This is a genomic window from Pseudomonas sp. SWRI18 (assembly GCF_014268345.1).
Lineage (GTDB): Bacteria > Pseudomonadota > Gammaproteobacteria > Pseudomonadales > Pseudomonadaceae > Aquipseudomonas > Aquipseudomonas cedrina.
Genome location: NZ_JACCQQ010000015.1, coordinates 115,343 through 161,880 on the forward strand (window position 1 = coordinate 115,343; position 46,538 = coordinate 161,880).

Here is a 46,538-nt window from a genome sequence, read left to right on the forward strand (position 1 = left end):
GAAAAGTGCAGGTAGTCCGGGTCCTGGTTGAACAGCTGTTTGAAGCCCGTCCATGGGTCATCGGTGGGGGCGGCGGCAAGTGCCTGCGGCAGCAGGGCGGCGCCCAGTGGCAGGCTGGCGGCAAATACCCCGGCCTGCTTGAGAAACGTACGGCGGTCGGTCATGAACGTTCTTTCTAGGTGGTTAGCGGTTGGCCAATGGCTTGGCGGCTTTTTGAACCTGGTCCCACACGCGCAGGAAGTTACCGCCCCAGAGTTTGGCGATGTCGGCTTCGGAGTAGCCGCGCTGAATCAGTTCGGCGGTGACGTTGCGTATATCGCCGACGTTTTCCCAGCCCTGGAGGCCGCCGCCGTCGTTGAAGTCCGATGAGATGCCAACGTGATCGATACCGATCTTGCGCACCGTGTAATCAATGGCGTCGCCCCAATCCTTGAGCGTCGCCTTGGGCTCTTCTTCAAGAATGCCGTACAGGCCCTGGGCATACTCGCCGAACTTCTGCTCCGGCCAGGCGGCAATGATCGCGTCGCCCGGCATCAAGGCCATGGCCAGGTTGGGCAGGGGAGGCAGGTCGAATCGCGCGCGCAGGGCATTGAGCTTATCCTGGGTCGGCTGGCTCAAGGGGCGCAGGTAGGCCGGGAAGCCCACTACCTGAACCACGCCGCCACTGTCCTTGATCAGTTGCAGTTCCTTGTCGCTGAGGTTGCGCGGGATGTCCACCGACGCGCGTGGCGCCGAATGAGAAGCGACCATCGGCGTGCGGCTCAGTTGCGCCACTTGTTCCAGGGCCTTGGTCGACATTTGCGACACATCGATGATTACGCCCAGGTCATTGAGGCGCTGCACGGCTTGCTGGCCAATCGGCGACAAGCCCTCAAGCGCGTCCGGTGAGTCATTGAAAAACGGCAGCGGGCGCGATGAGTCCGACCAGGCGTTGTTGCCGATATAACTGAAGCCGAACATACGCATGCCGCGTGCGGCCCAGAGGTCCAGCTGGTTCAAGTCATTGCCCAAGGGATAGGCATTGAGCATGCTGATAAAGATCGCGAACTTGCCTTCGCCGTGCAGGCGGCGAAAATCGTCCGGGGTGTAGGCGATGCCCACCTGGTTGGGGAAGTCGCGCACCATGCCGGAGATAATCTTGAAGCGTACCTCTTGTTCATGGCGAGCCTCTTCGACAAAACCGTCGGTGGGCTTGTGCGGGGCGTTGGGGCCGTTCCAGATTTCCGGCCAGCCGAAAATCGTCAAGGCCGCGCCGGACAGCCGCCCACGTGCCGCCTTGGCCAGGTCGAACTGGCCGCTGCCGTCCTTGTCGGCCTCGTTATCGACGCCGCCGAAATCCAGGGGCACGGTGATATGGCTGTCGAACGACAACAAGCGGTCCTGCATCTCGTTGGCCTGCTTGATCACCTCCAGCGGATAACCGGCGTTGCCCCTGAACCAGTGATCCCAGGCCAGGAAGCCGGCTGCGGCGCCAATGGCCAGTGCCAGCGGCAGGCCGATATACAGCGCCTTTTTCGAACGTGGTTTTGTCATCGCCATCTCAGTCAGTTGAGGCCTTTGCTATCAGGGAAGAACGAGCGCCGGCCGGAGAAATTTAGGTGGCGGGCAGGGCGCGGTAAATTTCCCCCGCCTGCAAACGTTCTAGCTCTGATCAAGCCGTTTCCTAAGGTAGACAATGACCATCTCCCGACGTGGGTTTATCGCAGGCCTGGCGCTGACTGGCGCGACGGTGCCCGCGGCCTTTTATGCCCATCGCGAGCTGACGCGTGAAGCGTTTCCCATTACTCCGGGCGAAACCACGGTGGACTTGGCGGATACCGACGGCCAACACTTGGCGAACACCCTGCGGGGCGTCTGGAGTCTGCGCCTGGAAGGGCACGATGCGGGCCTCAAGGGCTTGCCGTTGCAGGGCCTTGAGTTGCTGCTCGACATCGCCCCGCGTGGCCGCGGCTTGCGCGGTTACCTGGACACCGCCGAGCACTTGCGCGCCGAGGGCGAGCCCCGCTACCGCGTGCTCGGTGACCTGACGGGCAAGGACGCCGTGCTCTACTGGCGGCTGATCGACCGCGACTCGGTCGACGGCATACCCGCCTATGAATTCAAGATGACCCTGGATGAAGTCTGGGCCAACTTCGCCAATGCGGGCAGCGGCACCCTCAGTGGGCGGATCCTTGACCTGGACCGGCCGCTGGCGCTGGTCGAGCGCGACAACCGTTTCATCGCCCACAAGCAGTTGTTTCCCGAAGCGCGCGAACGCATCGGCCTCAACCCGGCCCTGCTGGCCTGGCTGATTTCCCCCGAGCACCGTCTGTTCCACCAGCTGTGGCACGCCACGCGTGATCAGTGGCACAAACTCTCCGAAGAAAAACGCGACGCCCTGCGTGGCATTGGCTGGCAACCCGGCCCACGCGGCCAGGAGCGCGACGCCCGGGGCGAGCGTAAAGACCGCAATGGCTCGGGCATCGACTTTTTCTTCATGCATCGGCACATGCTCGGCACCGCGCGCTCCCTGCAGGCGATTGCATCGTGGCCGCAATTTCCCGAGCCGCAACCGGCGCTGGAGCGTGATCGCCTGGGTTTCCTGCGTTACTTCGACAACCACGACGGCTTCGCCTTGCCGCCTACCTGGTCGGCGCCGGATGACAGCGAATACACCCAGTGGGTCAGCGACATCAAGGCCGCCGAGACCTACCACAGCAATTTTCAGGTCTGGGAGTCCCAGTACCGCGACCCTCGCTACCTGTCCAGGCTGACGCTGGGGCAGTTGGGCTCGGAAATGGAATTGGGCCTGCATGACTGGCTGCACATGCGCTGGGCCTCGGTACCCCGTGATCCCTCCAACGGCGCGCCCGTGCCCCTTGCCCGCGACCCGTCCGACTTTGCCGCGCGCTGGTATGCGCCTGAAAACGACTTCCTCGGCGACCCGTTTTCTTCCCACGTCAACCCGGTGTTCTGGCATTTCCACGGCTGGATCGACGACCGCATCGAAGACTGGTTCCGCGCCCATGAACGCTTCAACCCCGGTGAAGTCAGGCGCATGCAGGTCAACGGCGTCGCCTGGTTCGCGCCGGGGCGTTGGGTGGAAGTGGGCGACCCCTGGCTGGGGCCGGACACCCATGGTTGCAGCACCACGCCGGGGCTGCAGAGGGGGCGCACGATGGAAATGGACCCGGAAACCATGAAGCTTGCGCTGCGCATTACCTTCGGCGAAGACGAGGGCCTGTTGCAGGGCCTGTTCAAACGCGTGCCGAAACGGCCCTGGTATGCGCGGCACCTGAAGGTGAAGCCTGCCTAGCGCGTCTTTTATGTCAATACGGTCAAAATGTGGGAGCGGGCTTGCTCGCGAATGCGGTGGATCAGTTACAGATATTTTGACTGACCCACCCCATTCGCGAGCAAGCCCGCTCCCACATTTGGATCTCCATACACCAGACTGAAACAGCACGTACATCCAATTTTCCCCACCCCCATCCCGGCACACTCCCTCATCGCTGAAATATCAAGGCAGAGGGACACCCCATGGACCCAGCAGCAAAACCCGGCCCCGACGAAGTCGTCACCCTGGTGGTCAAGCACCTGATCAAGCAAGGCCGCGAAAGCGACTACGAAGCCTGGCTACGTCGCATCGTGCGCATCGCCGGCCAGCGTCCCGGCCACCTCGGTGTTGATGTGGTACGCGGCAAACAAGGCAAGCTGGCGCTGTTCACCTGTGTGCTGCGCTACCGTTCGACCACCGACCTGGAAACCTGGCTCGACTCCCCCGACCGCAAGGCCCTGATCGCCGAAGCCGCCCCCATGCTGGCCGACGGCGACAACACTGAAATCGGCGCAGTCAACGAGTTCTGGTTCTCGCCCCTGGCCGACAGCGCCGCCAAGCCGCCGCGCTGGAAGCAGGCGGTGGTCAGCCTGTTCGTGATTTTGCCGCAGACCTTGCTGCTGCCTTTCATCTGGGGCCCGATCCTGCGGCTCCATCCGTTCCTCTCCAACTACGTGGTCTCCACCTTCCTGGTCACGCTGACCATCGTCCTGCTGGTGGTCTACCTGCTGATGCCGGCCGCTACCCGTCTGTTCGCTCCCTGGCTTGAAGCCTCTGTAAAGGAAACCCTATGAACGCCGATCTGATTCTGTTCAATGGCCAGTTCCACACCGTGGACCGTGAAAACCCGCGCGCAACCGCCGTCGCCATCAGCCAGGGGCGCTTTGTCGCCGTGGGCACCGACGGTGAAGCCATGGCCCTGCGGGGCAGCGGCACGCAGGTCATCGACCTCAAGGGCCGCACGGTCATCCCCGGCCTCAACGACTCGCACCTGCACCTGATCCGCGGTGGCTTGAACTACAACCTCGAACTGCGTTGGGAAGGTGTGCCGTCCCTGGCCGATGCCTTGCGCATGCTCAAGGAGCAGGCCGATCGCACCCCCACGCCGCAATGGGTCCGCGTGGTCGGTGGCTGGAACGAATTCCAGTTCGCCGAAAAGCGCATGCCTACACTGGAAGAACTCAACCAGGCCGCACCGGACACGCCCGTGTTCGTGCTGCACCTGTATGACCGTGCGCTGCTCAACCGTGCCGCCCTGCGCGTGGCCGGCTATACCAAGGACACGCCAAACCCGCCGGGCGGCGAGATCGTGCGTGACAGCAATGGCAACCCCACCGGCATGCTGGTGGCGCGACCGAACGCGATGATCCTGTATTCGACCCTGGCCAAGGGCCCGAAACTGCCGCTGGAATACCAGGTCAACTCGACGCGCCAGTTCATGCGCGAACTCAATCGCCTGGGCCTCACCAGCGCCATCGACGCCGGCGGTGGTTTCCAGAATTACCCCGATGACTACGCGGTAATCGAACAACTGGCCAAGGACCAGCAGTTGACGGTGCGCATCGCCTACAACCTGTTCACCCAGAAGCCCAAGGAAGAACTCAGCGACTTCAAGAACTGGACCGGTAGCGTCACCCTGCATCAGGGCGATGATTATCTGCGTCACAACGGCGCCGGCGAGATGCTGGTGTTTTCCGCCGCCGACTTCGAAGACTTCCTCGAGCCGCGCCCCGACCTGCCGCTGACCATGGAGCAGGAGCTGGAACCGGTGGTGCGTCACCTGGTGGAGCAGCGCTGGCCGTTCCGTTTGCACGCCACGTATGACGAATCCATCTCGCGCATGCTCGACGTGTTCGAGAAGGTCAACCGCGACATCCCGTTCAATGGCCTGCCATGGTTCTTCGACCATGCCGAAACCATTACCCCGAAAAACATCGAACGTGTACGTGCCCTTGGCGGCGGTATCGCGATCCAGGACCGCATGGCGTTCCAGGGCGAATACTTTGTCGAGCGTTACGGCGCCAAGGCGGCCGAAGCCACGCCACCGATCAAGCGCATGCTGGCCGAAGGCGTGCCGGTCGGGGCGGGCACCGACGCCACGCGGGTGTCGAGCTACAACCCGTGGACTTCGCTGTACTGGATGGTCAGCGGGCGCACCGTCGGTGGCCTGGAACTGCACGCCGAGGGCCTGCCGCGCCTGACTGCGCTGGAACTGTTCACCCATGGCAGCGCCTGGTTCTCGTCCGAGCAGGGCAAGAAGGGCCAGATCAAGGTCGGGCAGTTGGCGGATGTGGCCGCGCTGTCGGCGGACTTCTTCAGCGTCGATGAAGAGGCCATCAAGTGGATCGAATCGGTGTTGACCGTGGTCGGCGGCAACGTGGTGTACGGCGCCGGTGACTTCGAAGACTTCGCGCCGCCGCGCGTGCCGGTGCTGCCGGACTGGTCGCCGGTGGTCAAGGTGCCGGGTCACTGGCGTCCGGCTTCAGCGTTGCAAGCTCAAGTACACCAGTGCAGCGGCCCCTGCGGCGTGCATGCCCACAGCCATGAAAAAGCCCGTCTTTCCAGCGTGCCGGTCAGCGACTTCCAGGGTTTCTGGGGTGCGTTCGGCTGCTCGTGCTTTGCCTTTTAATCAAAAACCAAAGGAGTTAACCCATGACTTACTCGCGCTTGAACAAAGATGATGCCGTCGTATTGTTGGTCGATCATCAGACCGGCCTGATCTCCCTGGTACAGGATTTTTCGCCGAACGAATTCAAGAACAACGTGTTGGCCCTGGCCGACGTCGCCAAGTTCTTCAACCTGCCGACCATCCTGACCACCAGTTTTGAAAGCGGCCCTAACGGCCCTCTGGTTCCGGAACTCAAGGCACTGTTCCCGGACGCGCCGTACATCGCCCGTCCTGGCCAGATCAACGCCTGGGACAACGAAGATTTCGTCAAGGCCGTCAAGGCGACCGGCCGCAAGCAGATCATCATTGCCGGTGTGGTCACCGATGTGTGCGTAGCATTCCCGACCCTGTGCGCCCTGGCCGAAGGCTTCGAAGTGTTCGTGGTCACCGATGCCTCCGGCACCTTCAACGAAACCGTGCAACAAGCCGCCTGGTCGCGTATGACCGCCGCTGGTGCGCAATTGGTGAACTGGTTCGCCGTGGCCTGCGAGCTGCAAGTCGACTGGCGCAATGACATGGAAGGCCTGGCCAACCTGCTGTCGCCGCGTATTCCCAACTATCGCAACCTGATGAACAGCTACTCGGCGTTTACGGCCAAGTAATTCGCTCTAAAGGATGTAGGTAATCCCCTGTGGGAGCGGGCTTGCTCGCGAATGCAGTGTGTCAGTCACTGAATATGTTGACTGACCCGCCGCATTCGCGAGCAAGCCCGCTCCCACATTTGATTTGTGGTGCTAACACTATCCAGTTATAAAACAGCCAAATGTCCACCGAGAAGCGACAATGAACCCCTTCGAAGACATGCGCCTGTTCTGCCAGGTCATGGAATCCGGCAGCTTCACCGCCGCCGCAGAGCAACTGGGCCTGTCCAAGCAGTTCGTCAGCCGCCGCCTGATCCAGCTGGAAGACCGCCTGGGCGTGCGCCTGCTCAACCGCTCCACGCGGCGCCTGGATGTCACGCCGCTCGGCCAGAGTTATTACGAGTCCGCCTTGCGCCTGCTCGGTGAGGTGGAGCAAGTGGAGCAGGGCATCGCCGGCCAGAACAGCGAGCCCCGCGGCACCATCCGCCTCAGCGCGCCGTTGTCGTTCGCCATGGCCCATCTTGGCTGCCTGTTGCCGTTGTTTTTGCAGCGTCATCCCCAGGTGTCGGTGGAGGTCGACCTCAGTGACCGCCCCGTGGACCTGATCGGCGAAGGTTACGACCTGGTATTGCGCATCGGCACCCTGGAAGACTCCACTTTGATCGCCCGCCGTATCGCCAGCATTCCACGGGTGTATTGCGCCAGTCCCGAGTATCTGGCCCTGCGCGGCACGCCGCACAAGCCCGATGACCTGGCCGACCACGACTGCCTGCCCTACGGCCATGGCCGCCAGGTGCAATGGCGCTTCAAGGGCAAGCTGCAAGCGCTGAACGTCAGCGGGCGCATGCGTGTGAACAACGGCGACCTGCTGCGCGATACCGCCATCGCGGGGTTGGGCGTGACTTACCTGCCGACCTTTATCGTCGGCGATGCCTTGAAGGACGGCCGCCTGGTCAGCGTACTGGACGAATTCGCCCCCGAAGCCCTGACCCTGTCGGCGGTGTATCCGCAGCACCGGCAAAGCTCGCGGCCGGTGCAGGCGCTGGTGGAGTTCCTGCGCGAGCGCCTGGCTAGTGGCTGTTGAAGAGCTGGCGGATCAGGTTTGGCGTACTGCCGGTCCAGCGCTTGAATGAGCGTCGAAAGTTGGCCGCATCGTTGAAGTTCAGGTGCGCGGCCACTTCGTCATTGCTGTAGCCCTTGACCTGATACAGGTGCAGCGCCACCTGTTTGCGCACCCGGTCCACTTGTTGCTGGAAGCCGGTGTGATGCTTGTGCAGCTTGCGCTTGAGCGTGGCCGGGCTCATTGCGAAGGCGCTGGCGGCCTGTTCCAGGCTGGGTGGCTGGCGCACGTGGTCGCGTAGGTAATCGTAGAGGCAGTCGAGAAAACTGGCGGCAAAGCCCAGTAGCTCAATCTGCTCGCGGGCGTGTTGGCGCGCCACTTGGCCGGCGGTGGCCGAAGCGCCTGGCCAGGGGCGGGTGAGGTATTCGCGCGGGATGCTCAACATGTCCAACGGCCGCTCGAAGCGCGTTTCTTCGCCCAAGTGCACCCAATACTGCTCGACGTAACGCGGCTCGGCATGGCTGAAACTGCACCCCCACGGCAAGCGCTCGCCGCTCAGCCATTGGCTCATGGCGACCAGCGAAGTCATGCTGGCTTCCAGCAAGAAGCGCCAGTGCTCACCGGCCCCGCAACTGTCCTGCCAATACAGGTAGGCATGGTGCTCATCCAATTCCATTTGCAGCGTGACCAACGGGCTGAGCAGCACCTGCTGCTGGATCAGGATTTCCAGGGCCTGGTGCAGGTTCTGCGCATGGCCCAGGGCGTGGCTGGCGGCGCCGTAATAGCCAGGCAGCAGGCGTTGGCCGAACAGAAAGCTGCTGTCGTCGGCGTCCAGTAACTTGCGGCTGTTGCCGATCAGGCCGAGGAACTGTTGCGGGCTCAGTCTTGCCTGGCCGGCCAGGATATCCTCGTGGAACAGCCCGGTGCCGCGCAGCAGGCGGTGGCTGTCGATGTCCCGGGACAAGGCCAGGTCGATCAGCGTGGCGGGTTGGTAGTGCCCGGGAATGAAGCGGCTGTCGGCTTCGTACCAGCTGGTTTTGACGGCCATCTCAGGCGCTTTTCGCCAGCGGTTGCTTGGCCCTGGCCAGTGCCAGGTTAAGGCGTTTGAGCAGGTCGTGGGGCGGCTCGTTCAGCGCCATGACCACTGCGGTGGTGGCCGCCAATTGCAGACGTTCGCCCTGTTGCCGGGTTTTGTGGGCCAGGCCGCTGACCGCTTGCTGCAACTCCAGCGCCAGCTCCTTGGCGTGACGCTCGCCGGTGTTGGGCAACAGCACCACAAAGCGATCACCGGCCAGGCGACACAGCAGGTCCTGGCGGCGCAGGTTAAGCAACAGCAAATGGCTGAGGGCCTGCAACACCGCGTCGCCCTCGGCATGCCCGTAGGCCTGGTTGATGGCGGCGAAGTTGTCCAGGTCCAGCGCCAGCAGCGACAGCGGACGCTGCTGGTCCTGGCTGTCTTGCAGGCTCTCGGCCAACTGACGCTTGAGGTAATCGGCGCCGGCCAGCGGCGTGAGTTTGTCGAACAGCCGGTGCTCGCGAAATAGCCGCTCGCGTTTTTCCATCTGCGCACTGATCGCCAGTTGCTCACGGTGCCAGTGATAGATGCCGATGGTCAGCAGCACCATGCCCACCGGCATCGGCCCGGACTCCAGCCAGTGGTCCCAGGTGATGCTGTCGGGCAGGCGGATGAATTCGTCGAGGCTGTCGATCCACCAGGAGAAAAAGATGCACGACAGGCCCAGGGCCAGGTAGTTGGTGACGCGCCCGGCGGGGCGGCTCTTCAGCACCAGGCCCAGCCAGACCAGGGCGAGCAGGGCTGAGCCGCCTTCACCGAAGATATCCAGCCACACCCATTCGCTGAAGCTTTTCAACTCGCCGCAGGCCAGGTGCAGGATCAGCCCGAGGTTGGCGGCGATCAGCAGCAGCGAGAGTTTCCAGCGGTGGGGTTTGAGCACGGAAAACATGGCCGCGAGTCCTTGGATGATCCAGTTGTGGCCGACAGCACAGCAGATGGATGTGACCGTTGGATGACGCTGGCGAGGAGTCGAATCAGCTCATGGCAGACCTGCAATTTTCAGCCAAACACAGCTCCAATGTGGGAGCTGGCTTGCCTGCGATAGCCATAGGTATCTACACATTTTTGTAGTGAGCGGGCTTGCCCCGCGCTGGGTGGCGAAGCCGCCCCAATAAAGACATCGCGGGGTTCCAGATGGAACCGAGCCGCCTGGTTGGGGCCGCTTCGCAGCCCAGCGCGGGGCAAGCCCGCTCACTACAGGGAGATTTTTCAGCCTTTGAAAGTTGTGTAGATACCTGTGGCTATCGCAGGCAAGCCAGCCCCCACACTTAACCGAGGTCATTTCAGCTCATTTGTGTGCCATACGGCCCTCAAAACCCCGGTTTACGGGCCTTCCCACCATCCCCTGTCACAGAACCGTCATCCCCCACCCCTAGCGTGCCCTCCCAGTTGCCGGGCCTCTTGCCTGGCGCCAACGGATTCTTGGGGAGGACTGCATGTACAAGCGCACCGGGCTCGTCGGCTTCACGCTTACTGCCTTGGCCCTGGCGATTGCCAGTGAGCGGCTCAACGCGGCCGAGGTGGCCAACACCGAGCACGTTGAAGTGGTCGGCCAGGCGGCTGCCATTGACCAGGCGCTCAGGGAGCAGCGCAGCGCGGACAGCATCAAGAGCGTGGTGCATGCCGACGGCGTGGCCCAGTTGCCGGATGAAAACGTCGCCGAAGCGGCGCAGCGCCTGCCCGGCATCAGTGTGGAACGCGACCAGGGCGAAGGGCGCTTCGTCAGCGTGCGCGGCCTGGGCCCGGACCTCAACAGCGTGACCATCAACGGCACCCTCGTACCGGCCCCGGAAAGCGCGCGCCGCGCCGTGGCCCTCGACGTGCTGCCCTCGGAGCTGGTGCAGTCGCTGTCGGTGATCAAGACCCTCACCCCGGACATGGACGCCAACTCCCTCGGCGGCACGGTCGATGTGCAGAGCCTGTCGGCCTTCGACCACAAGGGCCTGTTCTACACCGGTAGCACCGAAGCCAGCTACGACAAGAACAGCCGCCAGACCAGCCCGAAATTTTCCGGCGCCGCGAGCAACCGTTTCAGCCTTGGCGATGGTATCGACAACTTCGGCGTGGCCGCGGCCTTGAGTTGGCAGAAGCGTGACTTCGGCTCGGACAATGTCGAAACCGGCGGCGCGTGGGACTTCTCCAACGGCGCCAAGCTCAACGAATTCGAACAGCGCGACTACGACATCAGCCGCGAACGCGCGGGCGGCGGGCTGAACTTCGACTACAAGCCCGATGACTTCAGCAGCTATTACCTGCGCACCCTTTACAGCCGCTACACCGACACCGAGACCCGCAACTCCACCAGCATCGAGTTTGCCGACCCGCTGGCAGCCGGTGAACTGGGCGGCGCCGAGGCCAAGCGCAAGCTGAAAAACCGTGAGGAAACCCAGGAAATCCAATCCTATGTGTTTGGCGGCGAACGCATGCTCGGCCTGTGGACCTTGAGCGGGCAAGCCGGCTACAGCCAGTCCAGCGAAGACAGCCCAGGGCACATCGCCGGTGCGACTTTCGAGGGCGGCGACTTTGCAGGCAGTGGCTTCTATGACAAGGACAAGCCGCGCCCGATCATTGGCAGTGGCTTCTACGACCCCCGCAATTTCAGCCTCGACAAGGTCGACTGGGAAAAACAGCACACCCAGGATACCGAGAAGAACCTGCGCCTGGACTTGGCGCGCGACTACGATTTGAGCGGCTACGCCTCCCAGGTGAAGTTCGGCGGCAAGGTCAGCCGTCGCAACAAAGACAATGACCTGGAAGCCTGGGTCTACGAAGATTTTGAAACCCTGGGGTTCAGCGCCGACCAACTCAACCTCGGCCGGTTCCAGAAGGGCCGCGTCGACTACCGCCTGGGCAACTACGGCCCAGGCATCAGCCCCAGCGGCATCAAGCAGCTGATCGGCAGCCTCGACGCCGCAAACTTCTATGACCAGACCGAATCCCGGGTCAATGACTTCACCATTGGCGAAGACATCAACGCCGGCTACCTGATGAACACCATCGATATCGACGACTGGCGCTTTATCGCCGGCCTGCGCTACGAGGGCACCGAGTTCGAAGCCAAAGGCACCGGCGCCACGGACGGCGTGTTCACCGCCACCGAAACCAAGCGCCGCTATCATCACTGGCTGCCCGGCCTGCACGCACGCTACCAGATCGACAAGAACACCCAGGTGCGTGCGGCCTGGACCAAATCCGTGGTGCGCCCGACCTTCGGCCAGTTGGCGCCGGGGTTTGTGATCGATGATGACGAAGCCACCTTCGGCAATCCGGACCTCAAGCCTCTGGAGTCGAGCAACCTGGACCTGGGCATCGAACACTTCATGGGCCGCGCCGGTACCGTGTCGGCCTTCGTGTTCTACAAGGACATCCAGAACTTCGTCTATAACACCGACGTGGCCGGCACCGGGGCCTGGACCGACTTTTCCGAAGCCCACACCTACGCCAACGGCGACAGCGCCAAGCTCTACGGCCTGGAGCTGGCCTACTCGCAGAAGTTCGATTGGTTGCCCGCGCCCTGGAATGGCTTGCTGATCGGTGCCAACAGCACGTTCAGCCGCTCCAGTGCGGATATAGAAGGCTTCGACGCGGCCAGCGGCGCGAATCGCAAACGCAACATCAGCCTGCCCAACCAGTCCGACACCGTCGGCAACCTGATGCTCGGCTGGGAAGACGACAAGCTCAGCCTGAGGCTCTCTGCCAACTACAAGTCGGCCTATCTCTATGAATTGGCCTCGATCAACGACAAGGCCCACGACCTGCATGTGGATGCGCAGACGTTCGTCGATTTCAGCGCGCGCTACTCGCTGAGCAAAAACCTGCAAGTGAGCTTCGAGGCGCAGAACCTCACCGATGAGTCGTACTTCGTCTACACCGGCCATCGTAGCTACAACGGCCAGTACGAAGAGTACGGCCCCACCTACAAGGTAGGCCTGACCTTCACCCATTTTTGAACTCAACACATTCCAACTGTGGGAGCGGGCTTGCTCGCGAATGCGGAGGTTCAGCTATCAAATCTGCTGCCTGACACACCGCATTCGCGAGCAAGTCGAATCGTCGCACCGCCGCTCCCACAGTAGATCTTCATCGTTTCCGAAGGATTTGTACGCCAATGAAAATTTCCAAGCTGTATTGGCTGATGGCCCTGGCTTCCTGCAGCCACGTGTTCGCCGCCGATCTGCCGCTGACCCCTTGGGCTCCCAACCTGAACGCCGAGGCGGTGGCTTTCCTGCCGGGCAGCACTGATCGCCTCGCCGCCGGCATCCGCGACGGCCTGCAATGGCTCGACAGCACGGGCGCCGAACGGGCGCGGCTGCCGGGCAGCTTCAGCAGCCTCGACAGCCGCGCCGCCGGCGCCCAGGTGCTGGTCGCCAGCCTCGACAACAATCGCCAGCAAGCGCTGCTGGTCAGCCTCGATCCATCGACCAACACCTTTGGCACGCCGCTGTACCTGCCCGTGCGCGATTACCCGGTCAACGGCCTGTGTCTGTACCGCGACGGCGCGGCCAACCTGTTTGTGTTCCTGGTAGGCGAGGAGGGCAAGGGCGAACAATGGCTGGTCGGCAACGCCGCGACCCTGTTGAGCGAGCCGCAACGGGTACGTGGTGTGCCGCTGCCGCCCTCGGCGCAGTTCTGCCAGGTGGATGATGCGACGAACCAGTTGCTGGTCAATGAACAAAACGTCGGCTGGTGGGCCTACCCGGCGCACCCGGAGGCCGAGGCAAAACGCACCCCCGTGGCGCTGTTCGACAACCCCAAGCGCGAAGCCGGCGCCATGGCGTTGGTGCCGGGTGGGGTGGTGGCGCTTGATCCGAAAACCGCTCGACTGCACCTGTTCCAGCACACCGGCGAGCGCTGGGTCGAACACGCCAGCCTGACGCTGCCCGGCCTCAAGGAGCCGGAGCAACTGGCTATCAATGGCCAGCACGTGCTGGTGCGTGACGACGATACCGGCAGGCTTTACCAGGGCACACTCAACTGGCAGGCGAAGCCCGTGACGGCCGAAGCGGTGCTGCCGGAAGTCGCCGCTGTGCGCCAGACCGATCCGGTTGGCCGCCAGGGCGATGCGGCGGATGACCCGGCGATCTGGATTCACCCCGAACAGCCGCACAAAAGCCGCGTACTCGGTACCAACAAGAAGCAGGGCCTGCTGGCCTATGACCTGGACGGCAAGCTGCTGCAGGAACTGGCGGTCGGTCGCCTGAACAACGTCGACGTGCGCCCCAACTTCAAGCTCGGCCAGCAGACGGTTGACCTGGCCGTGGCGAGCAACCGCGATCGCAACAGCTTGAGCCTGTTCAGCATCGACCGGCAAAGCGGCGAGTTGCGCGAGGTCGGTGAAGTGCCAACGCCGCTCAAGGAAATCTACGGCATCTGCCTGTTCCAGCCCGCCAGCGGTGAGCTCTACGCGATTGCCAACGGCAAGGATGGCACCTTTCTGCAATACCGCTTGAGCGCGCCGGATGGCCATGCGCGCGGCGAGTTGGTGCGCCGGTTCAAGGTCGACAGCCAACCTGAAGGCTGCGTCGCCGACGACCAGCGTCAGCGCCTGTTCCTGGGTGAAGAAGACGTCGGCGTCTGGGCGGTGGATGCTCGCGCCGACCAGCCGGCCACGCTTACCAGCGTGATCAAGGTCGGCCCGCAACTGCATGCGGACGTCGAGGGTCTGGCGCTGTACCAGAGCACTGCGCACGACTACCTGGTGATCTCCAGCCAAGGCAATGACAGCTACCTGGTGTTGGATGCCGAACCACCGTTCGCCTCCCACGGTGCCTTTCGCGTCGGCCTGAATGCCGCCGCCGCGATCGACGGCGCGTCGCAAACCGATGGCCTGGAAGTCACCGCCCTCAACCTCGGCGGCCCCTGGGGCAAAGGCCTGCTGGTGGTACAGGACGGGCGCAAGCGTATGCCCGAGCAAACCCAGAACTTCAAGTTCGTGCCGTGGGCCGAGGTGACCCGCGCGCTGAAGTTGCCGTGAACCGTCATCACCCGGTCATTACTTTTTAATCACTGCACGTTAAAACGCAGAGGAGGCATCAACCATGCACGCGACGATGGAACATATGACGATCTGGGGCCTGATCAGTGACGCCAGCCTGTTGGTCAAGGCGGTGATGGTCACCTTGCTGTTGGCATCCTTGCTCAGTTGGTACCTGATTATCCAGCGCGGCAGTGTGCTGCGGCGCCTGGAGCGCCAGTTGAATGGCTTCATGCAGCGCTTTCGCGCCGCCCCCGACTTGCAGGCGCTGTACCGCGAAACCGTGCAGGCGGGCGAGGGTGGCATTGCGCCGATTTTCATCGCGGGGGTGCAGGAATATCAACACCTGCACAGCCACGATCCGGCGGTGCTGGAAGGTGTGGAGCGGGCTTTGCAGGTCGCGATCACCGAACAGGAAATCGAGCTGGAAAAGGGCCTGCAATTTCTCGCCACCGTGGGCTCGGTCAGCCCCTATATCGGTTTGTTCGGCACGGTATGGGGCATCATGAATTCCTTTATTGGCTTGTCCCAGGTGCAACAGGCCACGCTGTCGACGGTCGCGCCAGGCATCGCCGAAGCCCTGATCGCCACGGCGATCGGCTTGTTTGCAGCCATCCCGGCGGTGATCGCCTATAACCGCTTTGCGGCGCGCAGCCAGACCTTGCTCACCCGTTACTACGCTTTCGGCAACGAACTGCAAGTGCGCCTGCACCGCGCCCTGAGCGGCACGCCGATCAACCTGGCCGCAGCCGCCTGAACTGGAGCGATCCCATGTTAGTAAGGCCGCAACGCAAGCACGGGCCCAAGGCCGAGATGAACGTGGTGCCCTACATCGACGTGATGCTGGTGCTGCTGGTGATCTTCATGGTCACCGCGCCGATGCTCACCCAGGGCGTAAAGATCGAACTGCCTAAAGTGGCCGCCGAGGCGCTGGCCACCGACACTCGCCAACAGATCCTTACGTTGTCGGTGAAGGCCGACGGGGGTTATTACTGGAGCCTGGGCGGTGAACTCGATACCCGGCACCAGACCGACAGCGCCGTGACCCTCGATGAAATGGGCGCCAAGGTCATGCAGGTGGTGGCGGCGCGCAGTGACACCCAGGTGTATATCCGCGCCGACGAAAACGCCGGCTACGGTCGCGTGGTCGCGGCCATGGCGGTGTTGCAGAAGGGCGGTGTGAGCAACCTGGGGCTGGTGACCGAGGCAGCGCAATGACGGCGATGATCACGCACGGCCCGACACTGGCGATGGCGCCCCGGCCGACGTCCGGGTTGTGCAGAAACAGCCTGGCGGCGAGCCTGGCGGTGATGCTGCATGTGGGCGTGCTGGCGGCATTGACGGTGGAGTGGTCGACGGAAAAACCGCCGGTGCAAGCGCCGAGGGTGATGCATACCCAGTTGGTGATGCTACCGGCTCCGGCTCCGGCTCCAGCGCCTGAACCGGTTGCGGTCGCGCCAACCCCGGAGCCCGTCGCCGTTCCTGCCCCCGTGAAGCCCACTGTCGACCCGCAGATCCAGGCGCAAAAACTCGAGAAAGCCGCGTTGGCGCGCAAGCGGGTCGAGCAGAAGAAGGTCGAGCAGCAGCAGGAAAGGTTAGACAGCGAACAGCAAAATCGCGAGCTGGAGCAACAACGCCAGGCCCGAGAACGCCTTGCCGCCGAGCGCACACGTCCCGCTCCCGCGGCGGCCGCGCCTGCATTCGACAGCCGCCAATACCAGCCCTTGAGCAAGCAAGCACCGGACTACCCCGAGCGTGCGCTGGACAAGAACATCGAAGGCGACTGTTCGGTGGAGTACACCGTCAACACCCAGGGCCGCGTGGAAAACCCCAAGGTGCTGGAGGGCTGCCACCCCCTGTTCATGCGACCTTCACTGGCGGCGGCAAACACCTTTCGCTATCAGCCAAGAATGATCGATGGCAAGCCTGTTCCGGTGCCGGCGGTGCGCAATACTTTTCACTATCGCATCAAATGAAATGCTCGCCGACAAGCCAGCTCCCACCAGTGACCTGCTCCTGTCAGCGAGTTGCCTGGGAGAGTTGGACACGCTTGGCGTTGAAGCTTTTGTCGAAGCCTTGCGACACGTCGATGTGCCGGGTCAGCAGGCCTTCTTTCCGGTAGGTGTCGGCGGTGGCTTGCAGGCCGCTGATCACCGGGTCGTCGATGGCGACTGGCGTCAGGTGGGTGTCCTTGGCCACTTCCACATGCACTTGCAGCGGCAGGCCGGTGATCCTGGCCTGGGCGGCGGCGTACTCATTGGGGTGGGTGTTGGCCCACGCATAGGCGCGGTCGACGCGTGCGACAAAGTCGTCCAGCTGCGGGCGCTTGTCGGCGATGGCCTCTCGGGTGGCGGCCAAGTACAAATGATTGCTCAGTAGCTGCTTGCCGCTGACCAGTACACGCGCCTGGCTTTGCGAGGTCACCACGGTGGTATAGGGGTCCCACGTCGCCCAGGCATCGGCGGTGCCGTTATCCAGCACCAGACGTGATTCGGCGGGCAGCAGGAAAATGAAGTGCGCATCCTGGCTGGTCAGGCCGGCGCTGGCCAAGGCTTTGATCGCCAGGTAATGCCCGATGGAACCGCGCCCGGTGACGATTTTCTTGCCCTTGAGGTCGGCGGCGGTCTTGATCGGCGAGTCCTTGGGCACCAGCAGGGCGGTGGTGTTGCGGCCTTCGGCGTGGATGATACTGACCACCTTGAGCGAGGCACCGGCACCGAGGGCGAACACGTACGGCGCATCGCCAAGGGCGCCGATATCCACGGCCCCGGCGTTCAAGGCTTCGCCCAGCGGCGAGGCGGACGGGAACTCCGACCACTGGATGGCATAGGGCAGGTTCTGTGTTTCGCCGCTGACTTCAAGCAGCGCTTTGATCGTTGACTTCTGGTTCGCCACCCGTAGCGGCTGCAGCTCGGCGGCGTGAGCACTGCCGATCAGCCCGAGGGCAAGGGCGCAGGCGAGGAAACGGTGCTTGAGGGGCAGGGTGTAAAACATGGGGCAGACTCCAGGCGTTGAGTGTTCAAAGAGGGATGCCTCCGCCTGGAGAAGGGGCGGATTGCGCGGGTGCTGCACGGGATGCTCAGATAACGTAGAAACCATGGGTGCCGTCGCGCGCCAGCTGGTCTACGAGGCCGAACTCCCAATCCAGATAGGCCTGCATGGCTTCCCTGGGGCTGTCGGTGCCTTCGTACGGGCGCCGATAGCGGTCGATACGCGGCGAGGCCAGGTGGGTTTCGCCTGTTTCCAATGGCAACTGCGCGTTGATCCAGCCGGTGGTGCCGTCTTGCAGCAGGAACACGGGCTTGCCGGTGAGGGCTTCGACCTCGGCCACCGCCAGGCGCGCCAATTGGCTACTGCCGCAGGTCAGTACGTAGCGCTGGGCGGCGGGCACCTTGGCCAGGGCCTGGGGCAGTTGCGCACGTAGCACCCACCAGGCCCCGGGAATATGGCGCTTGACGTAGTTGGCGCTGGCGGTGAAATCCAGCACCACGGTGTCGCCATGGGCCAGCCAGTCGGCCAGGGTCCGGGGGCTGATCGGCTCGACCGGGGGCGGCGTCGGTACGGGAGCGATCCACGCGCCTTTCTCGCTCAAGTGCGCCGGTTGCAGGTCATCCAGTACATGCACGTCCCAGCCCAGTTGGGCCAGCCAGGACGCGGACATATTGGCGCGCACGCCGTCGTCATCCGCCAGTACCAGCCGGGCACCGCGCACGCTGGCGACGTGGTCTGTTTCCTGCACCAGTTGCCCGCCCGGCGTCGAACGTGCGCCCGGCAGGTGGCCGGCTGCGTATTCTTCCGGTGTGCGTACATCGAACAGGTAGGTCGTGCGTGTCGGTTCCTGCTGCCAGGCCTTCAGGTCGGCCAGGGTGGCGCGGCCCACACGCGCCTTGTCGGCGACACGGCGCGCATCGGCCGCGGCGAGTTGGCGGTGTTCTTCCGAGGTCGGTGCAAAACGACGTGATTGGCCATGGGCGAGTTTCTGCCCGGCCAGGATCCAGCCGATGGTGCCGTTACGCAGGGCCGATACCGGGTTGGCCACGCCGGCATTGATCAGCGACTGGGTGCCGATAATGCTGCGGGTGCGCCCGGCGCAGTTGACGATGATGCGGGTGGCCGGGTCCGGCGCCAGCTCGCGGGCGCGCAGCACCAGTTCGGCGCCGGGCACGCTGATGCCGGTGGGGATGCTCATGGTCTGGTATTCGTCGAAGCGGCGCGCATCGAGCACCACTATATCGGCCTGGCTGTCGAGCAACGCTTGCACGTCTTCAGCCGCCAGGGACGGCGTGTGCCGCTCGCTTTCCACCAGCTCGCCGAAGGCTTTGCTGGGCACGTTGACGTCGATAAACAGCTCGCCACCGGCCTTGCGCCAACCGTCCAGCCCACCTTCCAGCAGGCTGACCTGGGTGTAGCCCAACGCGACCAGGCGTTCAGCGGCGCGGGCGGCCAGCCCTTCGCCGTTATCGTAGACGGTGACCTGGGTATCGAGGCGTGGAATGCGCGAGTACACCTCCAGTTCCAGCTTGGACAACGGGATATTCGCCGCGAACAACGGGTGGGATTCGGCAAACGGCGCTTCTTCGCGTACGTCGATCAGGGCGAGTTCTTCGCGGTCCAGCATGGCCTGGCGGATCTGGGCGAAGCTACGGGTGGAAGTGCTCATAGGGCAGGGCTCTTTTCTTTGGACAAATCCCAGATATTCGGGAGAAAGGCATTGGAATAACCGGAAATAAACAGTTTTTCGCTGCCGTCAGGTTGATACACCGCACGGCGCACCGCACCGATATTGGCGCCGTACACATGAATGCTGATCGACACCTGGTCGCTGTAGGCATTGCTCACCTGATGGATATCGCCGACTTTGGGCGACACCGCTTCAACCTGGCCCGGCACCAGTTGGATCGGCTCTCCTCGGGCAACCAGCCGGCCATCCGGCGCGCGTTCAAAACCTTGGGAAAACTCCGCCCCGCGCAGCATCCCGATCAGGCCCCACACCCGGTGGTCGTGGATCGGCGTGTTTTGCCCCGGCCCCCATACAAAGCTGACGATGCAAAAGCGCTCGCGCGAGTCGGCATGCAGCAGGAACTGCTGGTAGCGCTCGGGATCGGGCCTGGCGAATTCATCCGGCAGCCAGTCATCATGGCTGACCAATTGAGCCAGCAGCTTGCCGCCACGGTGCAGCAGGTCGCCTTCGCGTGGATGGCCGTCGATCAATTCCGCCAGTGCGCCTATGAAGGCTCTGAGTCTTTCCGGGTGTGCGGCCTGGGTCATGGCATGTCCATCGTGTGGTTGCTGGCGATGCGATTATCTAAGCATAATGTTTATAATTAATATGCTGATTTTTAATGATTAGCTTATAGCTGAAGGTAATTTAGAACCGGTGCGACCTGCGCTAAACGTTATCGGCCACAGTGCGGGCTATCCAGATAACCCTGCGGCAACTATGCTTCGCACACATCTTAATGACTGTTCTCTATGTGCGGCCCCAATGAAAATTGACGATATCGATGCCTTTGTCGAAGTGATTCGTTGCCAGTCGATCAGCCACGCCGCCGAGTCGTTGCAACTGACCCAGCCGGCGATCACCCGCCGTGTGCAGAACTTCGAGCAGGCCCTGGGGGTAGAGCTGTTCGACCGCAACACCAAGCCCCTCAAGCCCACGTTGATCGGTACCCGCGTGTATGAGCAGTGCCGGTTGATCCTGCGCGAGATGGATGCACTGCGCGAACTGGTCGCCACCGACGCGCCGCCCACCGGCCTGTTGCGCCTGGGCGTGCCGCAGACCCTCGGCGATGTGGTGCTGCTGGATGCGCTCAAGCAGCTGCGCACCGAGTACCCGGACCTGCGTGCCCAGGTCGTCACGGGATGGGGCAGCCAGTTGGTCGGCAAGATCGAACGTGGCGAGCTGGATGCGGCCGTGGCGTTGTTCCCGGCGAGCAAGGTTTTCCCGGACAACATCGTCGGTGCATCCATCGGCAAGATGGAGCTGGTGGTGGTGTGTGCCAAGGCGCAGTTGCCGAAGAAGCCTTGCAAGCTGGCGGACGTTTATCAGCAGGGCTGGGTGCTCAACCCGGATGGCTGCGGCTTTCGCGCTGGCTTACAGCGCACCTTGGCCGACCAGGGGTTGGTATTGCGGGTGAACCTGGAAACCTTCGGCACCGAGCTGCAGTTGGGCCTGGTGGCGGACGGCCTGGGCCTTGGCTTGGTGCCTCGCCCCTTGCTGGAGCGCAGCGCGCACCGTGAACATCTGGCGGTGCTGCCGCTCAAGGACTTCAAGCCGGTGATGGACCTGTGGCTGATCTACCCGCACTTCCTGGGCAACCTGCAAGGGCCGGTGGATGCGTTTGGCAAGCGGGTTGCCGATTCCCTGCACAAGATCCGCAACGCTGCCTGACCCCTGTGGGAGCTGGCTTGCCTGCGATGGCGGTCTGTCAGACGACTATTTTTTTGGATCTGACCGAGTACATATCCGTTTCTGCGGTAACGGCTGCTATTGGTTCCGCCCTTACGGCGGCTCACTTTTGAAGAGCGCAAAAGTAAGCAAAACGCTCTTGCCCCAACACTCGGCACCTCGCTTAGGCTCGGTGTGCCCGAACGCAGGCTTGAATCCGTGGGCCGCCGCCACGCGCCATCCATGGCGCGGGGCGGCTAACCCGGCGTCCTGCCGGGTTACCCACGGATTCAAACCTGCGTTCGGCCAGCGTGTTTGACGGGGCGCCTGAGATCAAGATCAAAAGCCAGAGCAACAGCAACAGCCAGAGCAACAGCAAGCAGTTGTGTAGATACCTATGGCTATCGCGGCATAGGTATCTACACAATTTTCAGAGGCTGGCAAATCCCCTGTGGCGAGCGGGCTTGTCGAATCGTCGCACCGCCCGCGTTGGGGGCGCAGCAGCCCCAATGAAGACGAATGCGGAGTATCAGACTTTCCTTTGCGCCTGGTTTTGGGGCTGCTGCGCAGCCCAACGCGGGCAAGCCTGCTCCCACAGGAAAGCAGAGCGGTGGCGTGCTCAGGCCACTCGCTGGTCCTGCTCGCGTTCAGCGATCAGTTGGCGGGTGAGGGGAATCAGGCGCTTGCCGTAGTCAATCGCATCGTCCAGCGGATCAAACCCGCGAATCAGGAACGTCGTGATCCCCAGGTCGTAGTAGTCCACCAACGCCTCAGCCACTTGCTCGGCCGTGCCCACCAATGACGTCGAGTTGCCCTGGGCCCCGAGCAAACCGGCAATCCCGGTCCACAAGCGCTTGTCCAGCCGCGATCCCTGCGCCGCCGCCGCGAGCAACCGGCGCGAACCTTCATTCGGTGGTTCGCGCCGCACAAAGCCATTTTTTTCCGCCAGCGCGGTTGCCTGCTGCAAGATGCTGTCGGCCCGTGCCCACGCCAGCGCTTCGGTCTCGGCCAGGATCGGGCGCAACGACAAACTGAAGCGAATCGTGCGTCTATGCCTGGCCGCCTCGGCGCGAACCTGGCTCACGGTCTCGCGCACTTGCTCGTAGGTTTCGCCCCACAGCGCATACACGTCGGCGTGCTTGCCCGCCACTGCGATCGCGGCGGCGGAGGAACCGCCAAAGTACAACGGAATATGCGGCTGCTGCGGCGACTTCACCGTGGAGTGCGCACCTTCGACCTGATAGTAGGTGCCTTCAAAGTCAAACGGCTGCTCGCTGGTCCATTCCTGGCGCACCACGCTCAGGTATTCGTCGGTGCGTGCGTAGCGCTCGTCCTTGCCGATATGGCTGCCATCGGCGCGCAATTCGCGGTCGTCGCCGCCCGTGATGATATGCACTGCGGTGCGCCCACCGTTGAACACATCAAGGGTGCTGAACTGCCGCGCGGCCAGGGTGGGCTGGGTGACACCGGGGCGGTGGGCAATGAGGAACCGCAGTTTCTTGGTCACGCTGGCCGCATGGGACGCGATCAGTGTGCTGTCCGGGCTGTTGGAGTGGAAGGCCACCAGCGCGCGGTCGAAGCCGGCGTCTTCGTGGGCGCGGGCCACGGTCTCGACATAGTCGGGTTGCAGGGCAGGACCGCTGCGCGGGTGGATCTCGGAAGCGTGATGGCCGCCAATGTAGCCGATGAATTCGATGCTCATGGTCTGTCCTTGTCGAGTAGGGTATCAACACCTGCGCCAGGTGGGATCGGTCATGCTCGTGCAAGGTAAGGGCAGCCACTGCCTGAGTAAAATGCCGTTTGGTTCTATCCTAATTATTAAAATAGAGAATCATAATCTTTGATTTGATCAGGTAATTGCATTTTAAGCAGGGCGCATCGCGCAAGCCTGACCCTCGATAACGTTGTGTTTTCCCCTGGCCTGGGGTCTGATGGGCGCCGAAATGGGAACCTCAGGTTGGGAAGTCATGCGGGCAGAATTTGCGCAATATGGCGGCATCACCGTCATGATTCCGGCCGCGATCATCATTGCCGTGTGGCTCAGGTACTCCAACCCCTGGGCACTGCGTGCCTGGTTAATCACCGTGGGGGCAGCTTACACACTGGTTGCCCTGAGCAAGTTGCTCTTCAAGGGCTGGGGCTTATCCTTTCAACACATGGACATCGCCGTATTAAGCGGCCATGCCATGAATACATGCCTGATGGTCACCGTGGCATCGAGCCTGGTGGCGCGTCAGTTCAACCCGGCATTGCGCTGGCCGGCGGCGCTGGGGGGCGTGTTCGCCAGCCTCTGGTTCAGTGCTTTCTGCGTTGCCCCTTACATCCATCCACTCAATGAAGCCCTGGCCGGCGCCGCGCTGGGCGTCGGCGCGGCCCTTGCATTTCTGTGGCGCATTGAAGCCACCTCTATCAAGGTATCCCGTTCATTTATCGGCGGTGGCCTGGCGGTCTTGCTGGCTTGTGCGCTGTTGCCCAAGTACAACGCTGAGGTGCTGCTCAACAGGGTCGCCATCAGCCTCTCCGGTGCCGACCAAGCCCATCAAGCGCCTTCCTGGCGCGCGGATGCGCCGCGCAGGACGGCCGAGTAAGTCCCCAGGTCCTGCGCCCGGTTGCTGTCCACCATCAACGCCAGCAACACCGTCTGCGCATTGAAGCGCCGGGTATCGCCCCGACGCCGCGCCGCCTCCATCTGCCTGAACAGCGTATGCGTGACTTGCTGCGGCGAACTGCCTTGCAGCTGCTCAAGCCAATGGCCGATGGCCTGGGTGTTGCGCCGGTACTGCGCGCCCACCGCCGGTTCAGCAAAGCCTTCGAACATCCCGGTGAGTTTTCTCAGCGCATAGCTGCGAATCAAACCGCTCAGCAGACTCATGGCCGTTCCTCGGTCCCGGAGATATTCGCCAGCAACTCGGCGGTCTTGACCTGCATGAACTGGCTGTCACCGCGACTTTCCACGCACAGGCACACCGACAGCGCGTCACTCACCTGCAACTTGAAGCGCCAGTCGGCAAACACCATGGACAGCCCGGAGCACGACTCATCGCTGTCCAACGAATTGTCGCCATACAACACCTGCATGCGCTTGACGACGCGGGTCGAGTTATTCACTTCGATATGAATATTTCCCGAAGAAGGAAATAGGCCAATACGCTCTACCAATAACTTTGAAGTGTTCATGGCCGTCCCTTCGTTTTAGCACTTGGGGGCACTTTATTCTGTGCGGGGGTGAAAAGTGCGGGAATGTTATTTTTAGTCGGTCAAGGCGCTGATTGTTATTTTTCGTCGGCCTCGACAGGTGGTCGAAGTAAGCGTGTTGTGATCATAATCGTCTCGCTACTTTAAGTAAGGCCATTCCTTTTACTACCGGATTAATACAGTACGGCGCGTGGGAGGTTGCCTTGTTCAATAAGATTTTGGTTGTGTGTGTCGGCAATATCTGTCGCAGCCCCACGGCGGAGCAATTACTGCGCAATGCACTGGCGTCTTCAGCCATAAAAGTCAGTTCGGCGGGGTTGGCGGCATTGCGTGACAGTCCTCTGGAACCGACGGCTTTGCAAGTGCTTGAAGAACATGGGCATATACCGGGTTTGCACAGGGCGCGTCAGTTGACAAGCGATGCCGTGAGTGATGCGGACCTTGTTCTGGTCATGGAGCAACGGCATATAAAAGGAGTGCTCAGTCTCGCGCCAGAGGCTCGGGGCAAGGTCTTTCTGTTGGGTAAATGGCAATACGATCGAGAGATCATGGACCCGTATCGTCAGGGCAAGCCGGCTTTTGTCCATGCCTATGCGTTGATAGAACAAGCGGCCCAGGCCTGGGCGCGACGATTGGTTAATTGAGTTGCTTGATGAGCGCCGGATAACGCGCTTGGCAAGTTTAAATTAAATAATGTGGACGATTTACAGTCAGGCTCTAGTGAGAGTTTGCGTACTGCGTGAAGCCGTTAAACGTGCATGGAGCCGGGCGTCTTGCACCCTGTGCCATTCCTTGACTTTTAGTTAGATAAAAGAACTGACTTATGCAATCAGCACCCGCAATAGCGTCGCATAACGGCGAAGAAACCGATTTAGATTTCATGATGTTATTGGGCACACTGCTGGACCATAAATGGTTGATCGCTGGTATCAGCATCGCGTTTATGGCACTGGGTGTGGCCTATGCCGTGCTGACGCCTCCGGTATACCAAGCCACAGCGCTGGTGCAGGTCGAGCCGAAGAAAAGCGACATGCTGGGTTTTTCCGACGTTGGCAGTTTGCTCGGAAAGGAGTCGCCCACTGTCACGGAAGTCGAGCTGATACGTTCGAGAATCACCATTGGTACCGCCGTCGATAACCTGAACCTGGACCTGGAGGTGAAGCCCAAACGCTTTCCGCTGGTTGGCGACTTTATTGCCCGGCGCTTCAAACCTGCGCAGGATCAGGCCGTGGCGAGCCCATGGCTCGGCCTGGACAGCTACGGCTGGGGGGGCGAGGAGTTGACGTTTTCGCTATTGCGCCTCCCAGCCGAGCTGTTGGGCCAGGAGCTGACCTTGACGGCCGGCGATGGCCCCCGTTTCACCCTGTCGGACCAGGACGACAACGTTTTACTGACGGGGCAGGTGGGTCGTTTCTACGAAAGCAATGGCATCAAGCTGCAGGTCAAGACGCTGCATGCCAATCCGGGCGCGCAATTCAGCGTTGTCCGTTCACCCCGCCTCAGCAGCATCTTGCGCTACCAGAAATTACTCGACGTGGCGGAGCGCGGCAAGGAATCGGGGATTATCGGCCTGGCGCTGGAAAGCACCCGGCCGGCTGCTGCCATTGAAGTGCTCAATGAAGTGGCGCGTATCTATGTGCGCCAGAACATTGATCGCACTTCCGCAGAGGCTGCCCAGAGCCTGGCATTTCTCAAGGATCAACTGCCGCAGGTGCGCAAGGATGTCGAGCACGCCGAGACGGCGCTCAATCAGTTCCAGATCCGCAACAAAACCATCGACATCAGTCTTGAGGCCAAGGCGATTCTTGATCAGATCGTCGCATTGGACGCCAGCATTTCGGAACTCAAGATGCAGCAGGCTGAGATAGAACGAAAGTTCACGCCGCAGCATCCTGTGTACCGCGCGCTCCTCACGCAATTGGCGGAACTCAGTGCGCGTCAAAATGAGCTGGCCAGAAAAGTCGAAAGCCTGCCCACCACTCAGCAGGAACTGCTGAGCCTGACCCGGGACCTGAAAGTCAGTACCGAGATCTACACGCAACTGCTGAACAAGTATCAGGAGTTGGACGTAATGCGCGCCGGCACTGTCGGTAACGTGCGCCTGATCGATACCGCCGATGTCGATTTGAGGAATCCGATCAGGCCGCAGAAGGCATTGATCGTGGTGATCGCTACGCTGCTCGGTGCCTTTGTCGCGATTGCGCTGGTGCTGTTTCGCAAGGCGCTCAACCGAGGCGTTTCCAACCCCAATGAATTGGAAAAGCTTGGCTTGCCGGTGTATGCGGCAATACCGTTCAGCGCCATCCAGAAGGACATGGACCAGAAACTCTTTCGCGCCAACAAGGCCGAATCGACGCAGTTGCTGGCGCTCAGTAATCCAACTGACCTGGCGATTGAAGCGCTGCGCAGCCTGCGCACGAGTTTGCATTTCGCCATGCTGGAAGCCGGTAACAACCGCCTGATGATCTCCGGGCCCAGCCCGCAGGTCGGCAAGACATTTGTCTCATCGAACCTGGCCGCCGTGGTTGCCCATTCGGGCCAGCGTGTGTTGTTGGTGGACGTCGATATGCGCAAAGGCTACTTGCACAAAGTCTTCGGTATCCCGGCTGAAAACGGGCTGTCTGACCTTCTGGCCAAACGCTGCGACCTCAGCGCTGCGATCCATCACACCGAAGTGGAAAACCTTCACATCCTGGGCCGCGGCCGGATACCCCCGAACCCATCGGAACTGTTGATGCACGCCAATTTCAGCGCGTTTCTTGAACAAGTCAGTGCGCTCTATGACCTGGTGATCCTGGATACGCCGCCGTTCCTCGCGGTGACCGACGCAACCATCGTCGGGCGCCAATCCGGTACCAACTTGATCGTGGCCCGGTTCGAGCTGAACTCGGCGCGCGAAGTGGAGCTGACGATGCGTCGCTATCAGCAGAATGGGATTGAACTCAAAGGCGCCATTTTCAACGGCATCGAGAAGCGCTCGTCCGCCAAATACGGATACGGCGCCTACAGCTATTACAACTACGAGTACAAGTCGGACAGCGTTTGATCCTGGACGCAAGGCATTGAAGTCCAACGCGCAGCACGTCTACCACTGGCCGCAGGTTCAAAGAGAAACGCTATGAAAGTCACAGTATTTGGCATTGGTTATGTGGGGCTGGTCCAGGGTGCGGTACTTGCGGAAGTCGGTCACGACGTGCTGTGTGTCGATATCGATGCTCATCGGGTCGAACGTCTCAAACAGGGGCATATTCCGATCTACGAGCCGGGCCTGGAGACGTTGGTCAGGGAAAACCATACGGCCGGTCGCTTGAATTTCACCACCGATGCCGTGGCAGCGGTCAAGCACGGCGAAGTGCAGTTTATCGCGGTGGGCACGCCGCCTGATGAGGATGGTTCAGCGGATCTGAAATATGTGCTGACCGTGGCCGAGACCATTGGACAGCACATGCAGATGCCGCTGACGATTATCGACAAATCCACCGTTCCGGTGGGCACGGCCGACAAGGTCAGTGCACGGGTCGCCGCCATGCTCGCCCTGCGTGATCGCACCGACTTGAGCTTCGACGTGGTGTCCAACCCCGAGTTTCTCAAGGAAGGCTGTGCAGTGGCTGACTGCATCAGGCCGGACCGGATTGTCATCGGCACGGCCAGCCGACATGCGGAAGAGGTGATGCGCGAGCTCTATGCGCCGTTCAACCGCAACCACGAAAAAATCATTGTGATGGACGTGCGCAGCGCCGAGTTGACCAAGTATGCGGCCAATTGCCTGCTCGCCACCAAGATCAGCTTCATGAACGAGATGGCCAACCTGGCCGAGCGCCTGGGGGCGGATATCGAGATGGTCCGCCAGGGGATCGGTTCCGATCCGCGTATCGGCTATCACTTTCTCTACGCGGGCGTCGGTTATGGAGGGTCGTGCTTTCCGAAGGATGTCCAGGCATTGATCCAGACCGCCGAGACTATCGACTTCGATGCCACGCTGCTCAAGGCGGTGGAGCGGCGCAATGCCGAGCAGAAGAATAGCGTGTTCAACAAGATTTCCACGCATTTCAACGGTGAGCTGAGGGACAAGACTTTCGCGCTCTGGGGGCTCAGCTTCAAGCCCAATACCGATGACATGCGCGAGGCCCCCAGTCGTGTGTTGATGGAGGCCCTGTGGCGTGCCGGGGCAAAAGTGCAGGCGTTTGACCCGCAAGCCATGGAAGAAACCCAGCGCCTATATGGCGACCGCGATGACCTGCGCCTGTGCGGCACCAAGGAAGCCTGCCTGAAAGGCGCAGACGCGTTGATGATCGTCACCGAGTGGCAAGCCTTCAAGGCGCCGGATTTCACGGCGATCAAGCAGCAGCTCAAGCAGCCGCTGATTTTTGACGGGCGTAACCTGTTCGATCCCGCCAGTGTGCTGAAAAAAGGCATTCACTACGTATCCATTGGGCGACCTCTCAACTCGGTATAGGTCTTTCCATGAGCGTGCTTAAAAGAATCGTCAATGGCATCGGCGCCAATTCGTTTGGCCAGGTGGTGAACCTGCTGATTCAGCTGGTGAGCGTTCCCGTGCTGATTGCCAGTTGGGGGTTCGGTGCCTACAGCGAGTGGGTTGTACTGTCCGCGATCCCGACCTATCTGGCGCTGTCCGACCTAGGGGTGACCACGGCTGCTTCGAGCAAAGTGGTGATCTGGCATGAGCGCGGGCGACTGAGGGTCGCGCGTGCGGTCTACAGCACCAGCTTTGCATTTTTGTCACTGGCGGGGCTCAGCATGCTGTTGCTCGCTCTGGGGGCATTGGCGTTCTTCGACCTGTTCAGCCTGCTCAATCTCAAGTCAATCAGCAGCGGGGACGGGGTATTGATCCTCTCGGCGCTTACCGGCTATTCGCTGCTTTGCCTGTTTACCAACATGATCTCGATACGCTACCGCGCCTTCAAGGCCTTGCCGCTGTCGTCATTGATCATGAACGTGATCCGGATGCTGGAATGGTCGGCGGCGTTAATGTGCGCCTACCTCACCCACAGCCTGGTCGACACCAGCCTGGTGTTGCTGGCGGTGCGTGCGATTGGCCTCGTCAGTAAGAACCTGATCGCCAACCGCCTGGGTATTACCTTGCGTTTCAACGCATCAGCCGTGGGCAAGCGCGCGTTTGTGACGTTGATCAAACCGTCGCTGGCGTCGCTGGCCTTTCCGATTGGCCTGGCGCTGAACGTACAGGGGTTGATCATTCTGCTGTCGGTACTGCTGTCGCCGGGCCACGCGGCGATATTCGGCTTGTACCGAACGATCTCCAGGGTACTGGTGCAATTTTCCACCGTAGTGAACCAGTCTCTGTGGCCGGAAATTTCCTACGCATTCTCCATCGGCGACAACCAATTGGTCAGGAAGATGATCCGTTACGCCTTGAAATTTTCACTGCCGATTGCCTGCGTGATGGGCGCGCTGGTGGTGGCATTCGGTGGGACCCTATTTGATGTGTGGTCGGGCAGGAAGGACGATTACTCTTCCAGCATCATGCTCGTGCTGATCCTCGGCGCGCTGACGCATGTGGCCTGGCAGGTGTACTGGGTCGCCCTGATGGCCACGGCGTCCTATTCGTCATTTGCCGTGGTGTTCATGCTGGTGTCGCTCGCCAGCATGCTGGCAGTGTTTTGCCTTGCACAAGACTACGGCCTGCTCGGTGTCTGCTATGTGCTGGTGGCCACCGAAGTGGTGCTGTTCGGCTTCGCCAAGCGTGGTTTCCATCGTCTTGAGCTGAGGATGGCCCGTGCTGATTAATGACCTGATCCGCCACCGACTGAAAATCAGCCTGTTCAAACCGCAGGGGCTCAAATACCTGGCCAAGCGCGTACTGCTGCTTGCCAGGTTACTCAAGGCCGATAGCCGCCAGCGTGCGTTGCGCCGGCAGGGCGCCACGCTAGGTTCGCTGGTGATGATCAATGCCGTGGAGTTCGAAGGCGCGGTCGCACGTTTCAGCGTCGGCACCGGCACTTTTATCGGCAAACGCACCTTTATCCAATTGCATGCACCCGTGAAAATCGGGACGCATGTGGCGATCAATGAGGGCGTGCGGATCCTGACGGGAACCCATGACCTGGATGATCCCGCGTGGCGCTTGAAGGTCGCAGCGGTGGTGATCGGCGATTACGCCTGGATCGCCACGGACGCAATGATCCTGCCGGGGGTGACGATTGGTGAAGGGGCCGTCGTTGGCGCGGGCAGCGTGGTCGGTCGAGATGTGCAGCCCTACACCGTCGTGGCCGGCAATCCTGCACGGGTCATCAGGTCGCGCGCCATGCGGGCCTTCACCTACAGCCCGGTCCGTTCAAGTGCCGTGGTTGAAGCCTGGATGGGTAAATCAAGATGATCCTGGTCGCCCATCCCGTCGGTAACCAAAATGTTCGTGCGCTGCTGCGTGCGTTGAATCAACGGCGGTTGCTGCACTCCTTTCATACCTCGTTGGCACTGCATAAGGACTCGTTCCTCTGCCGCCTGCCGATCGTGGGCAAGGAATGTTTGCGCCGCACCTTCGATCAGGTCGACGGCGCCTTGCTGCACAGTTACCCGCGCTACGACGTACCGCGCGTGCTCTGCGACAAGCTCAGGTGGTATCGGCTTACACAGCGCAACACGGGCCTGTTCTGCCCGGAAAACGTCTACAACCACATTGACCAGGCCAGCGCCAACTTTCTGTACAGGGCGCCGCGCAAACCGGGTCAGGTGTACGGCTATGACGGCAAGTGCCTGGGCTTGTTCAACGCTGCACGGGATATTGGAGGCATCACCCTCAACTATGAAGCGGCCTTTGGCTCCATTGCCTACGCGTGCAGGGAGCTTGACCATGAGCGCGAAGCCAACCCGGCCTGGCGAGCGAGCATTCCGAACATCAGTGACGACACCGTGCGCAAGCAAACGGCCGAGCTTGCGTTGGCGGACCGGATCATTGTGGCGAGTACCTTTGCCAAACGAACCCTGGGTGAGTACGGCATCGCGCCCGACAACATCGCGATCACGCCCTACGGTGGGCCTGCCCCGAGGGTGCGCCATGAAGTCAATGCCCGACCCGGTGCGCGGTTGAAGGTGATTTATGTCGGAGCGCTGACCCAGCAAAAGGGGATCTCGTATTTTTTCGACGCGCTGAATCTCGCGGCGAGCAGTGTGGCCCTGGACGTGACCGTGATCGGCGGGGACTACGCCAACGGTCGCAACCAGGCGCTCAATACCGAGCTGAAGAAGTACCAGTGGTTCAGTTCTGCATCCCATGAAGAGGTCATCCGTCACCTGTTGGCGGCCGATGTATTGGTCTTGCCGTCACTCGCCGAGGCCTTCGGCCTGGTGGTGGGGGAAGCGTTGGCCATGGGGACGGCAGTCATCGTCTCGCGCAATTGCGGTGCGGCAGACTTGGTCGTCGATGGGGTCAATGGCTACGTGGTGCCGATCCGGTCTGCCGAATCTATCGCTGCCCATCTGGTCGAGCTGGCCGAGGACAAGGAAAAACTCAATACGTTGAAGCACAACGCGGTGTTGTCCGCCGGCGGCACGACATGGGAAAGCTATGCCATGGAGGTGATGGATGCAATCCTTGGCCAATCCTGAAGGGGTCAACTTACATGAGCGCTACCGCACCCGTGTAGTCAGTGCGTTCGTGCTTATCTACCTGTTCATTCTGTTCGAAGGCATCTTGCGCAAGTGGGTAATGCCAGGTCTCAGCTCGGCCATCTATTTCATCAAGGACCCGATAGTCATTTACATCTATTGGTGCGCCTACAGGTTTGGTTTTTTCTCGAAAAACCTGGTATCGGCTTACTTCGTTGTCTTGGTGATTGTGTTCTTCGTGATGGTGTCTGCGTTTTTGTTGAGCAGCCCTGAAGGCTTTGTCATCTATGGCTACGGGGTGCGCAACTACCTCCTCTATTTCCCGCTGATATTTGTCGCCGGCAAGACGCTGGGGTTGTCGGACGTCTACCGTTTCGCCCGCATCACGCTGTTTGCGGCGATCCCGATCAGCGTCCTGGTGGTGCTGCAGTATTCGTCCGGGCCGCAGGCCTACGTGAACAAAGGCATTGGCGATGATGACTTCATCTTCATGATTGCCGACGGCGTCGTCAGACCGTACGGCACCTTTACCTTTACCGCCGGGCATGTGGTGTACGTGTCGGCGTGCTTTGCCTTCCTGGTGGCGGCGATTTTCGACAAAGCCTTGTTCCGCGCGGTGTTTGCGCGGCGCTACGGACTTTTCGCGGTGTCGGCGTTGGCAGTGGCAGTGATGTGTTTCCTGACCGGGTCGAGGGCCATCTACGCGTACGCCGCGATGGTGCTGGTGGCCGCGCTGGCGGTCGCCTTGATCAAGAAATCGCAGCGCAATCTGTTGTCGCTGTTTGGCCTGGCGGCCGCGTTGTTTGTGAGCCTGCTGGTCTTCATGTCCACCGACAGCTACCAGGTACTGGTGGAGCGAAACAGGAGCGCGGTTGCCAGTGAGGGCTCGCCGGTGACGCGTGCGTTCTCCAGCCTGTACGCATTCACTCGTGTAATCGACGACGCGCCACTTTGGGGGCACGGGATTGGTTCGGGCACCAATGCCGCCGCGTCGATTCTGCGCGCGGGGCGAGAGCAGGGCTCGGGGTTTTTATTGGCCGAAGATGAATGGTCACGGATCGTGCTGGAAATGGGCCTTCCAGCAGGGCTGATGTTCATCCTGTTCAGGGTATTCGTCCTGCTCTGGTTACTGCTCAAGTCCTACAAGGCCCTCATCAGGCAAGGCACCGGCGTGCCGTTGCTGCTGTGCGGGTTCCTGGCGCCGATCTTGTTCAACGGGGTTATGACCATGCAAGGCACTTTCCTGGCATTTGGCGTGCTCTATGCCTGCCTGATCCTCGGGGCCTGCAAGAAAACCTGAATCAACTCAACGCATCAGCGGACGACAGCACTTGAAGTTATTAAGAATCATATCTTCGGTTAAACCGGAAAAGGGCGGCCCCATCAACGCGGCCCGGGAAATTGACACGGTGCTCGTCCAGGACGGGCATCTCGTTGATGTACTCACGCTGGATGGGGCGTTCGCTGTCGATTATCCCGGCCCCGTGCATTTCATGGGGCCTAGCCGATTCGGCTACGGGTTGAACGGCAATATCCGTCAATGGCTTGAGCAGCATGCCCGGGACTATGATTTTTTCATCATCAACGGGCTGTGGCAGTACCACGGTTTTGTGGCTCGCCAGGTGTTGAACAGCCTCGGTCGGCCTTACATCGTGTATACCCATGGCATGCTGGATCCCTGGTTCAAGCACGAGTATCCGCTCAAGCATTTGAAGAAATGGTTGTACTGGCCGTGGGGCGAATACCGCGTGTTGAGGGATGCGCGGCGCGTGGTTTTTACCAGTGAGGAAGAGCAGATTCGTGCGCGCGAATCGTTCTGGCTCTATCGCGTCAACGAGACGATTACCGCTTACGGCACCGCCAGCCCGCCGGCTGACGATGCACGCCTGGCGCAAGATTTCATCAATGATCATCCGCAATTGAGGGGCAAGCGGATAGTCCTGTTCTTGAGCCGTATCCATAAAAAAAAGGGCTGCGACCACTTGTTGCAAGCCTTTGCCCGGGTTGCCGGGCAGGACGAGCGTTTGCACCTGGTCATGGCCGGCCCCGATCAGGCCGATTGGGTGCAGACTCTGCAGGATCAGGCCGAGAAATTGGGCATCGCCGAGCGCATAACATGGCCCGGCATGTTGCAAGGGGCTGCGAAGTGGGGGGCGTTCTACGCTTGCGAAGTTTTTTGCCTGCCGTCGCATCAGGAAAACTTTGGTGTGGTCGTGGCTGAGGCGCTGGCCTGCGGCAAACCTGTGCTGATCAGCAACAAAGTGAATATCTGGCGTGAAATCGAAAAAGACGCCGTAGGGTTTGTAAACGAAGACACGGCGGCGGGAACGCTGCAAAACCTACAGCGCTGGTTGCAGCTGGATGCGACCGGCTACGCGCAGATGTCCACACGGGCCAAGGTGTGTTTTGCCGAGCGTTTTCATATTCGGCGTGGCGCGCAACGTCTGTTGGAAATCGTGCGGGAGTGTTTCCCGTGATTTTGCAAGGCAATGACCCGCATCGGTCGCCGTCCTTCTCATTTGGCCATCGGGTGCGCCGCCAACTCTGGAACATGGTGTACGTGGCGCTGTTTCGCACCAGCCCACGCCCGTTTCATGCCTGGCGGGCCTTCCTGCTCAGGTTGTTCGGTGCGCAGCTTGGCAAAGGCGTGCACGTTTACCCACGGGCGAAGGTCTGGGCACCTTGGAACCTGGAGCTGGGCGATCATGTCGGCATTGCCGACGGCACCACGCTTTACAACATGGCGATGATTCGCATCGGGCGTTTCAGCGTGATTTCCCAAGGGGCGCATTTGTGCGGTGGTTCCCACGACTACAACAGCAAGAATTTCCAGCTGTTTGCCAAGCCCATCGTGTTGGGTGAACACGTGTGGGTGTGTGCGGAAGCCTTTATCACCCTGGGTGTCACCATTGCTGACGGCGTGGTGGTGGGCGCGCGCGCCTTGGTGGTCAAGAGCATCGCACAGCCGTGGACCGTACACGCCGGGCACCCAGCCCGGCAAATCAGCGAGCGCATCCAGTACGTGCAGGAGCTGACGCCATGAACCGCACAACCATCACCGTCATCATCCTCACCTACAACGAAAGCCTGCACATCGCCCGGGCCATCGAGTCGGTGCGTGCCTTCAGCGATGAGGTGCTGGTGGTGGATTCGTTCTCCACCGACGACACCTGCGACATCGCCCGCCGCCACGGCGCGTTGGTGGTGCAGCATGCGTTCGTCAACCAGGCCAAGCAGTTCCAGTGGGCGCTGGACCACCTGCCGATCACTGGCAACTGGACGCTGCGCCTGGACGCCGACGAGGTCATTGAGGCTGACCTTGCCGCCGAGATCAACACGCGGTTGCCGGCGTTGGCGAGCGATATCACCGGCATCAATTTCAAGCGCAAGCATATTTTCATGGGCCGTTGGGTGCGGCATGGCGGACGTTACCCGTTGAAAATGCTGCGGCTGTGGCGCACCGGCCTGGGGCGCATGGAGGACCGATGGATGGATGAGCACATCTCGGTGGCCGAGGGACGCACCATCACCCTGGAGGGTGGGTTTGCCGACCACAACCTGCATGACTTGACCTTCTTTACCCACAAGCACAACGGCTATGCCACCCGCGAAGCGATCGAGGTGCTCAATGCCCGGCTGGGGCTGTTCGCGATCCGCGATGAACTGCACACCGGACAGAGTTCGTTCCAGGCCAGGGCCAAGCGCCTGGTCAAGAACCGGCTGTACAACCGCGTGCCGTTCACCTTGAGTTCCACGGCCTATTTCTTGTGGCGCTATGTGTTCCAACTGGGGTTTCTCGATGGCCGCAGCGGCCTCGTCTACCACCTGCTCCAGGGTTATTGGTACCGGTTTCTGGTCGGCGCCAAAGTGCTGGAACTGGAAACCGCGATTGCTCATTTAAACGATAAGGACGCCATTGTCCGGGAACTTTCAAAGTTGACCGGACATAACTTGAACCTGCCCACAACGAAGTAACTGACCGTTTTTAACAAACACCCAAGTTTGGGTGACGGCCTTCGCTCGCCTATCAATCGGGAGACAGACATGAACAAAGTCGCGCTTATTACCGGGATCACCGGTCAGGATGGCTCGTACCTGGCGGAACTGCTGCTGGAAAAAGGCTACACGGTGCACGGCCTCAAGCGACGTTCGTCGTCGTTCAATACCCAGCGCATCGATCACATTTACCAGGACCCACAGGCCCTGCATAAGAACCTGATCCTGCACTACGGCGACCTGGCGGATTCGTCCAACCTGACGCGCATCATCCAGCAGATCCAGCCCGATGAAATCTACAACCTCGGTGCCCAATCCCACGTGGCGGTGAGCTTTGATTCACCGGAATACACCGCCGATGTCGACGCCCTGGGCACCTTGCGCATCCTCGAGGCGATCCGTTTGCTGGGCCTGGAAAAGAAAACCCGTTTCTACCAGGCCTCGACCTCCGAGTTGTACGGGCTGGTGCAGGAGACCCCGCAGAAGGAGACCACGCCGTTCTACCCGCGCTCGCCCTATGCCGTGGCCAAGTTGTATGCCTACTGGATTACCGTGAACTTTCGCGAGGCCTATGGGCTGTATGCGTGCAACGGGATCCTGTTCAACCACGAGTCGCCGCGTCGCGGTGAAACCTTCGTGACGCGCAAGATCACCCGCGCCTTGAGCAACATCGCCCTGGGCCTGGAGCCGTGCCTGTACATGGGCAACATGGATGCCCTGCGCGATTGGGGGCATGCCAAAGACTACGTGCGCATGCAGTGGATGATGCTGCAGCAGGACAGCCCCGAGGATTTTGTGATCGCCACGGGCGTGCAGTATTCGGTGCGTGACTTTATTCGCTGGTCGGCGGCGGAGCTGGGCCTGACCTTGCGTTTTGTCGGTCGGGGCGTGGAGGAGGTGGCGGTGGTCGAGCGGATCGACGGCGACCTGGCACCGGGCATCCTGGTGGGGGATGTAATTGTGCGGGTGGACCCGCGCTACTTCCGCCCGGCGGAGGTGGAAACGCTGTTGGGTGATCCGTCCAAAGCCAAGCACAAACTGGGCTGGACGCCTGAAATCAGTGCGCAGGACATGTGTGCGGAGATGGTCCGCGAAGACCTGAAGATTGCCCAGCGCCACGCCCTGTTGCGTCTGCACGGGCATGACGCACCGATCGCGGTGGAGAACTGAGCATGGCGCGCGATCTTGACGCACGTATCTTCGTCGCCGGCCATCGTGGCATGGTGGGTTCGGCCATCGTGCGCCGCCTGTGGGCGCTGGGTTATAGCCAGATCCTCACGGCCGGCCGCGCTGAGCTGGACCTGCTCGATCCGGCGGCGGTCCAGGCCTACTTTGCCGAGCAGCGCGTGGACCAGGTGTACCTGGCGGCCGCCAAGGTGGGGGGCATTCATGCCAACGCGACGTACCCGGCGGACTTCATCTACCAGAACCTGATGATCCAGGCCAATGTGATTCACGCCGCCCACAGCCATGGCGTGCAGCGACTGTTGTTCCTCGGCTCGTCGTGCATCTACCCGGTGCATGCGCCGCAACCGATGATCGAGGCGGTGTTGCTCGATGGTGCGCTGGAACCGACCAACGAGCCTTACGCCGTGGCCAAGATCGCCGGGATCAAGCTGTGCGAGAGCTACAACCGCCAGCACGGGCGTGATTACCGCAGTGTGATGCCGACCAACCTGTACGGGCCGGGCGACAATTATCACCCGCAAAACAGCCATGTGATCGCGGCCTTGCTGCGGCGCTTCCATGAGGCGACCCAGCGCGGCGACGAAGAGGTAGTGATCTGGGGCAGTGGCCGGCCGCGCCGCGAGTTCTTGCATGTGGATGACATGGCCGCCGCCAGCGTGCATGTGATGGAGCTCGATGTCGCGCGCTACCGCGAACAGACCCTGCCGATGCGTTCGCACCTGAACGTCGGCACCGGGGTGGATTGCACCATCGCCGAGCTGGCCCAGGCCCTGGTGCGGGTGACCGGTTTCCAGGGGCGCTTGCGCTTCGACGCCAGCAAACCCGACGGCGCCCCGCGCAAATTACTGGATGTGAGCCGCATCAATGCCTTGGGCTGGGAAGCCTATGTGCCGCTGGAGGAGGGCTTGCGCGACGCTTACAACGCGTATCTCGCGGCCCTCGAACAGCCTCGGGGTCAGTGATGAAAATCCTTTTGTACGGCATCAATTACAGCCCGGAACTCACCGGTATCGGCAAGTACAGCGGTGAGCAGGCGCGCTGGCTGGCCGGGCAGGGCCATGAAGTGCGCGTGGTGACGGCGCCGCCGTATTACCCGCAGTGGCAGGTGGGCGAGGGCTATTCGCCGTGGCGTTTTCGCACCGAACAGGACGCTGGCGTGACGGTGATTCGGTGCCCGCTGTATGTGCCGCGCCAGCCCGGCGCGTTGACGCGCCTGCTGCACCTGGCGAGCTTTGCCGCCAGCTCGCTGCTGGCGGTGCTGGGGCAACTGCGCTGGAAGCCGGACCTGGTGATGCTGGTGGTGCCGACCCTGTTTTGTGCGCCCCAGGCGTTGTTGCTGGCCAAGCTCAGTGGGGCGCGGTCGGTGCTGCATATCCAGGATTACGAAGTGGACGCGATGTTCGGCCTGGGCCTGGGTGGCGGTTCCGTGTCGCGGCGCCTGGCGTTTGGCATCGAGCGCTGGTTGCTGCGGCGTTTTGATCGGGTGTCGACGATTTCCAGCGGCATGCTCGACAAGGCGCGTGCCAAGGGAGTGAACAGCCGACGCCTGGTGTTCTTCCCCAATTGGTCGGAAACCGCGCGGTTTGGCCAAGTGCGTCATAACCATGTGTTGCTTGTGCGCCTCGGTGTGCCACCGGGAGCCAGAGTGTTGCTGTACGCGGGCAACATCGGCGAGAAGCAAGGGCTGGAACTGATCCTCGACGCCGCCCAGGCCCATGCCCAGCGTGCGGATCTGGTCTTCCTGATCGTCGGCCAGGGCACCGGCAAGGCGCGCCTGCGTGAACGGGTACAGCGCGACGGCCTGCCCAACGTGCTGTTCGCGCCGCTGCAGGCCTACGAGGATCTGCCGGCGCTGCTGGCGTCGGTCGACGCGCACCTGGTGATCCAGAAACGCGGCGTGGCCGATTCAGTGCTGCCGTCCAAGCTCACCAACATCCTGGCGGTGGGCGGCAATGCAATTATCACCGCCGATCCCGATACCACTCTTGGTCGCCTGTGCGAGGAACACCCGGGCATTGCGGTGTTGATCGAGCCGGAGTCGGTGGCGGCGCTGAACGCCGGCATCGAGCGCGTGCTGGCATTGCCTGCGCGCAATGAGGTGGCGTTGAACTACGCCAAGGAGTTCCTCGACAAGGAACGCATTCTGCAACGCTTCATGGCACAGGTTTGATGGGTATGTGGCTTGATTTGCCGACCTTCCAGACGGTCGTGGCGTCGACGCCCCTGGTGGCGATCGACCTGGTGATTAAAAACCGCCGTGGCGAGGTGTTGCTTGGCCTGCGCGTCAATCGACCCGCCCATGGCTTCTGGTTCGTGCCCGGTGGGCGTATCCAGAAAAACGAAAGCCTGGACACGGCATTCCGGCGCATCACCCTCGATGAGCTGGGGCGCACCTTCGAACGCGCCAGCGCACGGCTGCTGGGGGTGTTCGAGCACTTTTACGCTGACAGTGTCTTCGCCGATGCCGGGACCGGCCCGGACACCCACTACGTGGTGCTCGGCTATTGCCTGGAGCTGGATGACAACCCCGCCCTGCAGCCGCCCGCCGAACAACACCAGCAGTTCCGTTGGTGGCCGCAGGATGAGCTGCGCTTCAGCCCACGGGTGCATGCCCACACCCGTGCCTACTTCTGACTCTCTGTCCCAAGGATGCCCTCATGTTAATACCCGTGATCATGGCTGGCGGTTCGGGGTCGCGCCTGTGGCCGCTGTCGCGGCAACTGAACCCCAAGCAGTTCCTGCGCCTGACCGATGCGCACCTGTCGATGCTGCAGCAGACCATTACCCGGCTCGCCGGCGCCAACGTGGCATTGCCGCAACTGATCTGCAACGAACAGCACCGTTTTCTGGTGGCCGAACAATTGCGTCAGTTGGGCATGGAGCAGGCGAGCATCCTGCTCGAGCCGGTGGGGCGCAACACGGCGCCGGCCATCGCGCTGGCGGCGTGCAAGGCGGTTGCCGAGTCCGACGACCCGATCCTGCTGGTGTTGGCGGCGGACCATTTGATCGAAGACATTCCGGCGTTCCATGCCAGCCTTGAAGTGGCGCTGCCACAGGCCAGGGACGGCAAGCTGGTGACGTTTGGCATCAAGCCCACCAGTGCCCACACCGGCTACGGCTACATCGAGCAGGGCGCCGCAATGGGCGAGGGCGGTTACCGGGTCAAACGCTTTGTCGAGAAACCCGACGCCGCCACGGCGGCGCAGTACGTGGCCAGCGGTGATTACTTTTGGAACAGCGGCATGTTCATGTTCCGCGCCAGCCGCTACCTGCAGGAGCTCGAACGCTTCCAACCGGCCATTCTCGAGGCCTGCCGCGTGGCGCTGGAAGGCGGCAGCCAGGACTTGCCGTTTACCCGCGTGCATGCCGAAACCTTTGCAGCGTGCCCGGACGACTCCATCGACTACGCGGTGATGGAGAAAACCAATGACGCGGTGATGGTGCCGTTGCAGGCCGGCTGGAGCGATATCGGCTCATGGTCGGCGCTGTGGGAGGCCAGCGCAAAAGACGCGAGCGGCAATGTGTTGCGCGGTGATGGGGTGCTGCTGGAGACCCGCGACACCTATGTGCACGCCGACAGCCGCTTGGTCGCCACCGTGGGGGTGCAGGACCTGATCATCGTCGAAACCAAGGACGCCGTACTGGTGGCCCACAAGGATCAGGTGCAGCAGGTCAAGGGCATCGTCGACCGGCTCAAGGCCGCCGGCCGCCATGAGCACCTCAACCACCGTGAGGTGTACCGGCCGTGGGGCATGTATGACTCGGTGGACAACGGCCCGCGCTATCAGGTCAAGCGCATCACCGTAAAACCGGGAGCCAAGTTGTCGGTGCAGATGCATCACCACCGCGCCGAGCACTGGATCGTGGTCAGTGGCACGGCCCGGGTCACCAATGGCGAGCAGACTTACCTGGTCTCGGAAAACCAGTCGACTTATATCCCCATCGGTCAGGTGCATGCCCTGGAAAACCCAGGCGTCATTCCCCTGGAGTTGATCGAGGTGCAGTCCGGCTCTTATTTGGGTGAAGACGATATCGTGCGGTTTGAAGATAAATACGGCAGGGCCTGAAGTGTTCGACAATTAATAACGTTTTATATAACGACAGTGGCGAGCAAGGCATTGAGGGCCGGGCGCTTGGCCGGGAAAACGTTATTTTCAACTAACCCCGTTAAAAGTTAGCTGTCTGGTAGGCGGTTTAGTTGAATGGCACTATCGGCCTGGCCACTCATTGACGATAAGGAGTCTGTTATGAAGAAAGCACTGGCTGTCATTGTACTCAGTGTCTTGAGTACGTCCGTGTTGGCTGCCGAGTTGCCGTTGGGGCTTAGCACCCCCGTGGTAGGAACGGTGACCGTGGCGCAAACCGTGCTGCTCACCAGCGCCCTTGTTGCCGGCGTCGCCGCTGCCTCCAACAGCGGCGGCAGTTCCAACGGCGGCACCACCACGGGGACTACTGGCACGACCGGCACCACAGGTACCGGCAACTAGTTGTAACCCTTCTGTTTTTCGACCGCTTGGATTCCCCGCCCAAGTGGTCTTTTTTTCTTGTCGTTTATCGCGAGTGTCCTAGCACTATGATGCGTATTTTTTCCGTTGCGGCCGTGGCTGCGGCATTGTTGCAAGGCTGCATGTTTGCCCCTGGCCAATATATGGACACGGCGGCGCTGACCCAGGATGGCGGGTCGGAAAACAGTCGGGTGGATTTAATCCCGATCACTCCGAAGTTGCTCGCCATGGACGCAGCCACTCAAGTGCCTTATTCCATCCCGGCGCAACTATTGAGTTATAAGCCTGGACCGTATTTGATCGGCGCCAATGACGCGCTGTATATCACTGTGTGGGATCACCCGGAACTCACCGCACCTTCCGGCCCGCAACAGCAGATCGACGCCAACGGTCGTTTGGTCAGTCCCGAAGGCAATCTGTTCTACCCCTATGTGGGCGAACTGGTGGCCAAGGGGCGCACCATTGAAGCACTGCGCAGTGAGATCACCGACAAGTTGCGCCAATACATCGACAACCCGCAGGTAGACGTCAGCGTGCTGCGGTTTGCCAGCCAGCGCGTGGTGGTCACCGGCGCGGTCGCCAAGGCGGGGCCGCTGCCGATCACCACGATTCCGATGACGGTCATGGAGGCCGTTTCTACTTCGGGGATCGACCCGCTCAATGCCGACCTGTCGAACCTGACGCTTACCCGTGGCGGCAAGCGCTATACCCTGGATCTGGACACGCTCAACCTTGCGCCGTCGCGCTTGAACGACATCTACCTCAAGGACGGCGACCAGCTGTACCTGGCCTACAACGACCGCAAGCGCATCTACGTGATGGGCGAGGTGATGCAACCGCGCGCGTTGAGCTTCAAGACCCGCAGCATGAACCTTTCGGACGTGCTCGGCTCGGTGGGCGGGGTCAACCAGAACACCTCCAACGCTGACGCCATCTACGTGATTCGCGGCGCGCAGCACATCGATGTGGAACCGGCCAAGGTGTTCCAGCTGGAAGCGGCTTCCCCTTCGGCCATGGCCCTGGCCACGCGCTTTAACGTGCAGCCCCAGGACGTAGTGTTTGTCGGCCCCGCCCATATCACGCGCTGGAACCGCTTTATCAGCCAGTTGATCCCTTCCGCCACGATTGTCGGGATCGGCGCGTCCACTCAGAACAACCTGAGTGAAGCCAGCGACCGATAAGGTGGAACCTGCGTGAACACTCTGAAAATCATGACGTGCATGGGGGCGGCGTGGCTGCTGGCTGGCTGTAATCCGCTGATGAAGGCCTCTCTGGATACCTTCAAGGCGGCCGTGGCCGGGCCCGCGCCCCTGGTGCTGAGCCAGGCCCAGTTGGATGCGGTGCCCTTTCCTCAGATCAAGGTCGCCACGATGTCCAGCGAAGGCACAATGGCGCTGATTCGCCAGCGCGGCGACCTGCAATTCTGGGTCGCCTCCGGCAAGCAGGTCCTGCTGCTGCGCAACGGCCTGGTGGTGCGCACGGTCGGCCTGGGCGCCGACCTGGACGGTACGCGCTGGCAGGGGCAATCGCCGTTCCAGCAAGGGTTGCACCAGGTGCCGGATGGCTATCGCAGTACGCGCCAGCTCGACGTCGTGGAGGGTTACCGCATGGGCGTCACGCTCACCAGCCGACTGACCCGCAAAGGTATCGAGACCCTCCAGATCCTCGACAAACCCTACGCCTTGCTGCGGGTGGACGAAGACATCGAGGCGCCGCAGTTTCATGCGCGCAACCGTTATTGGGTCGACCCCAGCGACGGTTTTATCGTGCAGAGCGAACAGCACCTCACGCCCAGCCTGACCCTGACCATTACTCAGCTGCAACCCAGCCGTAAGGACGCCCGATGACCCGTCCAACACTCGCGGCGCTGGTCTTGTTGTGGAGCTGCGCCGGTGTGGGCCAGGCCGCCATGACGGTCAGCGGCCAGGTGCGTAACCCTGGCCCTGTCGCGCTGCCAGCCGAGGCGCGCTTGCTGGATCTGATCATCGCCTCGCAACCGGATGCCCAAGGCTATTGGCTGGCCGCTGCCTGGCTGCGTCAGCCTTTGCGCGAACCCCAGGCACGGCTCAAGGCCGGCGTGTTGTTTGATTTGCAGACCCTGCAGCAGGCCGCGTTGGCCGACGGGCGCGAAGAACGAGCCCGTGTGGCCGCGCGGCTCTATCAACAGGTGCAGGCATTGCCGGTGACCGGTCGCCAGGTGGCGATGCTCGACCCGGTGGCGGTGGAGGTGGGCTTTGCGCCGAACCTGCCGGTCAGCGAAGGCGACCGCCTGGTGTACCCGCCGAGGCCTGACAGCGTGCGGGTGCTGGGGGCGGTTGCCGCCCCGTGTACCTTGGCGTTTCAGGCGCTGCGCCAGGCCCGCGACTACCTCGGCGCATGCCCGTCATCGAACGCGGCGGACAGCGATTACCTGTGGCTGATCCAGCCCGACGGGCATGTCACGCGCCTGGGTATTGCGCCATGGAACCGCGAACAGGGCGCGCCTCCCGCGCCCGGCAGCACGCTGCTGGTGCCGATTCGCAGCGACGACCTGGTGACGCCCACCCCTGAATTGAATCAGCAATTGGCAGAGTTTCTCGCCACCCAACCCTTGGCCGAGGTCACGCCTTGAAATTCTGTATCGCGGCCGTGCTGCTGGTGCCCTGTGGCGTCGCGCATGGCGACCCCCGTTACACCCAGAGCGATTTCGGCGGCGTGGGGCTGCTGCAAACCCCTACCGCACGCATGGCACCCGTCGGCGAGCTCAGCATCAATGCCAATCGCACCGAGCCTTACAGCCGCTACAGTTTTTCGGCACAGCCGCTGGACTGGCTGGAAGGCACCTTTCGCTACACCGCCATCACCAACCGCCCTTATGGCGCCGAGTCGTTCAGCGGCGGCCAGAGCTACAAGGACAAGGCGGTCGACGCCAAGGTGCGCCTGTATCAGGAAAACCACTGGCTACCGGAGGTGGCACTGGGGTTCATGGACCTGGGCGGCACCGGGTTGTTCTCCAGCGAGTACCTTGTAATCAACAAGCGTTATGGCGATGTGGATTTCAGCGCCGGCATCGCCTGGGGCTACCTGGGCAGCCGTGGTGATTTCGGTAACCCTTTGGGCATGCTGGATGATCGGTACAACAGACGCCCCGTCGCTGAAGGTTCCGGCAGCTTTTCCAACGGCTATTTTCGCGGCCGGCCGGCGTTGTTCGGCGGTATCGCCTACCAGACGCCCTGGGCGCCCTTGAGCCTCAAGCTTGAGGTTGAAGGCAACGACTACAAGAACGAACCTCGTGACAACTCATTTCGCCAGGACTCGCCGGTCAACCTGGGCCTGGTCTACAAGGTGGCCGACGCCATCGATGTAAGTGCTGCCTGGGAACGTGGCAACACCGCCATGTTCGGCATCACCCTGCACACCAATTTCGTCAGCCGCAAGGCACCGCTGAAAACCTACGACCCACCGGCGCCCCCACTGCCTGCCAAGGCACCGTCCACGCCGCCGGATCAGGTGGACTGGGCGGCGGTTTCCCAGCGCCTGCACGACAATGCCGGCTACAACGTGCAGCGCATCACCCAACGCGGGTCAGAGCTGCTGGTGTATGGCGAACAACAGCGCTACTTCTACAGCGCCAAGGCGGTTGGGCGCGCCAGTCGTATCCTGGATAACAGCGTGAATGAGCAGATCGATTGGTTCACGCTGGTGAGCGAGCGCTACGCCATGCCGATGGAGGAAACCAGCGTGCCGCGCGGGACCTTCCGTGAGGTGGTCAACAACCGCGAAGACCTGCAAAACCTGCACCGCCAGGTCGAGGTCAATCGCGCCAGCGAGCGCACGCAGACGGTGCTCTATACCCAGCCGCCCAAGCCCTTGAGCTATGGCTTGGGCCTTGGTTACAAGCAGAACGTCGGCGGGCCGGATGGTTTGCTCTACCAGGTTTCCGCTGACCTCGACGCTGAATACCGCTTTACCCGCAACACCTGGTGGAGCGGTTTGCTGAGCGTCAACCTGCTCAACAACTACGATGGTTTTACCTATGACGCGCCCACCGGATTGCCACGGGTACGTACTGACTTGCGCAAGTACATGACCAGCGCCGACGTGACCTTGCCGACGTTCCAGCTCAATCATGCGCAGCGCCTGGACCAGGATCTGTACGGAATGGTCTACGGCGGTTTGCTCGAGTCGATGTATGCCGGTGTCGGCAGCGAACTGCTGTACCGGCCGATGGGCCGGGGTTGGGCGCTGGGCGCTGACCTGAACTACGTGCGCCAGCGCGGCTTCGAGCAGGATTTCAGCCTGCGCGATTACCGCACGGTAACCGGGCATATCACCGGCTATACCGACCTGCCGTTCAACCTGCAGGGCGCCTTGAGCGTCGGCCGCTACCTGGCCAGGGACTGGGGGGCGACGCTGGACCTGTCGCGCGAATTCAACAACGGCGTGCGTATTGGGGGATGGATCACCCGTACCAATGTGTCCAAGCAAGCGTTTGGCGAGGGCAGTTTCGACAAAGGCCTCTACCTGTCCATTCCCTTCGATGAGCTGATGAGCCTGTCGACCATGCGCCGCGCCAACCTGGTATGGGCCCCGCTGACCCGCGATGGCGGCGCGCGGTTGAATCGTGCCTATTCACTGCATTCGATGACGGATGGACGGGACAGTGAACTGTTCTACAAGAACATCGACAAGATCACTGAGTAGGGCCTGGGCACAACCGAAATTCCGCTGGCGAAGCAGATCCCCTGTGGGAGCCGTCGAGCTTTAGCGAGGCCGCGAAGGCGGTGGGTCAGGCGATGAAGATGTTGAATGTACCGCCGCCTTCGCAGCCTCGCCGGGGCTCGACAGCTCCCACAGTTGGTCTCGGTCGTTGCCGAGAAGGCGTTCGCAGGTACAACTGAAATCCCGCCGACAAAGCCGATCCCCTGTGGGACCTCCCGAGCTTTAGCGAGGCCGCGAAGGCGGTGGGTCAGGCGATGAAGATGTTGAATGTACCGCCGCCTTCGCAGCCTCGCCGGGGCTCGACAGC

The 46,538-nt window shown here is 61.6% G+C and carries 42 protein-coding genes (1 of these 42 cut by a window edge); 32 read left to right on the plus strand and 10 right to left on the minus strand.

Features of this window, described 5'->3' with window-relative positions:
- Positions 1–164 carry the beginning of an aminotransferase class V-fold PLP-dependent enzyme gene (locus H0Z09_RS17415; RefSeq protein ID WP_186691813.1) on the minus strand. The gene continues 1,108 nt to the left of window position 1, outside the view, so only the first 164 of its 1,272 coding nucleotides appear in the window; the start codon lies at positions 162–164; its stop codon lies off the left edge, out of view.
- Positions 165–183: 19 nt separating this feature from the next.
- Entirely contained in the window at positions 184–1,533 is a 1,350-nt protein-coding gene (gene pvdM / locus H0Z09_RS17420; protein WP_186691817.1) for a pyoverdine-tailoring dipeptidase-like protein PvdM, read from the minus strand.
- Positions 1,534–1,675: 142 nt separating this feature from the next.
- Here pvdM and H0Z09_RS17425 point away from each other — a divergent pair, with 142 nt between their 5' ends.
- The 5 genes from H0Z09_RS17425 (at position 1,676) to H0Z09_RS17445 (ending at position 7,649) form a co-directional block, all read left to right on the plus strand.
- Positions 1,676–3,295, plus strand: coding sequence for a PvdJ/PvdD/PvdP-like protein (locus H0Z09_RS17425; RefSeq protein WP_186691818.1), 1,620 nt, complete (start codon positions 1,676–1,678; stop codon positions 3,293–3,295).
- A gap of 224 nt (positions 3,296–3,519) precedes the next feature.
- Positions 3,520–4,110 (plus strand): antibiotic biosynthesis monooxygenase, encoded by a 591-nt coding sequence (locus H0Z09_RS17430; RefSeq protein WP_186691819.1) that lies wholly within the window; start codon positions 3,520–3,522, stop codon positions 4,108–4,110.
- Positions 4,107–5,945: an amidohydrolase gene (locus H0Z09_RS17435; protein ID WP_186691821.1), complete on the plus strand. Its 1,839-nt coding sequence runs from the start codon at positions 4,107–4,109 to the stop codon at positions 5,943–5,945. The genes H0Z09_RS17430 and H0Z09_RS17435 overlap by 4 nt, the downstream gene beginning before the upstream one ends.
- Positions 5,946–5,968: 23 nt before the next feature.
- Positions 5,969–6,586: an isochorismate family cysteine hydrolase YcaC gene (ycaC, locus tag H0Z09_RS17440; RefSeq protein WP_076952557.1), complete on the plus strand. Its 618-nt coding sequence runs from the start codon at positions 5,969–5,971 to the stop codon at positions 6,584–6,586.
- Between the two features lie 181 nt (positions 6,587–6,767).
- Positions 6,768–7,649, plus strand: a complete 882-nt coding sequence (locus H0Z09_RS17445) for a LysR family transcriptional regulator (RefSeq protein WP_076952556.1) — start codon at positions 6,768–6,770, stop codon at positions 7,647–7,649.
- Here H0Z09_RS17445 and H0Z09_RS17450 read toward each other — a convergent pair.
- Together H0Z09_RS17450 and H0Z09_RS17455 are read right to left on the minus strand one after the other, a co-directional pair.
- The gene (locus H0Z09_RS17450; RefSeq protein ID WP_186691829.1) at positions 7,636–8,673 is read right to left on the minus strand and encodes an AraC family transcriptional regulator; all 1,038 of its coding nucleotides are present in this window, start codon (positions 8,671–8,673) and stop codon (positions 7,636–7,638) included. The two genes, H0Z09_RS17445 and H0Z09_RS17450, sit on opposite strands and share 14 nt — an antisense overlap.
- A gap of 1 nt (position 8,674) precedes the next feature.
- Positions 8,675–9,589 (minus strand): diguanylate cyclase, encoded by a 915-nt coding sequence (locus H0Z09_RS17455; RefSeq protein ID WP_076952554.1) that lies wholly within the window; start codon positions 9,587–9,589, stop codon positions 8,675–8,677.
- Positions 9,590–10,136: 547 nt separating this feature from the next.
- On the opposite strand from H0Z09_RS17455, the gene H0Z09_RS17460 reads away from it, so the two are divergent.
- The 5 genes from H0Z09_RS17460 (at position 10,137) to H0Z09_RS17480 (ending at position 16,650) form a co-directional block, all read left to right on the plus strand.
- The gene (locus tag H0Z09_RS17460) at positions 10,137–12,650 is read left to right on the plus strand and encodes a TonB-dependent receptor (RefSeq protein ID WP_186691831.1); all 2,514 of its coding nucleotides are present in this window, start codon (positions 10,137–10,139) and stop codon (positions 12,648–12,650) included.
- Positions 12,651–12,808: 158 nt separating this feature from the next.
- Complete coding sequence (locus H0Z09_RS17465; protein ID WP_186691839.1) at positions 12,809–14,674, plus strand: phytase; 1,866 nt, start codon at positions 12,809–12,811, stop codon at positions 14,672–14,674.
- Positions 14,675–14,738: 64 nt separating this feature from the next.
- On the plus strand, positions 14,739–15,431 hold the full coding sequence (tolQ, locus tag H0Z09_RS17470) for a protein TolQ (RefSeq protein WP_186691841.1): 693 nt from the start codon (positions 14,739–14,741) through the stop codon (positions 15,429–15,431).
- Between the two features lie 14 nt (positions 15,432–15,445).
- On the plus strand, positions 15,446–15,892 hold the full coding sequence (tolR, locus tag H0Z09_RS17475) for a protein TolR (RefSeq protein WP_186691843.1): 447 nt from the start codon (positions 15,446–15,448) through the stop codon (positions 15,890–15,892).
- Positions 15,889–16,650 carry an energy transducer TonB gene (locus H0Z09_RS17480; protein ID WP_186691845.1) on the plus strand — a complete coding sequence of 254 codons (762 nt, stop codon included), beginning with the start codon at positions 15,889–15,891 and terminating at the stop codon, positions 16,648–16,650. Before tolR ends, H0Z09_RS17480 begins: the two co-directional genes overlap by 4 nt.
- A 43-nt stretch (positions 16,651–16,693) precedes the next feature.
- Here the strand turns inward: H0Z09_RS17480 and H0Z09_RS17485 are convergent, their stop codons facing one another.
- The 3 genes from H0Z09_RS17485 to H0Z09_RS17495 all read right to left on the minus strand — a co-directional run bounded on the left by H0Z09_RS17485 (position 16,694) and on the right by H0Z09_RS17495 (position 19,942).
- Entirely contained in the window at positions 16,694–17,668 is a 975-nt protein-coding gene (locus H0Z09_RS17485; RefSeq protein WP_186691847.1) for an ABC transporter substrate-binding protein, read from the minus strand.
- An 85-nt stretch (positions 17,669–17,753) separates the two neighbouring features.
- Complete coding sequence (locus H0Z09_RS17490; RefSeq protein WP_186691849.1) at positions 17,754–19,334, minus strand: rhodanese homology domain-containing protein; 1,581 nt, start codon at positions 19,332–19,334, stop codon at positions 17,754–17,756.
- The gene (locus tag H0Z09_RS17495) at positions 19,331–19,942 is read right to left on the minus strand and encodes a cysteine dioxygenase (protein WP_186691851.1); all 612 of its coding nucleotides are present in this window, start codon (positions 19,940–19,942) and stop codon (positions 19,331–19,333) included. The genes H0Z09_RS17490 and H0Z09_RS17495 overlap by 4 nt, the downstream gene beginning before the upstream one ends.
- 217 nt (positions 19,943–20,159) lie before the next feature.
- On the opposite strand from H0Z09_RS17495, the gene H0Z09_RS17500 reads away from it, so the two are divergent.
- Complete coding sequence (locus tag H0Z09_RS17500) at positions 20,160–21,065, plus strand: LysR family transcriptional regulator (RefSeq protein ID WP_186691853.1); 906 nt, start codon at positions 20,160–20,162, stop codon at positions 21,063–21,065.
- Positions 21,066–21,681: 616 nt separating this feature from the next.
- On the opposite strand, the gene H0Z09_RS17505 is transcribed toward H0Z09_RS17500, so the two are convergent.
- Complete coding sequence (locus H0Z09_RS17505) at positions 21,682–22,764, minus strand: LLM class flavin-dependent oxidoreductase (RefSeq protein ID WP_186691855.1); 1,083 nt, start codon at positions 22,762–22,764, stop codon at positions 21,682–21,684.
- A 265-nt stretch (positions 22,765–23,029) separates the two neighbouring features.
- Between H0Z09_RS17505 and H0Z09_RS17510 the strand changes: the two genes are divergently transcribed.
- The gene (locus H0Z09_RS17510) at positions 23,030–23,650 is read left to right on the plus strand and encodes a hypothetical protein (RefSeq protein ID WP_238340266.1); all 621 of its coding nucleotides are present in this window, start codon (positions 23,030–23,032) and stop codon (positions 23,648–23,650) included.
- Here the strand turns inward: H0Z09_RS17510 and H0Z09_RS17515 are convergent.
- On the minus strand, positions 23,602–23,934 hold the full coding sequence (locus tag H0Z09_RS17515; RefSeq protein WP_076952543.1) for a hypothetical protein: 333 nt from the start codon (positions 23,932–23,934) through the stop codon (positions 23,602–23,604). The genes H0Z09_RS17510 and H0Z09_RS17515 overlap by 49 nt on opposite strands.
- Positions 23,931–24,239 (minus strand): phosphomannomutase, encoded by a 309-nt coding sequence (locus H0Z09_RS17520; protein ID WP_231998961.1) that lies wholly within the window; start codon positions 24,237–24,239, stop codon positions 23,931–23,933. Before H0Z09_RS17520 ends, H0Z09_RS17515 begins: the two co-directional genes overlap by 4 nt.
- A 221-nt stretch (positions 24,240–24,460) precedes the next feature.
- Between H0Z09_RS17520 and H0Z09_RS17525 the strand changes: the two genes are divergently transcribed.
- The 20 genes from H0Z09_RS17525 (at position 24,461) to H0Z09_RS17620 (ending at position 46,213) form a co-directional block, all read left to right on the plus strand.
- Entirely contained in the window at positions 24,461–24,901 is a 441-nt protein-coding gene (locus tag H0Z09_RS17525) for a low molecular weight protein-tyrosine-phosphatase (protein ID WP_186691857.1), read from the plus strand.
- A 179-nt stretch (positions 24,902–25,080) separates the two neighbouring features.
- Entirely contained in the window at positions 25,081–27,303 is a 2,223-nt protein-coding gene (locus H0Z09_RS17530) for a polysaccharide biosynthesis tyrosine autokinase (RefSeq protein WP_186691867.1), read from the plus strand.
- 72 nt (positions 27,304–27,375) lie between these two features.
- Positions 27,376–28,713, plus strand: coding sequence for a UDP-glucose/GDP-mannose dehydrogenase family protein (locus tag H0Z09_RS17535; protein ID WP_186691869.1), 1,338 nt, complete (start codon positions 27,376–27,378; stop codon positions 28,711–28,713).
- 8 nt (positions 28,714–28,721) lie between these two features.
- Positions 28,722–30,023: a hypothetical protein gene (locus tag H0Z09_RS17540; protein ID WP_186691871.1), complete on the plus strand. Its 1,302-nt coding sequence runs from the start codon at positions 28,722–28,724 to the stop codon at positions 30,021–30,023.
- Positions 30,013–30,612, plus strand: coding sequence for an acyltransferase (locus tag H0Z09_RS27505; protein WP_269458640.1), 600 nt, complete (start codon positions 30,013–30,015; stop codon positions 30,610–30,612). The genes H0Z09_RS17540 and H0Z09_RS27505 overlap by 11 nt, the downstream gene beginning before the upstream one ends.
- Complete coding sequence (locus H0Z09_RS17550; protein WP_186691873.1) at positions 30,609–31,841, plus strand: glycosyltransferase family 4 protein; 1,233 nt, start codon at positions 30,609–30,611, stop codon at positions 31,839–31,841. The genes H0Z09_RS27505 and H0Z09_RS17550 overlap by 4 nt, the downstream gene beginning before the upstream one ends.
- Positions 31,819–33,141 carry an O-antigen ligase family protein gene (locus H0Z09_RS17555; RefSeq protein ID WP_186691875.1) on the plus strand — a complete coding sequence of 441 codons (1,323 nt, stop codon included), beginning with the start codon at positions 31,819–31,821 and terminating at the stop codon, positions 33,139–33,141. Before H0Z09_RS17550 ends, H0Z09_RS17555 begins: the two co-directional genes overlap by 23 nt.
- Positions 33,142–33,172: 31 nt before the next feature.
- Entirely contained in the window at positions 33,173–34,318 is a 1,146-nt protein-coding gene (locus H0Z09_RS17560) for a glycosyltransferase (protein WP_186691878.1), read from the plus strand.
- Complete coding sequence (locus H0Z09_RS17565; protein WP_186691880.1) at positions 34,315–34,884, plus strand: putative colanic acid biosynthesis acetyltransferase; 570 nt, start codon at positions 34,315–34,317, stop codon at positions 34,882–34,884. The genes H0Z09_RS17560 and H0Z09_RS17565 overlap by 4 nt, the downstream gene beginning before the upstream one ends.
- Positions 34,881–35,816 carry a glycosyltransferase family 2 protein gene (locus H0Z09_RS17570; RefSeq protein WP_186691882.1) on the plus strand — a complete coding sequence of 312 codons (936 nt, stop codon included), beginning with the start codon at positions 34,881–34,883 and terminating at the stop codon, positions 35,814–35,816. The genes H0Z09_RS17565 and H0Z09_RS17570 overlap by 4 nt, the downstream gene beginning before the upstream one ends.
- A 69-nt stretch (positions 35,817–35,885) precedes the next feature.
- Positions 35,886–37,007, plus strand: coding sequence for a GDP-mannose 4,6-dehydratase (gene gmd / locus H0Z09_RS17575; protein WP_186691884.1), 1,122 nt, complete (start codon positions 35,886–35,888; stop codon positions 37,005–37,007).
- A gap of 2 nt (positions 37,008–37,009) precedes the next feature.
- Positions 37,010–37,987, plus strand: a complete 978-nt coding sequence (locus tag H0Z09_RS17580) for a GDP-L-fucose synthase (RefSeq protein WP_076952533.1) — start codon at positions 37,010–37,012, stop codon at positions 37,985–37,987.
- Positions 37,987–39,195: a glycosyltransferase WbuB gene (locus H0Z09_RS17585; protein WP_186691886.1), complete on the plus strand. Its 1,209-nt coding sequence runs from the start codon at positions 37,987–37,989 to the stop codon at positions 39,193–39,195. Before H0Z09_RS17580 ends, H0Z09_RS17585 begins: the two co-directional genes overlap by 1 nt.
- 5 nt (positions 39,196–39,200) lie before the next feature.
- Entirely contained in the window at positions 39,201–39,659 is a 459-nt protein-coding gene (locus tag H0Z09_RS17590; RefSeq protein WP_186691888.1) for a GDP-mannose mannosyl hydrolase, read from the plus strand.
- A gap of 23 nt (positions 39,660–39,682) precedes the next feature.
- Positions 39,683–41,092 carry a mannose-1-phosphate guanylyltransferase/mannose-6-phosphate isomerase gene (locus H0Z09_RS17595; RefSeq protein ID WP_186691897.1) on the plus strand — a complete coding sequence of 470 codons (1,410 nt, stop codon included), beginning with the start codon at positions 39,683–39,685 and terminating at the stop codon, positions 41,090–41,092.
- A gap of 180 nt (positions 41,093–41,272) precedes the next feature.
- Entirely contained in the window at positions 41,273–41,512 is a 240-nt protein-coding gene (locus tag H0Z09_RS17600) for a hypothetical protein (RefSeq protein WP_076952530.1), read from the plus strand.
- Positions 41,513–41,598: 86 nt separating this feature from the next.
- A complete protein-coding gene (locus tag H0Z09_RS17605) occupies positions 41,599–42,711 on the plus strand; it encodes a polysaccharide biosynthesis/export family protein (protein ID WP_186691899.1) in 1,113 nt (370 codons plus the stop codon).
- A gap of 12 nt (positions 42,712–42,723) precedes the next feature.
- A complete protein-coding gene (locus tag H0Z09_RS17610) occupies positions 42,724–43,377 on the plus strand; it encodes a YjbF family lipoprotein (protein ID WP_346656798.1) in 654 nt (217 codons plus the stop codon).
- Positions 43,374–44,141, plus strand: coding sequence for a capsule biosynthesis GfcC family protein (locus tag H0Z09_RS17615; protein WP_076952527.1), 768 nt, complete (start codon positions 43,374–43,376; stop codon positions 44,139–44,141). The genes H0Z09_RS17610 and H0Z09_RS17615 overlap by 4 nt, the downstream gene beginning before the upstream one ends.
- Positions 44,138–46,213 carry a YjbH domain-containing protein gene (locus H0Z09_RS17620; protein WP_186691901.1) on the plus strand — a complete coding sequence of 692 codons (2,076 nt, stop codon included), beginning with the start codon at positions 44,138–44,140 and terminating at the stop codon, positions 46,211–46,213. The genes H0Z09_RS17615 and H0Z09_RS17620 overlap by 4 nt, the downstream gene beginning before the upstream one ends.
- The last annotated feature ends 325 nt before the right edge of the window (positions 46,214–46,538 follow it).

Bases quoted from the DNA above. Each gene is read 5' to 3' on its own strand.
- pvdM (WP_186691817.1), bottom strand. From the start codon at position 1,533: ATGACAAAACCACGTTCGAAAAAGGCGCTGTATATCGGCCTGCCGCTG.
- H0Z09_RS17425 (WP_186691818.1), top strand. From the start codon at position 1,676: ATGACCATCTCCCGACGTGGGTTTATCGCAGGCCTGGCGCTGACTGGC.
- H0Z09_RS17430 (WP_186691819.1), top strand. From the start codon at position 3,520: ATGGACCCAGCAGCAAAACCCGGCCCCGACGAAGTCGTCACCCTGGTG.
- H0Z09_RS17435 (WP_186691821.1), top strand. From the start codon at position 4,107: ATGAACGCCGATCTGATTCTGTTCAATGGCCAGTTCCACACCGTGGAC.
- ycaC (WP_076952557.1), top strand. From the start codon at position 5,969: ATGACTTACTCGCGCTTGAACAAAGATGATGCCGTCGTATTGTTGGTC.
- H0Z09_RS17445 (WP_076952556.1), top strand. From the start codon at position 6,768: ATGAACCCCTTCGAAGACATGCGCCTGTTCTGCCAGGTCATGGAATCC.
- H0Z09_RS17450 (WP_186691829.1), bottom strand. From the start codon at position 8,673: ATGGCCGTCAAAACCAGCTGGTACGAAGCCGACAGCCGCTTCATTCCC.
- H0Z09_RS17455 (WP_076952554.1), bottom strand. From the start codon at position 9,589: ATGTTTTCCGTGCTCAAACCCCACCGCTGGAAACTCTCGCTGCTGCTG.
- H0Z09_RS17460 (WP_186691831.1), top strand. From the start codon at position 10,137: ATGTACAAGCGCACCGGGCTCGTCGGCTTCACGCTTACTGCCTTGGCC.
- H0Z09_RS17465 (WP_186691839.1), top strand. From the start codon at position 12,809: ATGAAAATTTCCAAGCTGTATTGGCTGATGGCCCTGGCTTCCTGCAGC.
- tolQ (WP_186691841.1), top strand. From the start codon at position 14,739: ATGCACGCGACGATGGAACATATGACGATCTGGGGCCTGATCAGTGAC.
- tolR (WP_186691843.1), top strand. From the start codon at position 15,446: ATGTTAGTAAGGCCGCAACGCAAGCACGGGCCCAAGGCCGAGATGAAC.
- H0Z09_RS17480 (WP_186691845.1), top strand. From the start codon at position 15,889: ATGACGGCGATGATCACGCACGGCCCGACACTGGCGATGGCGCCCCGG.
- H0Z09_RS17485 (WP_186691847.1), bottom strand. From the start codon at position 17,668: ATGTTTTACACCCTGCCCCTCAAGCACCGTTTCCTCGCCTGCGCCCTT.
- H0Z09_RS17490 (WP_186691849.1), bottom strand. From the start codon at position 19,334: ATGAGCACTTCCACCCGTAGCTTCGCCCAGATCCGCCAGGCCATGCTG.
- H0Z09_RS17495 (WP_186691851.1), bottom strand. From the start codon at position 19,942: ATGACCCAGGCCGCACACCCGGAAAGACTCAGAGCCTTCATAGGCGCA.
- H0Z09_RS17500 (WP_186691853.1), top strand. From the start codon at position 20,160: ATGAAAATTGACGATATCGATGCCTTTGTCGAAGTGATTCGTTGCCAG.
- H0Z09_RS17505 (WP_186691855.1), bottom strand. From the start codon at position 22,764: ATGAGCATCGAATTCATCGGCTACATTGGCGGCCATCACGCTTCCGAG.
- H0Z09_RS17510 (WP_238340266.1), top strand. From the start codon at position 23,030: ATGCGGGCAGAATTTGCGCAATATGGCGGCATCACCGTCATGATTCCG.
- H0Z09_RS17515 (WP_076952543.1), bottom strand. From the start codon at position 23,934: ATGAGTCTGCTGAGCGGTTTGATTCGCAGCTATGCGCTGAGAAAACTC.
- H0Z09_RS17520 (WP_231998961.1), bottom strand. From the start codon at position 24,239: ATGAACACTTCAAAGTTATTGGTAGAGCGTATTGGCCTATTTCCTTCT.
- H0Z09_RS17530 (WP_186691867.1), top strand. From the start codon at position 25,081: ATGCAATCAGCACCCGCAATAGCGTCGCATAACGGCGAAGAAACCGAT.
- H0Z09_RS17535 (WP_186691869.1), top strand. From the start codon at position 27,376: ATGAAAGTCACAGTATTTGGCATTGGTTATGTGGGGCTGGTCCAGGGT.
- H0Z09_RS17540 (WP_186691871.1), top strand. From the start codon at position 28,722: ATGAGCGTGCTTAAAAGAATCGTCAATGGCATCGGCGCCAATTCGTTT.
- H0Z09_RS17550 (WP_186691873.1), top strand. From the start codon at position 30,609: ATGATCCTGGTCGCCCATCCCGTCGGTAACCAAAATGTTCGTGCGCTG.
- H0Z09_RS17555 (WP_186691875.1), top strand. From the start codon at position 31,819: ATGCAATCCTTGGCCAATCCTGAAGGGGTCAACTTACATGAGCGCTAC.
- H0Z09_RS17570 (WP_186691882.1), top strand. From the start codon at position 34,881: ATGAACCGCACAACCATCACCGTCATCATCCTCACCTACAACGAAAGC.
- gmd (WP_186691884.1), top strand. From the start codon at position 35,886: ATGAACAAAGTCGCGCTTATTACCGGGATCACCGGTCAGGATGGCTCG.
- H0Z09_RS17580 (WP_076952533.1), top strand. From the start codon at position 37,010: ATGGCGCGCGATCTTGACGCACGTATCTTCGTCGCCGGCCATCGTGGC.
- H0Z09_RS17585 (WP_186691886.1), top strand. From the start codon at position 37,987: ATGAAAATCCTTTTGTACGGCATCAATTACAGCCCGGAACTCACCGGT.
- H0Z09_RS17590 (WP_186691888.1), top strand. From the start codon at position 39,201: ATGTGGCTTGATTTGCCGACCTTCCAGACGGTCGTGGCGTCGACGCCC.
- H0Z09_RS17595 (WP_186691897.1), top strand. From the start codon at position 39,683: ATGTTAATACCCGTGATCATGGCTGGCGGTTCGGGGTCGCGCCTGTGG.
- H0Z09_RS17600 (WP_076952530.1), top strand. From the start codon at position 41,273: ATGAAGAAAGCACTGGCTGTCATTGTACTCAGTGTCTTGAGTACGTCC.
- H0Z09_RS17605 (WP_186691899.1), top strand. From the start codon at position 41,599: ATGATGCGTATTTTTTCCGTTGCGGCCGTGGCTGCGGCATTGTTGCAA.
- H0Z09_RS17615 (WP_076952527.1), top strand. From the start codon at position 43,374: ATGACCCGTCCAACACTCGCGGCGCTGGTCTTGTTGTGGAGCTGCGCC.